45 protein-coding genes and 1 pseudogene (1 of these 46 only partly in view) are annotated in these 57,671 nt (G+C 71.7%); 34 read left to right on the plus strand and 12 right to left on the minus strand.

Features of this window, described 5'->3' with window-relative positions; translation table 11 throughout:
* Positions 1-320: 320 nt before the first annotated feature.
* Together ACZ6SD_RS00940 and ACZ6SD_RS00945 are read right to left on the minus strand one after the other, a co-directional pair.
* Positions 321-2,126 (minus strand): dynamin family protein, encoded by a 1,806-nt coding sequence (locus ACZ6SD_RS00940; RefSeq protein WP_465314811.1) that lies wholly within the window; start codon positions 2,124-2,126, stop codon positions 321-323.
* Between the two features lie 74 nt (positions 2,127-2,200).
* A complete protein-coding gene (locus ACZ6SD_RS00945) occupies positions 2,201-3,652 on the minus strand; it encodes an NlpC/P60 family protein (RefSeq protein WP_465314812.1) in 1,452 nt (483 codons plus the stop codon).
* A gap of 55 nt (positions 3,653-3,707) precedes the next feature.
* Between ACZ6SD_RS00945 and ACZ6SD_RS00950 the strand changes: the two genes are divergently transcribed.
* Both ACZ6SD_RS00950 and ACZ6SD_RS00955 read left to right on the plus strand, forming a co-directional pair.
* Positions 3,708-5,675, plus strand: coding sequence for an ATP-binding protein (locus ACZ6SD_RS00950; protein WP_465314813.1), 1,968 nt, complete (start codon positions 3,708-3,710; stop codon positions 5,673-5,675).
* The gene (locus ACZ6SD_RS00955) at positions 5,656-6,417 is read left to right on the plus strand and encodes a Pvc16 family protein (protein ID WP_465314814.1); all 762 of its coding nucleotides are present in this window, start codon (positions 5,656-5,658) and stop codon (positions 6,415-6,417) included. The genes ACZ6SD_RS00950 and ACZ6SD_RS00955 overlap by 20 nt, the downstream gene beginning before the upstream one ends.
* Position 6,418: 1 nt before the next feature.
* Here ACZ6SD_RS00955 and ACZ6SD_RS00960 read toward each other — a convergent pair whose 3' ends face one another.
* Positions 6,419-7,723, minus strand: coding sequence for a caspase, EACC1-associated type (locus ACZ6SD_RS00960; protein ID WP_465314815.1), 1,305 nt, complete (start codon positions 7,721-7,723; stop codon positions 6,419-6,421).
* 132 nt (positions 7,724-7,855) lie between these two features.
* On the opposite strand from ACZ6SD_RS00960, the gene ACZ6SD_RS00965 reads away from it, so the two are divergent.
* Together ACZ6SD_RS00965 and ACZ6SD_RS00970 are read left to right on the plus strand one after the other, a co-directional pair.
* Complete coding sequence (locus tag ACZ6SD_RS00965) at positions 7,856-8,452, plus strand: HdeD family acid-resistance protein (protein ID WP_465314816.1); 597 nt, start codon at positions 7,856-7,858, stop codon at positions 8,450-8,452.
* Positions 8,453-8,640: 188 nt separating this feature from the next.
* The gene (locus ACZ6SD_RS00970; protein WP_465314817.1) at positions 8,641-9,168 is read left to right on the plus strand and encodes a DUF6328 family protein; all 528 of its coding nucleotides are present in this window, start codon (positions 8,641-8,643) and stop codon (positions 9,166-9,168) included.
* Here the strand turns inward: ACZ6SD_RS00970 and ACZ6SD_RS00975 are convergent.
* Positions 9,150-11,927 (minus strand): ATP-binding protein, encoded by a 2,778-nt coding sequence (locus ACZ6SD_RS00975; protein ID WP_465314818.1) that lies wholly within the window; start codon positions 11,925-11,927, stop codon positions 9,150-9,152. The two genes, ACZ6SD_RS00970 and ACZ6SD_RS00975, sit on opposite strands and share 19 nt — an antisense overlap.
* A gap of 234 nt (positions 11,928-12,161) precedes the next feature.
* On the opposite strand from ACZ6SD_RS00975, the gene ACZ6SD_RS00980 reads away from it, so the two are divergent.
* Entirely contained in the window at positions 12,162-12,305 is a 144-nt protein-coding gene (locus ACZ6SD_RS00980) for a hypothetical protein (RefSeq protein WP_465314819.1), read from the plus strand.
* Between the two features lie 216 nt (positions 12,306-12,521).
* On the opposite strand, the gene ACZ6SD_RS00985 is transcribed toward ACZ6SD_RS00980, so the two are convergent.
* Complete coding sequence (locus ACZ6SD_RS00985; RefSeq protein ID WP_465314820.1) at positions 12,522-12,863, minus strand: hypothetical protein; 342 nt, start codon at positions 12,861-12,863, stop codon at positions 12,522-12,524.
* Positions 12,864-13,000: 137 nt separating this feature from the next.
* On the opposite strand from ACZ6SD_RS00985, the gene ACZ6SD_RS00990 reads away from it, so the two are divergent.
* On the plus strand, positions 13,001-15,157 hold the full coding sequence (locus ACZ6SD_RS00990; RefSeq protein ID WP_465314821.1) for a helix-turn-helix domain-containing protein: 2,157 nt from the start codon (positions 13,001-13,003) through the stop codon (positions 15,155-15,157).
* Between the two features lie 68 nt (positions 15,158-15,225).
* Positions 15,226-15,930 (plus strand): annotated as a pseudogene (locus ACZ6SD_RS00995) (transposase).
* 24 nt (positions 15,931-15,954) lie between these two features.
* Here the strand turns inward: ACZ6SD_RS00995 and ACZ6SD_RS01000 are convergent.
* The 3 genes from ACZ6SD_RS01000 to ACZ6SD_RS01010 form a co-directional block, all read right to left on the minus strand.
* Positions 15,955-17,163, minus strand: coding sequence for a cytochrome P450 (locus ACZ6SD_RS01000; protein WP_465314822.1), 1,209 nt, complete (start codon positions 17,161-17,163; stop codon positions 15,955-15,957).
* Between the two features lie 70 nt (positions 17,164-17,233).
* Entirely contained in the window at positions 17,234-18,487 is a 1,254-nt protein-coding gene (locus ACZ6SD_RS01005; protein WP_465314823.1) for a cytochrome P450, read from the minus strand.
* An 82-nt stretch (positions 18,488-18,569) separates the two neighbouring features.
* Entirely contained in the window at positions 18,570-19,916 is a 1,347-nt protein-coding gene (locus ACZ6SD_RS01010) for an NAD(P)/FAD-dependent oxidoreductase (RefSeq protein WP_465314824.1), read from the minus strand.
* Between the two features lie 214 nt (positions 19,917-20,130).
* Between ACZ6SD_RS01010 and ACZ6SD_RS01015 the strand changes: the two genes are divergently transcribed.
* From ACZ6SD_RS01015 to ACZ6SD_RS01050, 8 genes are all read left to right on the plus strand, one after another.
* A complete protein-coding gene (locus ACZ6SD_RS01015; RefSeq protein WP_465314825.1) occupies positions 20,131-21,372 on the plus strand; it encodes a cytochrome P450 in 1,242 nt (413 codons plus the stop codon).
* A gap of 8 nt (positions 21,373-21,380) precedes the next feature.
* Positions 21,381-22,592: a cytochrome P450 gene (locus tag ACZ6SD_RS01020; protein WP_465314826.1), complete on the plus strand. Its 1,212-nt coding sequence runs from the start codon at positions 21,381-21,383 to the stop codon at positions 22,590-22,592.
* 82 nt (positions 22,593-22,674) lie between these two features.
* Positions 22,675-24,312: an AMP-binding protein gene (locus ACZ6SD_RS01025; RefSeq protein WP_465314827.1), complete on the plus strand. Its 1,638-nt coding sequence runs from the start codon at positions 22,675-22,677 to the stop codon at positions 24,310-24,312.
* Between the two features lie 20 nt (positions 24,313-24,332).
* Complete coding sequence (locus ACZ6SD_RS01030; protein ID WP_091451276.1) at positions 24,333-25,121, plus strand: ferritin-like domain-containing protein; 789 nt, start codon at positions 24,333-24,335, stop codon at positions 25,119-25,121.
* A 26-nt stretch (positions 25,122-25,147) separates the two neighbouring features.
* Positions 25,148-25,627, plus strand: a complete 480-nt coding sequence (locus ACZ6SD_RS01035) for a PaaI family thioesterase (protein WP_465314828.1) — start codon at positions 25,148-25,150, stop codon at positions 25,625-25,627.
* Between the two features lie 3 nt (positions 25,628-25,630).
* Positions 25,631-25,903: an acyl carrier protein gene (locus ACZ6SD_RS01040; RefSeq protein WP_465314829.1), complete on the plus strand. Its 273-nt coding sequence runs from the start codon at positions 25,631-25,633 to the stop codon at positions 25,901-25,903.
* On the plus strand, positions 25,900-26,730 hold the full coding sequence (locus ACZ6SD_RS01045; protein WP_465314830.1) for an SAM-dependent methyltransferase: 831 nt from the start codon (positions 25,900-25,902) through the stop codon (positions 26,728-26,730). The genes ACZ6SD_RS01040 and ACZ6SD_RS01045 overlap by 4 nt, the downstream gene beginning before the upstream one ends.
* Positions 26,727-27,620, plus strand: coding sequence for an acyl-ACP desaturase (locus ACZ6SD_RS01050; RefSeq protein ID WP_465314831.1), 894 nt, complete (start codon positions 26,727-26,729; stop codon positions 27,618-27,620). Before ACZ6SD_RS01045 ends, ACZ6SD_RS01050 begins: the two co-directional genes overlap by 4 nt.
* A 174-nt stretch (positions 27,621-27,794) precedes the next feature.
* Here ACZ6SD_RS01050 and ACZ6SD_RS01055 read toward each other — a convergent pair whose 3' ends face one another.
* On the minus strand, positions 27,795-28,280 hold the full coding sequence (locus ACZ6SD_RS01055; RefSeq protein WP_465314832.1) for a PaaI family thioesterase: 486 nt from the start codon (positions 28,278-28,280) through the stop codon (positions 27,795-27,797).
* A gap of 257 nt (positions 28,281-28,537) precedes the next feature.
* On the opposite strand from ACZ6SD_RS01055, the gene ACZ6SD_RS01060 reads away from it, so the two are divergent.
* Together ACZ6SD_RS01060 and ACZ6SD_RS01065 are read left to right on the plus strand one after the other, a co-directional pair.
* Entirely contained in the window at positions 28,538-31,402 is a 2,865-nt protein-coding gene (locus ACZ6SD_RS01060) for an nSTAND1 domain-containing NTPase (RefSeq protein WP_465314833.1), read from the plus strand.
* Between the two features lie 120 nt (positions 31,403-31,522).
* Positions 31,523-34,201, plus strand: coding sequence for an RCC1 domain-containing protein (locus ACZ6SD_RS01065; RefSeq protein WP_465314834.1), 2,679 nt, complete (start codon positions 31,523-31,525; stop codon positions 34,199-34,201).
* A gap of 48 nt (positions 34,202-34,249) precedes the next feature.
* Here ACZ6SD_RS01065 and ACZ6SD_RS01070 read toward each other — a convergent pair whose 3' ends face one another.
* Complete coding sequence (locus ACZ6SD_RS01070) at positions 34,250-35,227, minus strand: pentapeptide repeat-containing protein (RefSeq protein ID WP_465314835.1); 978 nt, start codon at positions 35,225-35,227, stop codon at positions 34,250-34,252.
* Between the two features lie 204 nt (positions 35,228-35,431).
* Here ACZ6SD_RS01070 and ACZ6SD_RS01075 point away from each other — a divergent pair, with 204 nt between their 5' ends.
* The 11 genes from ACZ6SD_RS01075 to ACZ6SD_RS01125 all read left to right on the plus strand — a co-directional run bounded on the left by ACZ6SD_RS01075 (position 35,432) and on the right by ACZ6SD_RS01125 (position 47,108).
* Positions 35,432-36,685 carry an ATP-grasp domain-containing protein gene (locus ACZ6SD_RS01075; RefSeq protein ID WP_465314836.1) on the plus strand — a complete coding sequence of 418 codons (1,254 nt, stop codon included), beginning with the start codon at positions 35,432-35,434 and terminating at the stop codon, positions 36,683-36,685.
* Entirely contained in the window at positions 36,682-37,512 is an 831-nt protein-coding gene (locus ACZ6SD_RS01080; protein ID WP_465314837.1) for a Rossmann-like domain-containing protein, read from the plus strand. The genes ACZ6SD_RS01075 and ACZ6SD_RS01080 overlap by 4 nt, the downstream gene beginning before the upstream one ends.
* Positions 37,509-38,564 (plus strand): PLP-dependent cysteine synthase family protein, encoded by a 1,056-nt coding sequence (locus ACZ6SD_RS01085; protein WP_465314838.1) that lies wholly within the window; start codon positions 37,509-37,511, stop codon positions 38,562-38,564. The genes ACZ6SD_RS01080 and ACZ6SD_RS01085 overlap by 4 nt, the downstream gene beginning before the upstream one ends.
* Positions 38,561-39,577: a dipeptide epimerase gene (locus tag ACZ6SD_RS01090; protein ID WP_465314839.1), complete on the plus strand. Its 1,017-nt coding sequence runs from the start codon at positions 38,561-38,563 to the stop codon at positions 39,575-39,577. Before ACZ6SD_RS01085 ends, ACZ6SD_RS01090 begins: the two co-directional genes overlap by 4 nt.
* Positions 39,578-39,752: 175 nt before the next feature.
* On the plus strand, positions 39,753-40,958 hold the full coding sequence (locus tag ACZ6SD_RS01095; protein ID WP_465314840.1) for an MFS transporter: 1,206 nt from the start codon (positions 39,753-39,755) through the stop codon (positions 40,956-40,958).
* Complete coding sequence (locus ACZ6SD_RS01100) at positions 40,955-41,746, plus strand: class I SAM-dependent methyltransferase (RefSeq protein ID WP_465314841.1); 792 nt, start codon at positions 40,955-40,957, stop codon at positions 41,744-41,746. The genes ACZ6SD_RS01095 and ACZ6SD_RS01100 overlap by 4 nt, the downstream gene beginning before the upstream one ends.
* Position 41,747: 1 nt before the next feature.
* Positions 41,748-43,298, plus strand: coding sequence for an ABC transporter substrate-binding protein (locus ACZ6SD_RS01105; protein ID WP_465314842.1), 1,551 nt, complete (start codon positions 41,748-41,750; stop codon positions 43,296-43,298).
* Positions 43,295-44,239 (plus strand): ABC transporter permease, encoded by a 945-nt coding sequence (locus tag ACZ6SD_RS01110; protein ID WP_465314843.1) that lies wholly within the window; start codon positions 43,295-43,297, stop codon positions 44,237-44,239. Before ACZ6SD_RS01105 ends, ACZ6SD_RS01110 begins: the two co-directional genes overlap by 4 nt.
* Positions 44,236-45,027 (plus strand): ABC transporter permease, encoded by a 792-nt coding sequence (locus ACZ6SD_RS01115; RefSeq protein WP_465314844.1) that lies wholly within the window; start codon positions 44,236-44,238, stop codon positions 45,025-45,027. Before ACZ6SD_RS01110 ends, ACZ6SD_RS01115 begins: the two co-directional genes overlap by 4 nt.
* A 32-nt stretch (positions 45,028-45,059) precedes the next feature.
* Positions 45,060-46,571: an ABC transporter ATP-binding protein gene (locus ACZ6SD_RS01120; RefSeq protein ID WP_465314845.1), complete on the plus strand. Its 1,512-nt coding sequence runs from the start codon at positions 45,060-45,062 to the stop codon at positions 46,569-46,571.
* Positions 46,572-46,580: 9 nt separating this feature from the next.
* Positions 46,581-47,108, plus strand: coding sequence for a GNAT family N-acetyltransferase (locus ACZ6SD_RS01125; RefSeq protein WP_465314846.1), 528 nt, complete (start codon positions 46,581-46,583; stop codon positions 47,106-47,108).
* A 560-nt stretch (positions 47,109-47,668) separates the two neighbouring features.
* Here the strand turns inward: ACZ6SD_RS01125 and ACZ6SD_RS01130 are convergent.
* Positions 47,669-48,538 (minus strand): alpha/beta fold hydrolase, encoded by an 870-nt coding sequence (locus ACZ6SD_RS01130; protein WP_465314847.1) that lies wholly within the window; start codon positions 48,536-48,538, stop codon positions 47,669-47,671.
* Between the two features lie 164 nt (positions 48,539-48,702).
* A complete protein-coding gene (locus ACZ6SD_RS01135) occupies positions 48,703-50,034 on the minus strand; it encodes a cytochrome P450 (protein WP_465314848.1) in 1,332 nt (443 codons plus the stop codon).
* Between the two features lie 164 nt (positions 50,035-50,198).
* Here ACZ6SD_RS01135 and ACZ6SD_RS01140 point away from each other — a divergent pair, with 164 nt between their 5' ends.
* The 6 genes from ACZ6SD_RS01140 to ACZ6SD_RS01165 form a co-directional block, all read left to right on the plus strand.
* Complete coding sequence (locus tag ACZ6SD_RS01140) at positions 50,199-51,020, plus strand: SAM-dependent methyltransferase (RefSeq protein WP_465314849.1); 822 nt, start codon at positions 50,199-50,201, stop codon at positions 51,018-51,020.
* A 2-nt stretch (positions 51,021-51,022) separates the two neighbouring features.
* Positions 51,023-53,155 (plus strand): putative bifunctional diguanylate cyclase/phosphodiesterase, encoded by a 2,133-nt coding sequence (locus ACZ6SD_RS01145; RefSeq protein ID WP_465314850.1) that lies wholly within the window; start codon positions 51,023-51,025, stop codon positions 53,153-53,155.
* 201 nt (positions 53,156-53,356) lie between these two features.
* Positions 53,357-54,244, plus strand: a complete 888-nt coding sequence (locus ACZ6SD_RS01150; protein WP_465314851.1) for an aminoglycoside adenylyltransferase domain-containing protein — start codon at positions 53,357-53,359, stop codon at positions 54,242-54,244.
* A 161-nt stretch (positions 54,245-54,405) separates the two neighbouring features.
* Positions 54,406-54,774, plus strand: a complete 369-nt coding sequence (locus ACZ6SD_RS01155; RefSeq protein ID WP_465314852.1) for a histone-like nucleoid-structuring protein Lsr2 — start codon at positions 54,406-54,408, stop codon at positions 54,772-54,774.
* A gap of 102 nt (positions 54,775-54,876) precedes the next feature.
* On the plus strand, positions 54,877-56,757 hold the full coding sequence (htpG, locus tag ACZ6SD_RS01160; RefSeq protein ID WP_465314853.1) for a molecular chaperone HtpG: 1,881 nt from the start codon (positions 54,877-54,879) through the stop codon (positions 56,755-56,757).
* A gap of 211 nt (positions 56,758-56,968) precedes the next feature.
* A protein-coding gene (locus ACZ6SD_RS01165; RefSeq protein ID WP_465314854.1) for an alpha/beta hydrolase crosses the window boundary here: on the plus strand, positions 56,969-57,671 show its 5' portion. The gene runs 467 nt beyond the window's last position; the window shows 703 of its 1,170 coding nt (coding positions 1-703); it begins with the start codon at positions 56,969-56,971; its stop codon lies beyond the right edge, outside the window.

Here is a 57,671-nt window from a genome sequence, read left to right on the forward strand (position 1 = left end):
CCAATCGTTCGCTCGCAAGCTCGTTCACCGGGTCGCCTCGCGGGTTCGGTGGGTGCGCGTGCCTTCGCGTTGTGTTGATTGTTCGTTCGCAAGCTTGCTCACGGGGCCGCCTCACAGGTTCGGTGGCCCCGCGTGCCCACGCACTGTGCCAATCGTTCGCTCGCAAGCTCGTTCACCGGGTCGCCTCGCGGGTTCGGTGGGTGCGCGTGCCTTCGCGTTGTGTTGATTGTTCGTTCGCAAGCTCGCTCACGAGGCCACCTCATAAGTTCGGTGGCTCCGCGCGCCCGCGCACTGTGCCCATTGTTCGCTCGCAAGCTCGCTCAACGGGTCACCCCGGCGAGCCGGTCGGCCGCGGCGAGGATCGCCCGCACCTGGTCGAGTTCGGCCTTGGCCGCACGTGCCCGCTGGGCGGCGGCCTGGTCGTCGGCGTTGACCGCGGTTGTCGCGGCGGCCCGGTGGTGCTGGGCGGCGGCGGTCAGCTCGGCGGTCCGGTCGAGGTAGTAGTCGCGGACGCGCGCGTGCCCGAGGCGGATCACCTCCTGGCCCGCGTCGAGCGCGTCTGCCTTGGCCTGGTTCAGGTAGGTCGTGACCGCCCGCACGGCCTCATTGCGCGCGGTGTCGACCTTCGTGGTCCGGTAGGTGCGCACGGCGCGGATCGCGAAGACGCTGCCCAGCACCGCGGTGACCGGCAGCGCGATCAGCAGCCCAGGGTTGAGCGTGGTGATCAGCAGCGTGGTGACGACCGAACTCGACAGCGACCAGCCGCGCGCGGCGTGCATCCCGACCTCCAGTTTGCCGCCCTTGCGGGAACTCAGCGCGTCCAGCTTGATCCCCTCGCCGACCGACCACGCGCCCTGCCCACCGGCCGCCGAGCCCACCGCGTCGGCCGGATCGTCAAACACCGCGGCGATATCGCGGGCCAACTCGTCCATGGCGCGGATCAGCCGGGTGTGCGCGTCGGTCAGCTCCTCGTTGGCGCGCCGGTAGAGCCACGGCACGATCTCGGCCCACTCCGTTGACGGGTCGCCTTCCCGGATTCGCCTGCCCGCCTCGGCTTCCAGCCGCCTGCCGCGCTCGACCAGGTCGGCGCGGTGCCTGCCGCGGATGTCGCCGATCCGGTCGTTGATCGTGTTCATCCACCGCGCGGACGAGGCGACGAACCCCTGCGCTCGGGCGCCCGCCGCCTCGACCTTGCGCATCGTGGTCGCGCGCTCCTGCGGCTTGGTCAGCGCTGTGTGCTCGGTGGTGAGCGACTCCGCGAGCCCGGAAAGGGCCGTGCGCACCGCGTCCGCCGCCGCGGCCAGCGCCCGCTCCCGCCGCTGCCCGGCCAGGCGGGACTTGAGCCGGTCGACCAGGACCGGGAAGCCGGACTCCGCGTTCAGCGCCGGGTCCCCGGTGTCCAGCGCCAACTCGCGCAGCGCCGAGGACACCGCGACCACCTCGGCGTCGACTCCGGCCGCGCGCAGGTGCTCGCGGTCCAAGTCGAGGATGCGCCGCCAGTGCGGGTAGAAGTCGGTCTTGGTCAGCGCGACGAGCAGGCTGGGGCAGCTCTGCCGGGCGTGCTGGATGAAGTCGACCTCGGCCGCGGTCAGCTCCTGGGACGCGTCGGTGACCACGATGACGCCGTCGGCCAGCGCCAGCGCCCGCATGGTCGCCGCGGCGGCCGCGGCGGCGAACCCGCCGCCGAGCCCCGGGGTGTCGACCAGCACCAGCCCGTCGGCGAGGACGTCGCGGGGCAGCGAGACCTCGACGGCGCGCAGCCTGGTGCCGTCGTCCCCGGCTCCGCTGAGGCCGTGGCCCGCCGCCGCCCGCGGGTCGACGGCGGCGCGCCCGTTCTCGCCAACCAGGGCCGCCCCGGGCTGGCCGTGTCGCACGAACGTGGGCACGGCGGTGAACGCCACCGCGTCCGACCCGCACACCCCGACCCCGAGAATCCCGTTCACCAGCGCGCTCTTGCCCTTCTTGAACTCGCCCGCGACCAGCACATGCCAGGACCCCGAGGTGAGCTGGCGCCGCGCGCGGGCCAGCTTGTCCACGAGATCGGCCCGCCCGGCGGCCCGCACCCTGGCCACGGCGGTGTCGATCAAGCCGAGCATCTCGGCGGTCTGGCTGGCGGAACGGGTCATCGCGGCTCAGCGCGCTCCAGTCGGATCGGCGATCGGGTTCTTCGTCTGCGGTGTCGGTTTCCGGCGCCGTCTCGTTAGGCGTGGACTTCCGGGGCGTCCGGGGTGTCGTGATCGGGAATGCCGTGCTCGGCGTCCGGCCAGGTGGTCGCGCTGGCCAAAGCGTCATCGATGCCATCGTGGTCGACGTCGCCCGCGTTGCCGGTGTCGACGTCCTCGACCGGATCGGCGGCGTCGACCGGCGGTGTCGGCTCGGGCGGCGCGGGTTCGGCCGCGGTGAGCTGCTCGCTCGCCTCGACCACCCCGGGCGCGGCGTCCATCCCGGCCGGGTCGGTCTCCAGCCGCTCGGTGAACGGGTCGACCGGCGCGGCGGGCGGCGGGGGCGGCGCGCCCGTGCCGTCGGAGATGCCGGGAATCACCGCCGCGTACTGGAAGCGCCGCGTGTTCGCCTCCCACGACCCGACCCCGTACTCGGTGCCCTTCGCCTCGATGGTCTTGCCGTCGCCCAGGCTGATCGCCACGTGCGCCGCGCTCGGCTTCGGGCCGTCCGGGTCGGAGGAGAAGCTGAACAGCAGCGCGCCCGGGGTGTCGATCGCCTGCTCGACCGGGATCAGGTGCTCGCGCAGGTGTTTGTACTGGTAGATCGCGCCATCGGGCATTTCGACGCCGACCCGGTTGCTGGCCCACTGGACCAGCTCCGAGCAGTCGAACACGCCCGGGTCCGGGTCGTCGAGCTTCACCTCGTGACCGAAGACGTACCGGTCGCCGGTCTGCGCGAGGGCGGTGTCGAGGAACGCCTGGGTCTTGTCCGTTCCGCCGGTCGCGACCGGGGTGACCGGCGGCGGCTCCGGCGTGGGCGGCTGGGTCGGCGCGGGCACGGGCGCGCCGTCAAGCGGGATGCCGTACTCGGCACCGGTCCCGGTCGACGGGTCCGGCCCCTGGGCGATGCCGTCGACCGCGGGGACGGCCGGTTCCAGCGGGATGCCGAACTCCTCGCCGGTCCCGGTCGCGGCCACCGGCTCCGGCGCGGCCTGCTCGGCCTGGCCGGTGACGGTCGCGCTGCCCTCGTCGCTCGGCGCGGCGCGGCGGTCGGCGTCCTCGGCGCCGCCCCCCTGCTCGCCCGCGCTGGTGCGGTCGCCGTAGCCGTCGCTGCCGGTCCACATGCCCAGCCCCGGCCCGTCGCCGTAGGCGATCGCGGCGGCCTCGGCGTCGTCGCGGAACCGCAGGTACCGCGCGGACAGGCCGCCGTGGGTGGTCGTCCACGGCGAGATGTCGGCGCCGCCGTGCGACACCTCGAACGCGGCCTTGGCGTTGACCGCCGGGTCGTAGAGGTCCTGGCCCGCCCGGTCGGTGTGCGCGGCGACGTTGATCTGCCACAGCCCGCGGCTGTCCTCGCCCTCGGCGTTGCGCGCGCCGGACTGGCCGCGCGACTCGGCGAGCGCGATCGCGGTCATGGTCGCCGCCTGGTCGGGGGCGAACCCGGCCTCGCGGGCGAGGGCGTAAATCTGTTCGGCCGTGTAACGAGCCACGGGTCACAGCCTAAGTTAGGGGTGTTCGGAACCGAACGGGAATCGGAGGACTCGGGTGGGAGTCGCGGCCTGGGAAGTCCTCGCCGACACCCTGCTCCAGCGTGAGGCGCTGCTGTGCAGGCTCGGCGATGGGCTGCTGCCGCACGACTTCGCGGGCCTCTACGTCGGCCGCGAGGAAGTCGACCGCGTGCTGCGCGAGCTGCCCGGACTCGGCGGCCCCGGCCGGGCCGAGGCCGCCGCCCTGATCGCGGAGCTGGCCCCCGCGCTGGCGCTGGCGCGCGCCCGGTTCGCCGACGACCTGGCCGAGGGGAAATCCCGCTTCGCCCGCCTGGCCGCCACCGCGGCCTTGGGCGAGGCGGACGCGGTGGCGCTGGCCCTGGTCGCCGCCGTCGACCGGTCCCCGCACCGGATGCGGCTGGTGGCCTACTTCCAGGACAACGTCCACACCCCGCGCCTGACCCTGGCAGGCCTGGGCCGCCTCGCCGAGGGCGCCGCCTTGGCCCCCGGCGCCCCGCTACGCGCCGCCGAGCTGATCACCGTCGCTGCGGATGGCCCGTGGGCCACCCGCATGGTCGCCCCCGCCGACCGGGTCGTCTGGGCGCTCGCGGGCGACGACTCACCCGACCCCGCCCTCCCGGCGGGCTCCCGCGTGGTCGACGGCCCCGCCCGCGAAACCGGCCCGGAACCACGTGCGGACTCGGCCGGGGCAGGTCGTCCGGAGGTCCTGCTGGTGTCCGGGGCGGACCAGCAGAGCCGGGTCCGGGCTGTGCGGAACCGGTGGCCGGGCGCGCCGCTGCTGGTGTGCCCGGCGCCGGGCACGGACGCGGAATGGGCGGCGATGGTCCGCGAGGCGAGCGTGCGCGGCTGCGCCGTCGTGGTCGAGCTGGGCGGGGCGCCGAGCCGGGCCGCCGCCGACCGGATCGACCGGGCCGCGCACCTGAGCTGGGCGCTGAGCTCGCCGCGCGACATCGCGCTGGAAAGCCTGCCCGCGCGGCCGTGGACGGAGGTCCGGGTGGACTCCGGCGTCGCGGACGACACCGACTGGAAAGAGGCGTTCGGGGTGCCCGCGCCCGCTGACACCCCGCTCACCCGCACCCAGCTCCGGCTGGTCGCCGCGGCGGCGAACGGGGAGCCCGACCGGGTCGCGGAAGGGGTGCGGCGGCTCGCGGGCGGCCACCTCGACGGGGTCGCCCTGCGCATCCGGCCCCAGCGCGGGCCCCAGGACCTGGTGCTCCCCGCCGACCAGACCGCCCAGCTCGCCGAGCTGGTGGCGCGCTGCCGGGGCCGGGGCACGGTGTACCGCGAGTGGGGCTTCTCCGACCTGCCCTCGCCCGGGGTGGTCGCGATGTTCTCCGGGCCGTCGGGCACCGGCAAGACCCTGGCCGCGGAGATCATCGCGGGCCAGCTCGGCCTCGACCTCTACAAGATCGACCTGTCCGCGGTGGTCAGCAAGTACATCGGCGAGACGGAAAAACAGCTCGAACGCCTCTTCGGCGCGGCCGAGGCGGGCGACCTGGTGCTGTTCTTCGATGAGGCGGACGCGTTGTTCGGCAAGCGCTCCGAGGTCGCCGACGCGCACGACCGCTACGCCAACATCGAAGTCGCGTACCTGTTGCAGCGCCTGGAGTCCTACCCGGGTCTGGTCGTCATGGCCACCAACCTGCAACGCAACATCGATGACGCGTTCCAGCGCCGGATCGCGGTCACGGTGGCGTTCGAGCCGCCGGGGGAGGCGCAGCGCAAACTCATCTGGCAGCGCTCGTTCCCGCCCGGCGCGCCCGTGGGCGACCTGGACTTCGACTTCCTCGCCAAGCAGTTCCGGATCACCGGCGGCGTCATCCACAACGCAGTCCTCGGCGCGGCTTTCCTCGCCGCGGACGCGGGCGGGCCGATCACCATGGAACGGGTGGTGCTGGCCGTGAAACGCGAGTTCCAGAAGCTCGGCAGGCTGCGCACGGAGTCGGAGTTCGGCCGCTACTTCCACCTGGTGAACGGGGACGACGATGCTGCATCTGCTCGATGAGTCGCTGGAGGAGTTCCTGCGCGCGGAGGTCCCGCTGCCGCGCAGCGAGATCGACATCGTCTTCGCCGCCCCGGACAAGGAGTGGTCGGCCCGGGTCTCCCGCCCCACGGTCAACCTGTACCTGTGGGACATCCGCCGCAACCTCTCCGCCCGCGACCTGGGCATGGAAACCGTGCGCGACGCCGACGGCCGCGTCCGGCAGCGCCCGCCCCTGCCCCAGGTGGACTGCCGCTACCTGATCACCGCGTGGACCTCCGACATCCGCGACGAGCACGCCCTGCTCGGCGCCACCATGGCCGCCCTGCTGCGCGTCCCCGAACTGGACGACCGCTACCTGCACGAGGCCTACCGCGCGGTGCGGCCGATCCCTAAGATCACCCTCGCGGCGGGCGGCGCCGGGGAGAACTCGGACTTCTGGTCCGCGCTCGGCGGCCAGCTCAAACCCGGCCTGGACGTCACGGTCACCGCCACGGTGGACATCGCCCTGCTGGTCCCCGCTGGCCCGCCGGTCCTGCGCTACTCGGTCACCGCCACCCCGGACGGCGCCGATCCCGCCCCCCGCTTGTTCGTCGGCGGGCACAGCCCCGCCCCCGCGGGCACCGTGATCGCCACCGACCACGGCGCCACCCAGGTCCGCCCGGACGGCACCTTCGTCCTCCCCACCACCGAAGGCGACGAAATCCGCGTCGACGGCGAACCCCGCGGCGAAGTGGGGGAGAAGGGCGAGATCGACCTCCGCTAGGTCAGGTGGCGCCCGGCGTTCGGTAGTTAGTGGTGACGATGACGATTATCCCTGGTGGCGCTGACTGGATTCCGTCGAACCGTGGTTCGACCGCGAAACCGAATTCGCTCGCCAATGCTCGTGCTGCTGGTTCCTCGTCGGTTCCGGCCCGGTAGTACGCGGTACTCTTCGGGATCGACCCGCTCGTGTAGTTGCTTGTGCCAGCGACAATCCAATGACGACTGGTGAGGTCGACGGCCACGCGCTTGGCCAGGTCGCTGATTGTGGTGTTGTTGTAAACAAGGACCGGAATGGGGGATTTCGGCGGCTGCTGCGGTGGTTCCGTTGTCGTCGTGATCGGGCCGCTGGTCGTGGCGATCGGTGACGAGGTTCCGGCCCCTCCGTTCGCCGGGGAGTCGGCGAGGATATTGTCGATTTGGCCGATGGCGAATGAGGTGGCCGCCGCGGCCGCGACCATGAGGACGGCGATCATGCCCCAGAGCCACATCTTCTGCCGCCTCAGCCGCTCACGCCTGACCGACCCCGAAAACGACACCGCGGCGGCCGGGGGCGGTGGCGGCGCCGCTCGGGCCGGGTTGCGGGTCAGGGCGAGAAGGTCCGCGGTGTCCGTGCCGCGCTGGGTGGGCAGCGGGTGGCCGCGCGTCATCATGGTGTGCCGCAACGACCGGTACACAGCGCTCAGGCTCAGCAGTTCCTGGCCGTCGGGTAAGCCCTCGCGGAGGATGTCGACCAAGGCGCCGGTGAACACGGTGTGGGGCGCGCCCACGGGCGCGAGGGAAACGGCGTTGGCCGAGGTCGAGGCCAATGTGTAGGTGCCGCTGATTTCGACCTGCCCGCCCAGAACGGCGGCGCCCGGCGACATGAAGGCCGCGGTGGCGTGGCCGCTGAAACAGCAGTCCAGGATGAGCACCCGGTTGGCCGCGGGCGAGTCGCGAAAGATTTCCCGGATCACGTCGAAGGGCAGGGCGCTGACGCGCAACTCGTCGGGATCGGTGTCAGGCAGCGCCAGGAAGAGTTCGGGACGCGCGTCGCTGGTCAGGCCGTGGCCCGCGAAGTACACGACCAGGGTGTCCTCGGTCCGCGCGGCCTGCTGGCGCAGGGTCCGGTAAACCGCGCGCGCGGACTCGGGGTTCTCCAGGGTGATCGTGCGGTCCGGGTGGAATCCGCCCCAGCGGGCGTCGGTGAGCGCCGCCGCCAGCGCGCGCAGATTGCCGCCGACCGCGGGAAGGTCCGGCAGGGCGGCCGTCTGGTGTTCGCTCACGCCGATGAGGACCGCGGTCGAGCGCGCCGGGTCGGGAAGTCGCACTGGTGGTCCTTCGCTCGGTGAGCATGGTCGGGCGACCGGATTCTACGAGCGGTGATCACTCGGGTGGCGGGCTCGGCTGGCGGGGGTGCGGGGTGGCCCGCATCCTCGTGGTGGACAAAGGAGGAGCCCGACATGACGGTGGTCCCGCCCCGCGCGTTCTCGGTGTCGTTCGACCAGGAGTCCGCCCGCGCCCTGCGCGGGATCACCGGGCGGTGGTGGGTGGTCGCCCTGCTGGGATTCGCGGTGGCCGTGCTGGGGGTGCTGCTTCTGGCCGACCTCGCCGCCGCGGTGGGGACGCTGGCCGTGCTGGTGGCGATCGCGTTGATCGTGGACGGGGTGGCGGAGATCGTCACCGCCGACCGCTACCACGCCGGGTGGCCGTCCTATGTCCTGGGCGCGCTGTGGCTGGTGCTCGGCGTTGTCGCGCTGGTGTGGCCGGGCATCACCCTGCTGGCCGTCGCGGTGTGGGTGGGCATCGGGTTCGTCGTCGGCGGCGTCGTGCAAGTCGGCGCGTCGGTGTCCTGGCGAAAACGGCTGCCGATGTGGGGGCTGTGGGTCGCCTTGGGGGTGCTGACCTTCGCGGTCGGTCTGATCGCGCTTGCCTTGCCCGGCTTGACGATCCTGACGCTGGCCGTCTTTCTGGGGCTGGCGCTGCTGGTGCGCGGCATCGCCATGGTGTGGTTCGCCCTCGGCCTGCGCCGCCTGCGCGCCAAGACCGCCGCGGGCTGATCGCGGTGTTTCAGTCGGAGAGACGACAACGCGTCCATGACCGACAACCCGCGAGTCCATTCACGACGGCACGGTGACAGTGGCCGCTGACACCGCCGTTCGCGTCTCCGTCATCCGACGGATGTCTCGGTACCGGTGAGCGGCGATGGTTGGGGGACAACGACACCAGCGCGACCGTGGAGCCCGTGATGACCCTGCACCCCTTGCCCACCGAGACCGACACCAGCCGTGACCGGTGGCCGGTCGCCACCCGGGGGGAGACGCCGACGCAGCGGCTCGACCGCAACTACGGTGAGATGCTGCAAGAGGTTCGGGTCGCGCAGACCGGTGTGCAGTTCCTGCTGGCGTTCCTGTTGGCGCTGGCGTTCACGCCGAGGTTCGGGGAGATCACCGACTTCCAGCGGACCGTGTACGTGGTGGCCCTGCTGCTCGGCGCGGGGGCCACCGCGCTGCTGATCGCGCCAGCGCCGTTTCACCGGCTGGTGTTCCGGCGGGGGCTCAAGCGCAGGCTGGTGCGGGCGACCGCCCGGTTCACCTTGTGCGGCTTGGGTTTGCTTATGTCCTCACTGGGCTCGTCGCTGCTGCTGATCCTCGACGTCGTGCTGGGCACCGGGCCCGCGCTGTGGCTTTCCGGCGGCACCATGGGCTGGTTCGCGATCTGGTGGTTCGTCGCTCCACTGTGGAGCAGGCGGGTGCGTCAGCCGGAGTCGCGGTAGCGGGTGGCGGCTTCCCGGGCCACGTCGGTGCGGGAAGCCACGCCGAGCTTCGCCAGGATGTGCGAGACGTGGGTGGCCACGGTTCTCGGCGAGAGCACCAGCCGGTCGGCGATCTGCGGGTTGGACAGGCCCTGCGCCACCATCGCCGCGATCCGCGATTCGGCCGGGGTGAGGCTGGCCCACCCGGTCCGCTCGGGCCGGTGCCGCGCCCTCGGTCCTCGGCGGATGCCGTGCGCGTGCAGTTCGGCCCGCAGGCTCGCCGCGTCCCAGGTCGCGCCCAGGGTCGTGTAGAGGTCGTCGGCCGCGCTGAACGCGGCCCGCGCCGCGGTCGGGTCGGCTTGGGCGGCGAAGGCCACGGCGGCGGCGTGCAGCGCGCGGGCCTGGGCGAGCGGCCTGCCCGCGGTGAGGTAGTGCTCGGCCGCGGACAGCAGCGCAGCCGGGTCGCCGTCGAGCAGGCCTCGGCACAGCAGCGCGGCGGCGGTCCGGTGCGGGATCGCGCTCGACTGGGCCAGCTTCTCCGCGAGCCCGGCGGCGTACGCGGCGGCGGCGCGGTCGCGCAGCGGCACTGCGAGCCGCACCGTCTCGGGCAGGAGGTCTTCCATCTCCTCCAGTTCCTCCGCTTGCGCGGTCAGGCACCCCAGCAACTCGGCCAGCGCCCGGTCCGGGTTCCCCCGGCGCTCGTGGTCGAGCGCGCGGGCCAGCGCCAGGGAACCGATCACCCGGTTGCCGATCCGCCGCGCGTGCGGGCCCGCCGCGGCGACGTGCCGGGCTCCGGTGTCCGGGTCGCCCCGATGGAACGCGACCATGGCCGCCACCCCGTGGTCGCAGCAGGCCACGCCCGGGTCCTTGACCTCGTCGGGCAGCGCCTCCACCTCGGCGAGCGCGTCGGCCCAGCGGCCGACGTCGTAGAGCAGCTCCCCGAGCGCGGTGTGCGCCTGGGCCAGCCGCACCAGGCAGCCGGTCTCCTCGGCCAGCCCGCGCACCTGCTCGCCCGCGGCGATGGCCTCGTCGTAGCGGTCCAGGTCGCCCAGCGCGACGGCCTGGTTGACCTGCAACAGCAGCCGCAGGTCGAGCAGCGCCGGGTCGGCGGCGCACACCGCGAGCGCGCGGTCGAACAGCGGCAGCGCGGCGGCGACCTCCCCGCGCATCACCGACACGATCGTCAGCACGTGCAGCGCCCACCCCAGCGCCCACCGGTCCCCAGCGTCCTCGGCGAGGGCGAGCGCTTCCCCGGCGACGACACCCGCGAGGTCGACCTCGCCCAGGTCGCGGTGCGCGCGGGCGGTCAGCACCAGCAGCCGCGCGCGGTGCCCGGTGCGCAGCCCCGGCTGGGCCATGGCCTCGGCGAGCGCGGCGAGCGACCGCGCGGACCGCCCCGCCATCGCCCGGCACTGCGCCAGCGTCCAGTGCAGGTCGACCAGCACGTCCGGGTCGGTCGCCGCGGCCAGCGCGCGGGTGGCGACCGCTTCCGCGCGCCCGGGTTCCCCGGTCCGGTACAGGGCGTCGGCGAGCCGGGCGGCCAGCGGGCCGCCGGGCGCGTCGCGCACCGCCCGGTCGAGCAGCCCGATCGCCACCGCGGGCGCCTGGGCGATGAGCGCGGGCGCGGCCTCGGCCAGCCACGCGGTCGACCAGTCGTCCAGCCCGGCCGCGCCGGAGAGGTCGACCGCGCGCAGGAACTGGCGCGCGACCCGGTGGATCGGCGCGCCCGCCTCGGCCAGCGCCATCGCCGCCGCGTGGTGGCGCACGGCGCGGATCGGGGCGGGCAGGCCGTCGTGGATGGCGTCGCGGATGAGCGGGTGCCGGAACGCCAGGCCGCCAGCGGATTCCCGCAGCACCCCGGCGACGTGCGCCTCCTCCAGCGCGTCGACCAGCGCGGCGACCGGCTCGCCCAGCACGGCCGCGAGGTCGCCGAGGTCGAACTCGACGCCGAGCAGCGCCGCGGCGCGCAGCACCTCGCGGGCCCGCCCGCTCAGGAAATCGAGCCGGTGCGCGATCGCCGCGGCCATCGACCCCGGCGCCGGGTCGCCGGTCAGCTCGGCCCGCTCCGGGGAGACCGCCAGCGCGGCCGAGCGGCGCACCGCGTCGACCAGTTCGGTGACGTACAACGGGTTTCCGGCGGCTCCGGCGGCGAGCGCGAGCAGGTTCTCGCCCGGTTCCGCGCCCGCGAGCGCGCCGACCAGGACGGCGACCTCCGCTTCGGGCAGCCGGTCGACCTTGAGCACGCCGGTGCGCCCGACGGCGCGGCGCGCGGCGAGCAGTTCGGTCCGGCGCGGGAACTGGCGGGCGGTCCCGATGAGCAGCAGCGGCGCCTCGGCCGCGCGCCTGGCCAGCCTGCACCACAGCGCGAGCGTGGCTCGGTCGGCCCATTGCAGGTCGTCCAGGACGAGCACGGTCGGCTCGGCGCGGCAGAGCTTGTCGACCAGGGCGAGCACCCGCTGCGCCGCGGCGGCGACCGGGTCGGCCGCGCCGCCCTCGCCGCGCAGCAGGCGGTCGACCGACCGCGTCCACGCGTCGTCGTCGCGCAGCGCGTCCAGCAACGGCAGCAGTGGCAGCGTTTGGCCGAGTTCGTCGCCCGCGCCCCAGCGCACCCGGCAGCCCAGGCTTTCCGCGCGGTCGACGGCCACCCGCACCAGCGTGGTCTTGCCGATGCCCGGCTCGCCCTCGACCAGGACCGCGCCGCCGCGCCCGCCGAGCAGCGCGTCGACGCAGCCGTCGAGGCGGCGTCGCTCGGCGTCCCTGCCGATGAACGAATCGGGCATCCGGCCAGGATATAGAAGTGAACAGATCATTAACAACGTATTGATCTTAAATTAAGCCCGATGGCCGTTCGCTGGTCGCGGCGGGTGACCACGACGCGGACGTCTGGGGTTGGCCGCGCATTCACCGCGCGTTGTCTCCCCGGCAGCCCCCCGCTGCGACGATCTTCCCTGATCGACTTCGCGCACCCCCGGTGGGCCGCCCGGCTCGGACCGGACGATCGACGGAGGATCCCCATGGCTCTCAAGCGATCGCTCATCGCCGCCCTGATCGCCGTGTCCGCGCTCGTCACGGGCTTCGCCCTGGCGGGTCCCGCTGCCGCGGCCGACTCCCCGGACATGACGCACAACAGCGTCGGACCGCACATGACCCACAACTGACGCCGGTGACCTGCCCGCCCAGTCCCTGGGTGTTCTACCGGCGCCTGACCGGAAAACCGCGCCGCCCCGCATCGCTCGCCCGGCGAACGTGCGGGGCGCGCGGCCGTGGCGTCGCCCCGCGTCGGGGCTGACCGGCTTCCACTTGCCCAAGACGCGAAGAGCGCTCCTGACGGCCGCCCCGCAGCGGTAAGTCGGGAACCGGTCCGCCGCTGGGCCTCATCGCGAGTCGGATTCCTCCTTTTCCTCTTTGCGCCGCTGCCCTCGGGTCCGGACGGCGACCGCGCCCGAGGCGATGGCGACGCCGATCCACGGCGACACCCCCTTCGCCAGGTAGAGCAGGCCGCCGAAGCACACCAGCAGGGTCAGCAGGATCAGCGCGTGCCTGCCCGCGGCGGCCCACGACTGCGTGGCTCGGTAGAGGACGCGGTCACACAGGTCGAGCCCGTCCCGTGGGGCCTTGGGGTCGCGGACGGAGTGGTACGGCTTCGGCGGCGGACCGGTCTCCGGGTGCGCGTGGTCGGCCACGATGCACCGTCCTTTGTAGCCGAAACGGAGCATGGAGGCTGATCCTCTGTCCCCGAGCGACTCTGGTGGCGTAGGCTGTGCTTATACGGAGCAGTCTACCAATGTCCGCCCAGGGTGTGGGATAGATGACAGGAATTGCTCCGCTTGGCGGCTGCGGCGCGGGGAGCGACATGGGGCGAACAACCGGACTCGTTGCCGATCGGGTGCGCCTGCTCCGCACTCGGCACGGGTGGTCGGCCCGCCAATTGGCCGAGGAATGCGCGCGGGCTGGCCTTGACACCCTCACCAGGAGCACGATCGCCAAGATCGAGTCAGGCGTTCGCAAGTCCGTCACCGCGGAGGAGGTCGAGGTGCTGGCGCGCGTCTTCGGCATCACCCCCACCGAGCTGCTCGCCGCCGAGGAAGGCGACGAGGCGTCGGTGACGGTCCTGCACCTGTCCGACCTCCTGCTCGGCTCCGGCGACGACGCGGTGCTCGCCTTGCCCGGCGACGTGGAGCAGCTTGCCGAGGACCACGGCGTCTGGCCGGACCTGCTGGTCGTCACCGGTGGGCTGACCGCGACCGCGCGCGTCGGCGAGTTCGCCGAGGCGGAGCAGGTCCTGGGCGGGCTGGCGGAGCGACTTGGCCTGGATCGGAGCAGGATCGTCGTCGTGCCCGGGGCCTCCGACGTGAGCCGCAAGAAGTGCATGGCCTACTTCGCCGCCTGCGAGGCGGACGAAGTCGAGCCGACGCCGCCGTACTTCCCGAAGTGGGAGCACTACCAGCGGCTCTTGCGCGACCTGTGCGCGGACGTCCCAGGAGCCGGGTTCGAGGCGGGGCGACCGTGGACCCTGGTCGAGATCGCCGAGTTGCAGGTCGTCGTGGCCGGATACAACTCGACCATCGCCATCAGCCACCGCGACGAAGACCAGTACGGCTCGGTCGGCCAGGAGCAGGCAGTCTGGTTCGCCGAACGGCTGGCCGACTACCGCGACCGCGGTTGGCTGCGGATCGGCGCGGTGCACCACAGCCCGCTCCCCGACGCCGAGCGCGGGCTGCGGGACGCCGAGGCGCTGGGGGACGAGGTGAACCTGCTCCTGCACGGCGACGGCGCGGGCTTGGGCGAGCTCGCGTCCGGGCTGCCTGTGGCGGGCGCGGGCAGCGGGCGCCGGTACCAGCTTCTGCGGGTCACTCCGGCCGGGCTGACCCTGTGGGGACGCCACTTCGATCCGGGTGGCCCTGGCTGGACCGCCGACGAGGTCGAGCGGCTGGCTCGGCCGTGGCCCTCGGCGGGCACGACCCTGCCCCGGCCGGACTCCCGACCAGTGCCGGACTCCGGCCAGGCGGGCCAGGCGGGCCAGCAGATCGCCGCCGAGCCCGCCCGGCGCGCGGACGCCGTGTCCGTGCTGCTGCGCAGGCTCGCCGCGGTGGCCCGGAAACGCCATCCCGGCGCCGCGGTCGAGACCGTCGAGCACGATCCGCCCTACCTGCTGGTCACCTACGACGACGCCGGGTTCACCCGGCAACTGCGGCTGGGCGGCTGCGTCGGCGATCCGACCCGGCAGGACCTGGACGCGTTCCTCGCCGAGGCCGACTCGTTCCGGATCGGGGTGGACTCCGAGCTGGTCTACCAGGGCGGACGCCCCGACGACGCCCTGCTCACCCACGCCCGCGGCCGGGGCGTGCTGCTGCGCAGCCTGCTGGAGTTCCAGGGGCTGCTCGACCTGCGCGGCTACCTGGCCCGGCAGACCGAGCGGCTCGCGGGCGACCCCGAGCGGGCCCCGGCCGCGTTCCGGGTCGTCGGCGACGAGCCGGGGGAGGTCCGGGCGGACCTGCCCGGCGCTGCGCTGCGCTGGCTGCGCTCGGCGCAGGCCCAGTTCGTGATGGTGCTGGGCGACCCCGGCCAGGGCACGACGGCGCTGCTGCGCGACCTGGCCCGCAGGCTGCCCGCCGAAGTGCCGGACCTGGTCCCGATCCTGCTCCAGGCCCGCGACCTGGCGCGCGCGGGCACGCTGGACGAACTCGTCCGGCGCCACCTCGCCGCGCACGACGAGGACGAGGGGTTCACGCCGGAGAAGTTCGCCTACCTGCTCCGCTCAGGGCGCGTCGTCCTGCTGCTGGACGGCTTTGACGAGCTGACCCGCCCCGAACGCGGCCGGGGCGGCGCCCGCTTCCACGGCGTCGACACCGCGGGCCTGGCCGCCGACCACCTCCAGACCCTGCTGGACGCCGCCGAGGGCAGCGCCAAGCTCGTCGTCACCAGCCGCGCGCTGCCCGAGTTCGCGGGCCGACTGCGCGAGCAAATCGGTCAGCGCCCCGGCCGCAGGCTCGTCCGCGTCGAGCCCTGAGAGGGCATCTGATCTTGGTTGGTGGTGGTATGTCCGGTTCGGGACGTCACTGATGGCTTGGTCGACTCGTGGGTGGGCGGTGTGTGTATCGCGGTGACTTGTCCGATGCTCGGTGGGCGTTGATCGAGTCGACGTTGACGGCGTGGCGTGCGGCTCGGCGTGGGCCGGGGACCCGTGAGGCGCGTGCATGACTTGCGGGAGATCGTGAACGCGATCCTGTACATGTGCCGGACCGGGATCGTGCGGCGATCATCGACTCGCAGAGCGTGAAGACCTCCTGCGATGTCGGCGAAACCAGTCAAGGCATCGACGCGGGCAAGAAGATCAAGGGCAGGAGCCGGCACATCGCCACCGACATGCTGGGCTTGCTGCTCGCGGTGATCGTGACCGCGGCGTCGGTGCAGGATTCCAGGGGCGGCCGGGAGGTTCTGGATCAGGTCGCCACCACGCAGCCGAGTGTGTCGATGGTGTGGGTGGATGGTGGTTACAACAACGCGGTCCTCCGTCATGGAGCCGGTCAGGGTATCCAGGGTGAAGTCGTCAAACGCCCTGCCGCCAAAGGGTTCCACGTGTTGCCGCGTCGGTGGGTGGTAGAGCGCGCGCTGGGTTGGTTGACGCAACACCGCCTGCTCGTCCGCGGCTACGAAACCCTGCCCCAGCGGTCACGCACGATGATCCACTGGGCCATGGCCAACAAAATGCGCCGGGAACTGACCGGTGAAACCACCCAAACCTGGCGCAACGACCCACCCAAACCGGACATCACCAACTAAACCAAGATCAGCTGCCCTCTGAGATCAGGACAGCCGCACCGGCAGGGACAAGATCCCGCGGTGGATGAGGCTGGGCTGGTACTCGACGGTCTCGGTGGCCAGCGACAGCTCCGGCGCGCGGTCGAGCAGGGCGCGGAACGCCGCTTCCGCCTCGATCCTGGCCAGTGGGGCGCCAACGCAGTAGTGCAGGCCCAGGCTGAAGCCGAGGTGCCTGCGGGCGGGGTGCTTGCCGTCGTACCGGGTGATGTCGAAGGCGTCGGCGTTCGGGTAGACCAGCGGGTCGCGGCTGGCGGACGCGGTCAGCACGACCACGCCGTCGCCGCGCTTGAACCGGCGCCCGCCGACCGTGGTGTCGGCGAGGGCGACCCGGATCGTGAACTGGGTCGGGGCGTCGTAGCGGAGCATTTCATCGATGGCGGAGGCCATCAGCTCCGGGCGCTCGCGCAGCAGGGCGAGTTGGTCGGGATTGCGCAGCAGGGCGAGCATCCCGTTGCCGATCAGGTTGATCGAGGTCTCCATGCCCGCCACCAGCAGCAGCACGCACAGGCCCAGGATCTCCCGCTCGGCGAGCTGGTCGCCCGCCTGCTCCACCGCGATCAGCTCGCTGAGCAGGTCCGGGGTCGGGGCGGCGCGCTTGGCGGTGATGAGGCCGTGGAAGTAGGCCAGGCACTCCTGCGCCGCGGCGGAGCGGGCGGCGATGTCGGCGGGGCCGAGCAGGTGGTCGGGGTCGCTGCCGCGGGCGATGGCCAGCTGCCACTTGCGGAACAGCGGGCCGTCGGCCACCGGCGCGCCCAGCAGCCGTCCGGGGATCATGGCGACGGCCAGCGGCACCGCGAGTCCATTGAGGACATCGATCTCGCCGCGCCGCAGCCCCTCGGTGACCAGTTCGTCCACAACGGACTGGGCCAGCGGCACCATGTCGGCGACCGTGCGCGGGGTGAACGCCTTGTTGACCAGGCCGCGCAGCCGCCCGTGCTCGGGCGGGTCCATGCGCACGAACGAGCCGGGGATCGCCGCGACCGTGTCCCGGAACGGGCTGATGCCCTCGGCGTAGCCGTGGCCCCAGTCCGCGCCGGTCAGCACCTCGGCGCATTCGTCGTAGCGGGTGATCAGGGTGACCGGCACGTCGTCGAGCAGGTGCGGCACGAGGGCTTCCGCGCGCAGCCGGTCGTAGCTGGGGTAGGGGTTCGCGTGGTCGTCGACCCAGAAGGCCTCGACGGACGGGGCGCTCATCAGGCCACCTCACAAGATCGGTGGCCCCGCGCGCCTACGCACTGTGTCAATGGTTCGCTCGCAAGCTCGCTCATCGGTTCTCCTGAGCCTCGACACGGACGAACAGTTCCGACATGCCCCGCACCACCAGGTTCGGGCGGTACGGCGGCGGGTCGTCGCGCAGGGTGAACTCCTTGACGCGCGAGGCGATCGCGCGCAGCGACAGCTCCATCTCCAGCCGGGCCAGCGGCGCGCCGATGCAGTAGTGCAGGCCAAGGCCGAACGACAGGTGCCGGTTGACCCGCTTGCCCGCGCCGTAGCGGGTCAGGTCGAGGCGGTCGGCGTCGGCGAACGCCTCCGGGTCGCGGTTGGCCGAGCCGAACAGCACGATCACGCTCTCACCCGGGGCGAACGTGCGCCCGGAGACAGTGATCTCCTTGCGGGCGGTGCGGGTGGTCAGGTGCACGGGCGCGTCGTAGCGCAGGATCTCGTCCGCGGCGGGCGCGGCGAGGTCGGGGTCGGCCTTGAGCGCGGCGAACTGGTCCGGGTTGCGGATCAGGGCCAGCACGCCGTTGCCGATCAGGTTGACCGTGGTCTCGTGCCCGGCCACGACCAGGATCAGCAGCGTGCCCAGCAGCTCGGTCGGGGTCATCCGGGCGCCCTCGGCCTCGGCCTGGGCCAGCCGGGTGATCAGGTCGTCGCGGGGGTCCTTGCGGCGCTGGGCCACCAGGTCGGTGAAGAAGTCGGTGAACGCGTGCACCGCCTTGGTGCGCGCGGCCAGCTCGTCCGGCGACAGCAGCGCGTCGGGGTCGAGGCCGCGGGCGATGGCCGCGGACATCTGCCGCACCTCGTCATGCGCCTCGGCTGGCACGCCGAGCAGCTCGCACACCATGGTCAGCGGCAGCGGGTACGCCAGCGACTCCAGCAGGTCGACCTCGGTCTCGGAGCCCTCGGCGAGCAGCTTGTCCATCAGGTCGGCCACGACCTGCTCGGTCCGCGCGCGCAACCCCTCGACGGTGCGCATCGTGAACGCCTTGGACACCAGGCCGCGCAGCCGGGTGTGGTCCGGCGGCTCCATCCACAGGAACGACCCGGGCAGCTCGACGTCGCTGTCGGGGTGCAGCAGCTCGGACTCCTCGGCGTGGCTCCAGTCCGGGTTCTGCATGATCAGGTCCGCCTCGCGGTAGCGCGGCACGAGGTGGGTGTCCATCGGGCCCGGGATGAACGGCCCGGCCGCGCGCAGCACGTCGTAACTGCGATACGGGTCGTGCCGCCAATTCGGCGCGACGCTCTCGACGACGGCCAGCTGCACCGGGGTGAGCCCCTCGGTCTGGTGTTCGCTCACTTTTGCGACTCCGATTCGGTGGAAAGCGCACCGCGGGAATAGTCCAGCCCGAGCGGGCGGAAAACCTGGGCGAGTCTGGAAGTTATTCTCCCGGCACCCGGACCGGGGTCGGGACCAATTCCGGGTGAACATTTCGGGTGCTCTGCCAGAGCACCCGCGCGATCATCGCCGGGCGCATCAGCGCGGTCGGCGACTCGACCAGGTTCGCCAGCCGCATGAAGGTGCGCGCCACCGTGGGGTCGACGTGCGCGGCCCGGTGCGCCCGGGTCACGTAGCTGTTCACCAGCCGGGTGCGCAGAGTGCGGTTGCCGACGACGCCGGGGTGGTTGAGGTCGGAGTTGGTGGACATCTGCCAGGCGATGTCGACCAGCCGCGCCGCCTTGGCGTAGAAGCGGGCGGGCAGGTCGCCGGTGTCGGGCAGGCACTCGCGCAGCGCCAGCGCCTGCTGGGCGGCCACCGTCATGCCCTGGGCGTAGAGCGGGTTGAAGCTGCACAGCGCGTCGCCGACGACCAGGAAGCCCTGCGGCGGCGCGGCCATGCGCTCGTAGTAGCGGCGCAGCGAGCCGCGGAAGCGGTGCGGGACGGCGTCGTCGAGCGGCTCGGCGACCGAGACGATGCGGTGGATGTCGGGCACCGGCAGCGTCGCGGCGAACGCGGTGAAGCCGTCGTGGTCGGTGGGCGGGTGGTCGCCCAGCATCCCGCCGAGGGTGACGTGCCAGCGGTCGCCCTCCAGCCGGATCGCGCCGCCGCCGCGCCTGCCCGGCATGGTCGAGATGACCACCCCGTAGTCCCCGTCCAGGTGCTCCGGGCTGCGGCGGTAGGTGCGCGAGGCGTAGCCGAGGTCCACCTCGACCCGCTCCTCCTCCGGCACGGCGGCGCCCATCGCGGCCAGCCAGTCCGGGGCGCGGGAAGCCCGCCCGGTGGCGTCGACCACGACGTCGGCGGCGATGGCCTCGATCCGGCCCTCGTTATCGGAAACCTCGACGCCGGTCACCTTGCCGCCTGAGGTGATCAGGCCGACGGCCGAGGTCCGCTCGCGCAGCACGACGCCCAGCGCCGCGGTGCGCCTGCGGATCTCGGTCTCCAGCAGCGGCCTGCTCGCCAGCAGCGTGGTCAGGCCGGTGGGGGTGGGGTGGGCGCGCAGCCCGCTGAGGTACCAGCGCGACCGGACCAGCACCTCGGTGGTGGGCGCGCCCAGCCTGCTCACCTCGTCGGTCAGCCCGGGGTAGAGCGACTCCATGATCGAGCGGCCGCGCTCCATCAGGCCGTGCAGGTGCCTGCCCTGCGGCACGCCGCGCCGCTGCTTGGCCGAGGGCAGGTGGTCGCGTTCGACGACGGTGACCCGGTCGTAGTGCTCGTGCAGTACCCGGGCGGTGAGCAGTCCCGCGATGCTCGCGCCGAGGACGACGGCATGGGTGCCGGATGCCATGGGGTGCCTTCCCGGAAAAGTGGGGGGTGCGCGGTGATCGTGCTGCCGGAACCGCCGCCGGGTCAACAAGAATGCGCGCGGCCAATCGCGCCATTACGTCTTGGTCATCGCCACGAACGATGACGCTATTGACAGGCCCTATCGTGCGGGACAAATTTTCCGCATTAACGGGCAATTCATGTGACCGCCATTCATCGCTGCTGTGCTCAGTCGCATGAATACCTCCGCGATGGGCCTGGTCGACTCGGCGATGGCCCGGCTGTTCCTGCCGGACAACCGCCCGGACCCCTACACCCCGGCCGGTGAGCTGCGGGCGGCGGGCCCGGTGCACCGCACCCCGCTGGGGCTGCACCTGATCACCCGCTACGCCGACTGCGCCGCGGTCCTGCAGAACACCGCGTGGAGCCACGCCGACGAGGCCGCGCAGATGCACCCCAGCGTCGCCGCCGAGCACGCGGCCGAGGAGATGCCGACCTCGTTCCTGTGGATGGACCCGCCCGACCACACCCGCCTGCGCGGGCTGGTGTCCAAGGCGTTCGTGCCGAACATGGTGACCCGGCTGCGGCCCAGGATCGCCGCGCTCGCGGAGTCCCTTGTGGACAACGCGCTGGCCGAGGGCGAGTTCGACCTGATCCAGCTGATCGGCTACCCGCTGCCGCTGACGATCGTCTGCGAGCTGGTCGGCATCCCCGCCGCGCTGCACGCCGACGTGCAGCGCTGGTCGCAGGACCTGGCCCGCGGCTTCGACCCGGACCCGCTGATGACGCCGCAGGCGCACGAGGCGCGCAGCACCGCGGCGCGGGAGTTCATGGCCTATGTCCGGGAACTGATCGACGAGCGCAAGACGGACCCGAAGGACGACCTGCTCAGCGCGCTGTCCGCGGTGGAGGACCGCGGCGACGTGCTGACCGAGACCGAGCTGCTGAGCACGTGCGTCACCACGGTCGTCGCGGGCCACGAGACCACGGTGAACCTCGTCGGCAGCGGCCTGCTCGCGCTGATGCGCAACCCCGACCAGCTCGCCCTGCTGCGCGAGCGCCCCGAGCTGATCCCGGCCGCGGTGGACGAGCTGCTGCGCTTCGAGCCGCCCGTGCAGCTCACCACCCGCTCGGCGACCAAGCCGATGACCGTGGCTGGCCACGACTTCGAGCCAGGCGACGGCGTGGTGGTGCTGATCAACTCCGGCAACCGCGACGAGACCGTGTTCGCCGACCCCGACCGCCTCGACGTGACGCGCTACCACGACCGGAGCAACCCGCCGCCCCGGCACCTGGCCTTCAGCCTCGGCATCCACTACTGCCTGGGCGCCCCGCTGGCCCTGCTGGAGATGGAGATCCTGCTGGAAGTGCTGCTGCGCAAGGTGTCCGTGCTCGAACCGCTGACCGACACCCCGCCGTACAAGCCGAACCTGGTCGTGCGCGGCCTGGCCGCGCTGCCCACCCGGTTCCAGGCATAGGAGCGGCCATGCCCACCACGATCAACCCCGCAGCCGTGTTCGCCCCTGAGACGCGGGCCGACCCGTCCGGCGTCTACCGCGCTCTGCGCGAGGCGGGTCCGCTGCACGAGTACGTGCCGGGCATCCACCTGGTCCCGCGCTACGCCGACTGCGACGCGGTGTTCGGCGACCCGGACTTTGGCCACGGCTACTTCTCCGGCATCAACCCGTTCCGCCCCGGCGTCGACCCGAACCTGCTGCCCGGGTCCTTCCTGCTGATGGACCCGCCCGACCACACCCGGCTGCGGTCGCTGGTCAGCAAGGCGTTCACGGTGCGCGCGGTGGCGGCGCTGCGGACCAGGGTGACCGAGATCGTGGACGGCCTGCTCGACGCCGCGATCGCCGAGGGCGAGGTCGACTTCGTCGCCGAGGTCGCCTACCTGGTGCCGCTGACCACGATCTGCGAACTGCTCGGCGTCCCGACCGCCGACCACGGCGTGTTCGGCGAGTGGGCGACCGCGATCAGCCGCGGCCTCGACCCCGACGCCCTGCTCACCGACGAGGAGAAGCGGGCGCGCGGCGTCGCCGTCGCCGCGTTCGCCGAGTACTTCGCCGCGCTGATCGCCGAGCGGGAGCGCGACCCGGGGCCCGACCTGCTCAGCGGCCTGGTCGCGGTGTCCGAGGGCGGCGACCGGCTCAGCGTCAAGGAGATCGTGGACATCGGCGTGCTGCTGCTCATCGCGGGCTTCGAGACCACGATGAACCTGATCGCGGGCGGGGTCCTCGCCCTCGCCTGCGCCCCGGAGCAGCGCGCGATCCTGCGCGACGACCCGAGCCTGAGCCGGATCGCGGTCGAAGAGTTCCTGCGCTTCGACACCCCGGTCCCGTTTCCCACCCGGGTGGCGATGCGGGACGTGGAGTTCGCGGGCGCCACGCTGCCGCGCGGGACCGGGCTGATCCTGCTCGCCGCGTCGGCCAACCGGGACCCGGAGGTCTTCGCCGACCCCGACCGGCTCGACGTGCTGCGCTTCGACCCGGCCCGCGGCGCCGCCCGGCACCTGGCGTTCAGCCACGGCCCGCACTTCTGCCTCGGCGCCCCGCTGGCCCGGCTGGAGAGCGAAGTGCTCTTTGAGCGGCTGATGCTGCGCGCCCCCGACTACCGGCTGCTCGACGAGCAGCCCGAATACCGGCCCAGCGTGTCCATGCGCGGCCCGCGCGCGCTGCCGGTCTCCTTCCGCTGAGCAAGGGGTGATGTGGGTGAACCAGCCAGGAGTGAACGAGCCCGCCGCGCCGGTGACGGGCGGGACAGTGGTGGGGGAGACCGTGAGTGAGACAGTGGGGGGAACCCTGCACGCGATCCTCGACCGGGTGGCCGCCGCGCACCCGGAGGTGACCGCGGAGTTCCCCTCGGAGAAGGAATCCATCACCTACCGGGATCTCGCCGCGGCGGCCCGGTCGATGGCCGCCGGGCTGCTCGCGCGGGGCGTGGCGCGCGGCGAGCCGGTGGGCATCCTGTGCCCCAACGCGCCCGAGTTCCTGGTGAGCCTGTTCGCGGTGAGCGCGGCGGGCGGCGCGGCGACCCCGCTGCCGCTGCCGCTGGGGATGCGCCACGCGGGCGCCTACCCGGCGCGGCTGACCGCGATCGCCGAAGCGGCCGGGATGCGGAAGATCCTGGTGTCGCACCGGTTCGGCACGCTCGCCGACGGGCTCAAGGACACCCTGCCCGGCCTGGAGCTGATCGGCACCGACAGTGTGAGCGGCGACGGAGCCCTGCCCGATGTCGGCGGCGGCGATCTGGCCATCGTGCAGTTCACCTCCGGCAGCACGTCGCTGCCCAAGGGCGTGCGGCTCACCCACGACAACGTGGTGAGCGGGCTCGCCGCGATCCGCGAGGGCATCGCGCTCGGGCCGCGCGACGGCGGCGGGTTCTGGCTGCCGCTGTTCCACGACATGGGCCTGTTCGGGACGCTGTCGGCGGTCCTCATCGGCATCCCGGCGTTCGTGTGGTCGCCGCTGTCGTTCATCAAGGACCCGGCGCGCTGGCTGCGCGAGTTCCTGGCCAGCGGGGCGACGATCACCGCGATGCCGAACTTCGGCTACGACCAGCTCGCCGCCGCGTTCACCGCAGCCGAGGCCGCCGAGCTGGACATGGCGCACTGGCGGATCGCGTTCAACGGGGCCGAGCCGATCGCCGCCGACGCGGTGCGCGCCTTCTGCGACCGGTTCGCCCCCGGCGGCTTCACGCCCGAGGCCATGTTCGGCGTCTACGGCATGGCCGAGGCGACCCTGGCGGTGTGCTTCCCGCCGCTGGGCAGGGAGCCGCGTTTCGAGCACGTCGACCGGGACAAGCTCGCCGATGGCGGCCGGGCCGTCCCGGTCGAGCCGGACGCCCCCGGCGCGCGGGCGGTCGCGGGCGTCGGCGCCCCGGTGAAAGGCTTGCGGCTGCGCATAGTCGACCCTGAGGCGGGCGGTGACCTCGCCGACGGGCAGGTCGGCGAGATCCTGATCCAGGGCGCCCCGGTGACCGCGGGCTACCTCGCCGTCGACCGCACCGACGAGTCCTTTGTGGACGGGTGGCTGCGCACGGGAGACCTCGGCTACCGGCGCGACGGCGAAGTGTTCATCACCGGGCGGCGCAAGGAGATGATCACCGTGCGCGGCGGCAACTACTACCCGCAGGACGTCGAGGCCATCGCCCGCCGGACCCCGGGAATCTACAAAGGACGGTGCGTCGCCGTGGCCGCGCCGGACGGAGACGAGTCGATCCTGCTCATCGCCGAGACCGAGGCGGCGGGCGCGGCGGCCGACGCCCTGGCCGCTGACCTGCGCGCGGCGGTTTCCGCCGAGCTCGGCCTGGCCGCGGTGACCGTCCGGCTGGTCTCGCCCCGGGCCATCCCGCGCACCAGCAGCGGCAAGTTCCAACGGCTCGCCGCCCGCGAACTCGCCGCGACCACCCCGTAGACCCTCTGATTGGAGACCCCGTGCACAGCTATGACGTCTTCCGCCACTACGAGCGCCTGCACTGGAAGCTCGCCGACCTCGACGTCGACTCGATCGACCGGGACCTGGTCAAGCCCGAGTACGTGACCCTGGCCAAGAGCGCCACCATGGGCGAGTCCAACGTGATCGCCGCGGTGCACGGCTTTCTCAACGAGTTCGTCGACGACTACGACTTCTCCACCTTCGCCGTCGTCTGGGGCTACCAGGAAGTCCAGCACCACTACGCGTTCCGCTCCTGGCTCGCGGGCGTCGGCGAGGCCGTGGACGACCGCGCCGTCGACTCGATGCGCGAGCCCTACGCCCCGGGCACCACGCCCTCGGCGACGCTGGCGACCAACATCATCTCCGAGCTGACCGTCAACCACGTCTACCGCGCGGTCGCCGCCTGGGTCGAGGAGCCGGTGCTGAAGTCGTTGCTGCTCAACGCCAGCCGCGACGAGGCCGGACACGCCCGCGAGTTCATCCACTACACCACCAAGCGCTTGGAGAAGCGTCCGGAGGAGCTGCCTTCGGTGCTGGAGACCCTCTACGTCTACAGCTCCGAGGCCAAGATCAAGCACCCGGTGAGCACGTTCAAGGCGGGCATCAGCGACCTTGGCGACCACGAGACCATCGACACCGGCTTCGACCTGTTCCTGGAGAAGGTCGCCGCGGACGGCGAGCTGGACGTGCTGCAGGACAAGATCCGCCGCACCTTCGGCGGCATGACCGGCCTCGACCTCGGCAGCAACGGCAAGGTCCGGCGCGCTCTGGCAGAGGCATTGGCGTAATGAGTATTCAGGTGCCGTGGTCGGTTTTGCCTGACTACCGTTGCTTCGGCTGCTCGCCGCACAACCTCCACGGCCTGCGCCTGGAGTTCCACGCCCACCCCGAGGGGCTGCAAGCGCGGTTCGCCCTCGACCGCGGGTTCGAGTCGTACCCGGGCGTGGTGCACGGCGGCCTCGTCGGCGTGATCTGCGACGAGACCATCGGCAACCTCATCGTCCTTGAGCGGCGCCGCCCCGCGTTCACCGTCTCCATGCGGACCCGCTTCGTCACCCCGCTGCTGGTCGACCGCCCGTACCGGTGCGTCGCGCGGCTGCGGGCCGACGACGGGGACCTGTTCCACGGCTCCGCCGACGTCCTCGACGCCGATGACGTCGTCTGCGCCACCGCCACGGCGGTCTACCAGCCTTTTTCCCTTGACCAGGTGCGCCACCAGCTCACCCTCGGCGACGACGAGGTCGCCCTGCTCGACCAAGCCATCACCGCGACACTCGCCCCGAACGGAGCCTGAACCATGGCCGAGACCACCAGCCTCGACAGCGTCACCGAGATCACCGCGGCCGTCACCGAGATCGCCGCGGCCGAGATCGGCGTGCCCGCCGCGGACCTCGCACCCGACACCGACCTGCGCGCCGTCGAGGGCGTCGACTCGGTGAAGGTGCTGCGGATGATCGCCAAGATCGAGCGGCGCTACGACATCGAGCTTGAGGACGAGGACGTCTTCGGCGTCGCCACCGTCGGCGAGGTTGCCGCCGTCGTCGACAAGACCCTGCGGGAGCAGGCGTGACAGTCGCCGACACGAACCAGCACTACGACCTCGACCCGGAGGTCTTCGGTCAGTTCCTCGACCCACTGCGCAAGTACAGCTCCGCGCTCTACGCCACCCCGGACCAGCCGCTGGCCGACGCCCAGGAGAACAAGCTGCGGTTCGTCGCCGAGTGCCTGCGGCTGCGCGGCGGCGAGCGGCTGCTCGACATCGGCTGCGGCTGGGGCGCGCTGATCCTGTTCATGGCGCGCGAGCACCGGTGCGAGACGCTGGGCGTCAGCCCGGCCCCGCGCCAGCACGACTACATCGCCCGCCGCGCCCAGGAACTCGGCGTCGCGGACCTGGTGCGCACCCGCGTCGGGCACTTCGAGCGGCTCGACCTGGCGCCGCGCAGTATGGACGCGGTGTCCATGCTCGGGTCCATCGTGCACATGCCCGACCTGGACGAGGTGTTCGGCCGGGCGCGCGCGGTGCTGCGCAAGGGCGGGATGCTCTACGTCTCGGAAAGCTGCTTCCGCAACGCCGCCGCGCACGCGGCCTTCGACGCCCGCAGCGGCACCGACTTCGTCCGCAACGATATCTTCGGCTGGGGCGACATGCGCCCGCTGTCGGAACTTGTCGCTGGCGCGGAGCGGGCCGGGTTCTCGATCACCGCGGTGGAGGACCTGACCGACCACTACCGGCGCACCATCGAGGACTGGCTGGGCAACGTCGCCGCGGCCGAGGAACGCCTGGAGTCCTACGAGCCCGGCCTCACCGCGAAGCTGACGCACTACCTTGAGGTCGCCAACGCGGGCTGGGGATACACCACCAAGCACTACGCCCTAGTGTGCCGGAACGCCCGATGACTCGATCCGCGAGCGAATCACCGACGTCGACCCTGCCCGTGAGTGCCCAGGCGGGCGGGCCGCTGCTGCCCGCGACCGACATCGCCGCCGCCGTCGACGGGTTCATGGCCGCTTCGCCCGCCGCGCGCGGCTGGGACGTGGAGACCGCCGTCGACTGGGCCGAGGCCGACGCGGGGAAGCTCACCGAGGGCCAGGTTTCCGCGGTCCGGTTCATCACCCTGATCGAGGACCACCTGCCCGGCTACTTCGACATCTACCACAAGCATTTCCCGGTGGACGGCGAGGTGGATCCGGCGATCTTCGTGCACAACCGGGAGCTGTACCACTTCACCATCCGGTGGGCGTTCGAGGAGGACACCCACGCGCGGGCGCTGACCCGCTACCAGGTGGCGGCCGGGATCGCCGAGCGCACGGCGCTGTGGGAGGAACTGGCCGTCGAGGGGCGCAAGGAGTTCGCCCTGCCCCTGGAGCACTCGGTGCAGTTCTTCGCCTACGCGCTGGTGCAGGAGAAGGCCACGCAGATGTACTACCAGCACCTGCGTGATGTGGTGGGCGACCCGGTGCTCAAGACCGTGCTGAACCGGCTGTCGCGCGACGAGGCGCGGCACTTCACGTTCATGGCCGACGTCGTGGGCCGCTACCTGCGGGCCTACGGGGACGCCGTGGTCGAGCCGATCCGCGATGTGGTGGCGGGGTTCCGGATGCCGCTGGCCGACACCATGCGCGGCTACTGGCGCTGGGCGCTCAAGATCGCCGACGTGGCCCGCTACGACCACACCGAGGCCTACGAGCACCTGATCCGGGTCATCGACCGGGCGGTGGACACCAAGTCCGACCGCCAGGACGAGCTGACCCGCTTCATCGCCCAGTGTGCCTCGCTGCCCGCCTGACCCACCCAGCGGAAGGAGCGCCAGGACTGTCCCCGCCTGGCGCTCCTTCCCCTTATCCGGCAGGGGAAAATCCGGCCGCCGCGCAGGCGAGCGTTCGTCTACCTGTGCTTCCGCGCACCGCGTAGGCACAACCGGTCGCGAAGGCCACCACGCTGTGGCCGTCGCGACGGCGGGTCACGCGGAGCCGTTGGCCTGCGGCTGGAAGATCATGCAGGTGCACGAGCCGTGCGCGATCAGCTTGCCCGACGGGTCGGTCACCCGCGCCTCGGCGGTCGCGGTGCTGCGGCCGACGTGGATGGTCTTGGCCTCGCAGCGCAGCCGCTCGCCGTCCACCCGGACCGTGCGGATGAAGTTCACCTTCAGCTCCAGCGTCGTGTAGAGCACGCCGTCGCCGAGCTTGGTGAACACCGCGCTGCCCATGGCGGTGTCCATCAGGGTCGCCAGGACCCCGCCGTGCACGGCGTACATGGCGTTGATCGTCGCCGGGCTGGGGTCGAGGTAGTAGACCGTGCGGCCCTCTTCGAGGGATTCGACGGTGACGCCGAGGGAGACGCCGACGCCCTGGCCGGTGTTCACGCCGTGTTCGAGGACGGTGTGCAGCTCGCGGATGCGGGCGGCGGACGTCGGTTCGGTGGTGACCTCGGTGCCGTTGGTGTTCATCGCGGTCCTTCTCGCCGTCGGGATGTCCTCCCGATTCGAGCAGCGTGGGGTGAACACCTCCTTGCCGGAATCCCCGCGATGGCGGATTCCGATCGTGTGATCGGCCGTTCACCGGTACCCCCAGCACCGATGATCGGGATTGTCGTTCGACGCGGTCCTGTCTAGTGCATCCTTGTTGTTCAGTGCCACGCCGTGACCGGTGAACGACATGTGGTGAACAACCAGCGGGGGCCGCGGGCCCCGCGGAGGGGACGGCGGTGCCGCGAGGGGAACGCCCGCTGGAGGGCGAGGACGGTCCGCTGCTGCGGTTTGCCGCCGACTTGCGCGCGCTGCGCGAGAAGGCGGGCAGGCCCGCCTATCGGGAGCTGAGCAGGCGCGCGCATTACTCGACCGGCGCTCTTTCGGACGCGGCGGGCGGGCGGCGGCTGCCCAGCCTCGCGGTGACCCTCGCCTACGTCGGCGCGTGCGGCGGCGACACCGAGGCATGGGAGCGCCGCTGGCGCGACGTTGCCGCGGCGCTCGACGCGGACTCCGCCGAGCCGACCGGCGCCGATGGCGCGGCCCCGTACGTCGGGCTGGCTCCGTTCGGGGTCGAGGACGCCGACCGGTTCTTCGGCCGGGACCGGCTGGTGGCCGAGTTGGCGGCGCGGGTCGCCGCGCAGCGGTTCGTCGTGGTCTTCGGCCCGTCCGGGTCGGGCAAGTCCTCGCTGCTGCGCGCCGGGTTGGCGAGCCGCGCGGACGGCCCGGTGCTGCTGATGACCCCCGGGCCGCGTCCGTCGCAGGAGTGCGCAGCGCACCTGGCCGACCTGGTCGGCGCGTCTGCCATCGACTTGCGCGCGGCGATGGCAACCGACGACGACAGCCTGCACATGACCGCCCTGCAAGCGCTGGTGGGCAAACCCGCCTCGGCGGAGCTGTTGGTGGTGGTCGACCAGTTCGAGGAGGTGTTCACCCTCTGCCGCGACGCGGACGAGCGCGCGCGGTTCCTGGCCGTGCTGCGCGCCGCCGCGCACGCGCCCAACAGCAGGACCCGGGTCGTGCTGGGCGTGCGCGCCGACTTCTACGCGCACTGCGCCCACCACCCCGAGCTGGTCGAGGCGATCCGCGACGGCCAGTTCCTGGTGGGGCCGATGACCACCGACGAGCTGCGGGCCGCGATCACCCGGCCCGCGGCCGAGGCCGGGTGCAGGCTGGAGACCGCGCTGGTGTCGCGGGTGATCGCCGACGCCACCGGCAGGCCGGGCGTGCTGCCGCTGGTCTCGCACGCCCTGCTGGAAACGTGGAAGCGCCGCCGCGGCACCACGTTGACCTCGGCGGGCTACGACGCGGCTGGCGGCATCGCCGAGGCCGTGGCCCGCACCGCCGCCGCCGTCCACGAGAGCCTGTCTCCCCGGCAGCGGCAGTGGTCCCGGCAGCTTTTCCTGCGGCTGGTGGCGCTGGGCGAGGGCACCGAGGACACCAAGCGCCGGGTGGACGTCGCCGAACTCGACCTCGACGCGGACGGGGCGCTGGTGCTGGAGCGGCTGGTGCGGTCCCGGCTGGTCACCCGGGACCGCGACAGCGTGCAGATCACCCACGAGGCCCTGATCCGCTGCTGGCCGCTGCTGCGGGAATGGCTCGCCGAGGACCGGGAAACGCTGCGCATCCACCGGCAGCTCGTGGAAGCCACCGCGGCCTGGGAGTCGCTGGACCGCGATCCCGGCGCGCTCTACCGGGGCGCGCGGCTGGCCATGGCCCGCGAGCTCGTCGGCGGCGCGGTCACGCTCACCGCGCGCGAGCAGGCGTTCCTCGACGCGAGCCTGGCCGCCGAGGCCGCCGAGCACGCCACCGACCGCAGGCGGACCCGGCGGCTGCGGCAGCTCGTCGCGGTTCTCGCCGTCCTGCTCGCGCTCAGCGCCGCCTCGACCGTCTACGCCATCCGCGCCGACAACGCCGTGACCCGCCAGCGCAACGCGCTGCTGGCCCAGGAGGTCACCAAGGAGGCGGTGGCGCTGCGCGCGACGAACCCCGCGCTGGCCGCCCAGCTCAGCCTCGCCGCGTACCGCCTCGTGCCGAGCAGGCAGGCCCGCGACGGCCTGATCAGCACCTTGGCCGTTCCGCTCGCCGGGCACACCCAGGTGGTCAGCTCGGTCGCCTTCGCGCCCGACCGGCGGCATCTGGCCACCGCGGGCTTCGAGGGCAGCGTGGTGCTGTGGGACATCGGCGACCCGGTCCTGGCCACACCCGCGGGCGGCTTCGCCGGGAACTGCGACTCGATCGCCATGGTCGCGTACAGCCCGGACGGCCGCCTGCTCGCCCTCGCCTGCCGCGACCACACCGTGCGGCTGTGGAACGTCGCCGACCCGAAGCGCCCGACCGAGGCGGCGACGCTCACCGGCCACGCCGACGTCGTCTTCTCCGTCGCGTTCGCCCCGGACGGCCGCACGCTGGCTTCCGGCAGCTACGACCGCACGGTGCGGCTCTGGGGCGTCGCCGACCCGGCCCGCCCCGCGCCGCTGTCCACGCTCACCGGCCACACGCTCAACGTCAAGCCGGTGGCGTTCAGCCCGGACGGGAAGACGCTGGCCTCCGGCGGCGACGACCGCACGGTGCGGCTGTGGGACACCGCCGATCCCGCCCGTCCCGCCGAGCTGGCCGTGCTGACCGGCCACGGCGACTTCGTCAGCGCGGTGGCGTTCAGCCCGGACGGCCGCACCCTCGCCTCGGGCAGCGACGACCACGCCGTGCGGCTGTGGGACGTCGGCGACCGGAGCCGCCCGACCCAGCTGACCACCCTGGCCGCGCACAGCGACATCGTCGGCTCGGTCGCGTTCAGCCCGGACGGGCGCACGCTCGCCACCGGCGGCTACGACCAGGCCGTGCGGCTGTGGGACCTCGCCGAGCGCGGGCGGCCCGCCGAGCGCGCGACCCTGACCGGGCACGCGGGCGCGATCAACGCGACCGCGTTCAGCCCGGACGGGCGGACCCTGGCCACCGGCAGCGACGACCACACCGCGCTGCTGTGGGAGATCGACGGCGACCGCGCCGAGGCCAGGGCGTGCGCCATCGGACGACCCGCCATCAGCCGCGCCGAGTGGGAACGCCACCTCCCCGGGCTGGACTACGAGCCGCCCTGCCCGTGATCACGGAGCCGGGGTTGTTCACCGGCCGTCGTTCGCTTTCCGCGTCCTGATCCTGAACAACCCGGGTGCGCTACAGATCGACAGCGGTCGACCGCATCCGACACTCAGGCAGGGAGCGCCATGTCCAAGATCATCCGCAGGCAGTCCGGCAGGCGAAGACGGCTTTCGTCGCTCGCGTTAGCCCTGGCGGCCGTCGCGTCGCCTCTTCTCACGCACCAGGCGTCGGCAGGCGCCGCGACCGCGGCGGCGCAGCCGATCCACGCCTACGACCACAGCCAAGACAAGGCCCTCGCGATCCCGGCGCCGGACTCCGCCACCGAGGTCATGGTCAAGTTCCGCGCGGACCGGGAAGTGCGGGTTCGCGACCGGCGGCCGGTGGCTCGGGACAGCCAGGACAGCCAGGACACTGCGGCGATCCGCGCGGTGCTCGACCGGCGTCCCGGGGCGACGATTCGCCCGCTGCGCCCGGCGACCGTGTCCGAGGTCGCCGTCATCGAGGAGCGCGTCCGGCTGGAGCGGCGCGTCGGCCGCGAACTGCCGGACCTCAACTCCTGGTTCGCCATCACCGTTCCCGCTGGCGCGGGCGCATTGGCCGCCGAGCTCAACGCGCTGCCCGCGGTCGAGATCGCCCAGGTCCCGTTCGCCACCGTGGCGCCAGCGGCCGACCCGTTCCGCCCGAACCAGGTTTACCGCAATCCGGTCGGCGCGAGCGCGGGCACCGGGATCGACGCGGACAGCGCCAACGCCCTGCCCGGCGGCAAGGGCGAGAACGTCACCGTCACCGACATCGAGGCCGGAACTCGCGACCGCGTCGCCGTCCGCCGGGGCGCCATCGCCGCGGGCCAGAGCCACGCGTTGGCGGTGATCGCCGAGCCGGGCTCGCCGGACGACCGCACGGTCCGGGCGTGGGGCGCGGGCGGCAGCGGCCAGCTCGGCACCGGCGCCACGGCGAACAGCTCGGTGTATCTGACGGTCACCGGGCTGACCAACGTCGAATCGGTCGCCGCGGGCACCGATTTCTCGGTCGCCCTCAAGACCGATGGCACGGTCTGGACCTGGGGTGCCAACAATTTCGGCCAGCTCGGCCTCGGCGACACGGCCACCCGGCTGGTCCCCGCGCGGGTCCCCGGCCTCACCGGGGTCGTGGCCATCAGCGCGAACGGCGGGCACGTGCTCGCGGTGCGCGCGGACGGCACCGTCCGCGCCTGGGGCAACAACGCCAACGGCCAACTGGGCGTGTCCCCGTCCAGTGTCTCGTTCAGCGCGACCCCGATCACGGTCCCCGGCCTCACCGGCGTCTCGACACGGCCTGGCGGCATCTCGGCAGGCTTCACCCACTCGCTGGCCCTGCTCACCACCGGGGCGGCACGCGCGTGGGGCGCGGGCGGCAGCGGCCAACTCGGCAACGGCACCACCGCGTCGAGCGCCGCCCCGGCGCCGGTGACCGGCGTGACCGACGCCGTGGAGATCGTGGCGGGCGGACTGCACAGCATCGCGCGGCGCGCGGACGGGACGCTGCTGGGCTGGGGCAACAACTTCTTCGGGCAGGTCGGCGACGGCGGCAACGCCAACCGCACGACACCTCAGCCGGTGGCCAACCTCAACGCGGTCGTCACCCTGGCCGCGGGCAACCTGCACAACGTCGCCGTCAACAACGACGGAACGCTGTGGGCGTGGGGCGCCAACAGCAACGGCCAGCTCGGCACGGGCACCACGGTCGACCGGAACTTCCCCGTCGAGGTGCTGCCCGCGCCCGCCGACCCGAGCAGTCGCGCCCTGGTCGCCGGGGGCACGGCGTTCAGCCTGGGTGTCAGCTCGGATGGGCTCGTGTGGGGCTGGGGGACCAACGCCAGTGGCCAGTTCGGCACCGGCGACACCGCCGCGAGCCGGGTGCAGCGACCGGCCGTCACCATGCGCAACCTGTGGAACACCTGCCACGAGGAACTGGCCAACCGGCCCGCCGGTCCGCCCGTGCGCCTGCACCCGACGGTCTCCTCGCCGTGCGCTCCCGTCGCCGTGCACGGCACGGCGGTCGTCGGGATCGTGGCCGCGCAGGAGGACAACGGGCTCGGCGTCACCGGGCTGCTGCCCAGGGCGAGGCTGCGACTGGCCAGCTCCGCCGATGACGTGGGCGCCATGACGCTGGCCCGGCAGACCTCGCAGCCCGGCGACGTGATCCTCGCCGAGGTCGCGCTCGCCGTCGTGGGCGGCTCGCAGCAGTACCCCTGGGAGCTCAACGCGGCGGTGTACGACCAGATCGTCCTGGCCACCGCCGCGGGCGTAACGGTGGTCGAGGCCGCGGGCAACGGCGGCAACAGCCTCGACGACCCCGCCGACCCGCGCGCGGCCCTGATCATGGGCAGGCCGGACTCGGGAGCCATCGTCGTCGGCGCGGGGGAGCCGCCGAACATCCCCGGCACCGCGGAGTGCGTGCCGGGCAGGCCAGCGGAGCGGACCTCGACGGCGTTCACCACTCACGGGCAGCGCGTGAACTTGCAGGCGTTCGGCAAGTGCATCGCGACCCTCGGCGGCGGCCCGGAAATGCTCAGGGACCTCACTCCGACCGCGACGGACCCCAACAAGATGTACTGGAGCAACATGAACGGCACCTCGGGCGCGAGCCCGATCGTGGTCGGCGCCGTCGGCGCGGTGCAGAGCATCGCCCAGCAGACCGGCCCCGCGCTCACACCCGCCCAGGTGCGCGCGCTTCTGGTCGCCACCGGCGCACCGCAACCGGCGTCCGACCCCCGCCACATCGGCCCGCTGCCGAACCTGCGGGCCGCGATCGCGGCGATGTAGCCGCGACCCGGAGGCGCCGCGTTCGGGGGGCGGCGCCTCCGGGGTCGCCTACTCGGCGACCGCCGCCGATTCGGTCTCCGCGCGCTCGTTGAGCCGCACCGCGCCGCCGAACACCGCGTTGTCCAGCCGCACGTCGGCGGGCTCGACCCAGCGCAGGTCCGCGAAGTTCCCGCCCACCGTGTCGCTGAGGTTCGCGTGCTCGGAGAACCGGACGTCGCGCAGCGAGAGCCCGCCGGGGAAGCGGGTGCGGCGCATGTCGACCCGGCCGCGGAACACCGCGCCGGTGAACAGGGCGGTGCCGGTGAACTCGGCCCCCGCGAGCCGGGTGATGCCGTAGAAGGTGGCCCGCCGGGCGAGCACGGTCCCCACCGAGCGGTCCTCCAGGTTGAAGTACTCCAGCGACGCGCCGGTCAGGTCGAGGTCGTAGGTCCGCTCCGCGCCCACGGGCGGCAGCAGCTCCTTGAGCATCCGGTGGGCGGTCAGCCGCACCTGGTGTTCCCGGTCATCGGCCGCCTCGTCCTCGGTGAGCCGCCGCAGGAGGGGCTCGGCGTAGTCGTTGCGGTCGGGGTCGTGGGCCTCGTTCTCGTAGGCGCTGTGGAAGTACGGCCGCCGCAGGTACGCGCAGAGCACGTCGAGCACGGTCTGGGTGTACTCCGGTGTGCTGCGGGCCAGCCCGACCAGGGCGTGCATGGCGCCCACCCGCACCTGGTCGGCGTCGTGGCCGAGCAGTTCGATGGCCCGCCCGAACCGCTCGTGCGACATCCGGGCGCCGTCGGCGCGCAGCCGCTCCTCCTCGACGTGCTGGCGGTCCTCCTCGACGCGGCGGCGCCGGTCGTTGAGCCACACCCCGTACAGCGCGACCACCGCCGCCCCGGCGAGCCCGCCGGTCTTGACCGCCTCCGACATCCCGGCCCGCGCGTCCGCCCGCAGCACCCACAGCGCGATCCCCGCGGTCACCCCGACGGCCACGACCAGCGTCGCGAGCAGCGCCAGCGCCTGCGACCGGCGCCCCTTCTTCGAGTTCACCCGATCATTCTGTCCGATCGGCCGACGGCCGTGCGCCGGGCGGCGGAATCCCATGATCACGGACAGTCAGTCCTCAGTGGACGATATGCGTGGTCGAGCATTCCGTTATGTGGCGCGGAAATTCGTTTCGATCTCCCCTGTACGATTGAGACGATAATGGTTATCATTGGCGACCGGTCGAGCCGGGCACGGAGAAGGAGCGTTGTGGGGCACCTGCTGATGGTCGAGAGCTGGGTCGGGGCGATGAGCACCCTGCTGCCGAGGGCGATTCGGGAGGCCGGGCACCGGTTCACGTTCCTCACCAGGGATCTGCACCACTACCTGCGGGCCAACCCGGCGGCCGGGCCGCATCCGCTGCTCGCCGCGGACAACGTGCTGACGGCCGAGACCAACGACCTGGACCGGTTGCTGCCGTACCTGGAGCGGGTGCACGACGTGCTGCGCTTCGACGGCGTGATCTCCTCGTGCGACTACTACTTGGCCACGACCGCGCGGATCGCGGCGCACCTGGGACTGCCGGGGTCGTCGCCGGAGGCGGTGGAACGGGCCTACCGCAAGGATCTCACCCGGGCGGCTCTCGCCGACGCCGGGGTGCCGGGGCCGAGGTTCGCCCTGGCGCGGGGCTGGGAGGACACCGCGGCCGCCGCGCGGGAGATCGGGTATCCGCTGGTGGTCAAGCCGGTCGACCTGTGCGCGGGCATGTTCGTCCGCAAGGTCGATGACGAGGCCGCGCTGCGGGACGCGGTGACCGCGATGGACGCGTTCCCGGTCAACGCCCGGCAGCAGCCGCGCGTGCCCTCCGTGCTGTTGGAGGAACTGCTCGTCGGTCCGGAGGTCAGCGTCGAGACGGTCACCGTCGACGGCGCCACCCAGGTGATCGGCGTGACCGACAAGTCCGTCGTCGGGGCGCCCTGGTTTGTCGAGAACGGGCACATGTTTCCCGCCGACCTCGCCCCGGCCGACGCGGAGGCGGCCGCGGACACCGCCGTCGCGGCGATCAAGGCGCTCGGCCTGGACCGGGCCGTGGCGCACACCGAGGTGAAACTGACCGCGGCCGGGCCCCGGCTCATCGAGGTCAACCCGCGCCCGGCGGGCAACCAGATCACCGAACTCGTCCGCCGCACCACCGGAATCGACCTGCCCATGGTCTACGCGCGGCTCGCCGTGGGCGAGTCGCCCGCGCTCACGCCCGCCGACACCGGGGCGCGCAGCGCCGCCATCTCGTTCCTGCTGCCGCCGCACGCCGGGATCGTCGACGGCGTTGACGGCGCCGACCGGCTGGCGGCGGAACCCGATGTGGTCGACTGGACGGTCAAGCCCGGCGGGCACCGCGCGGGGGAGCCGACCAGTAACAACGCCTACCTCGGCCACGTCATGGTGGTCGACCGGGCCGGCCTCGGCGCGCGGCGGCGGGCCGAGGAACTCGTCGGCGGCCTGACGGTCCGGTGCTCCGCGTGAGCGCCCCGGTCGTCGCCAACTGCCTCGCCGACCTCTTGGGCCACACCCGGGCGGGCCGGTTCGGCACGGCGCCGGGCGATGTGTCGGTCAGCGTCGCGTTCGTCACCCGCCAAGGCGTCCGCCACGCCTCCCGCGGGCAGGGCTACCGCAACCACGTCGTGAGCCTGCGCGTCGGCCAGGCGGTCGGCTCGTGCGCGGTCGAGCCGGACTCGGTGAACGACGACGCGGTCTACGACTGCGTCGGGTCCACAGTGGACGATCTGCTCGACCACCCGGTCGCGGCCATCCGGGTCGCCGCCCTCGACGCCTACCTGATGAGCGTGCGCCCGCACGCCCAGCACGCCACCCAGACCCTGACGATTCCGGCGGGCAGCTCGCTGGACAAGTCGATGGCCCGCGCCGAGCGTGTGATCGACCTGCTCGATCCCCAGCCGGGGCAACGGGTTCTGGTCATCGGCGTGGTCAACTCCCTGCTGCACCACTTACGCGGGCGCGGGATCGCCTATGTCGCCTGCGACCTCAAGGGCGGCGTCACCGAGTGGGGCGAGCCGGTCATCACCGACGCCGCGCGCGCCCTCGACCGGTGCGACACGATCCTCGCTTCCGGCATGACCCTCGGCAACGGCACCCTGGACGCCCTGTTGGACCACGCCCGGTCCACCGGCAAGCCGCTGACGTTGTTCGCGCAGACCGCGAGCGCGGTGCTGCCGTGGTTCATCGGCTCCGGGGTGCGCGCCGTGGCCGCCGAGCCGTACCCGTTCTTCTGGCTCGACGGCGGCCCGACCACTGTCCACCACTACCTGGCGCCGCCACTGGAGTCGGTGTGAGAGCCAATCCGCAGCTTCTGGACCTGGTCGGCAAAACCCCGCTCGCGCGGATCACCACGCCGCTTCCGCATGCGCACAGCGGTTTCTGGGCCAAGCTGGAATGCCTTGGCCCCGGCGGCATGAAGGCCCGCGCCGCGGTGTCGATGCTGCGCGCCGCCCGGTCCCGCGGCCTGCTCAAGCCCGGCGCCCCCGTGGTGGAGTCCACCAGCGGCACCCTCGGCGTCGGACTGGCCTTCGCCGGGCAGGCCCTAGGCCACCCGGTCGTGCTGATCGTGGACGACGAACTCGAACCGGCCATGCGCGCCCTGCTCACCGCCCACGGCGCCCGCCTGGAGATCGTCTCCCGTCCCCACCCCGAGGGCGGTTGGCAACAGGCCCGCCTCGACCGCCTGCGCGAGGTCCTGGCGACCTTGCCCGGCGCCTTCTGGCCCGACCAGTACAACAACCCGGACAACCCGGCGGGCTATGTCTCCCTGGCCCGCGAGTTGGTCGACCGCTTGGACCGCATCGATGTCCTGGTGTGCAGTGTCGGCACCGGCGGCCACAGCGCGGGCATCGTCACCGAGCTGCGCAGGCACTGGCCCCGCCTGCGCCTCATCGGCGTCGACACGGTCGGCTCCACCATCTTCGGCCAGCCCGCCCGCCCCCGGGTGATGCGCGGCTTGGGCAGCAGCATCTACCCCCGCAACGTCGCCTACCACCAGTTCGACGAGGTCCACTGGCTGGGCCCGGTCGAGGTGGTCGACGCCTGCCGCAGGCTGGCCCGCGACTGCTCGGTCGGCGGTGGCTGGAGCACCGGAGCCGTGGCCTTGGTGGCGGCCTGGGCGGCCAGAGTGGACCCCGGCGCCTCCGTGGTCACCATCTTCCCCGACGGCCCCCACCGCTACCTGGACACCATCTACGACGACGCTTTCTGCCGGGAACGCGGCCTGCTCGGCCGCCCCAGCCCACACCCCGTCGAGGTGGCCCACCCCACCGCCACCACCGTGTCCGAGTGGTCGCGCTGCCGCACCGTCCCCGACCCCCTGGTAGCCGTAGGTGTCCCCGCATGAAGCTCGACTGGTCTGTCTCGGAACTGACCCTGCGCGAACCTTTCCGAATCTCCCGCTCGGTGATGACCGGCCGAACTGCCGTGGAAGTCACCCTGACCCACAACGGCGCCGAGGGCAGAGGTGAGGTCGTCACCAGTGTCTACTATGGACTCAATGAGGAAAAGGTGGCAGCCCAGCTCACCGAGCTGAAGCCAACCCTCCCCGAAACCCCCGAAGCCCTCCTAGCCGCACTACCTGCCACCTCTCTGGCCCCCGGAGTCCGAGCCGCCGTAGACGCGGCCGCCCACGACCTCATCGCCCGCCACCACGGCATCCCCGTGCACGCGCTGCTAGGTCGTCCAGAGTGGACGGACGTGCCCACCGCCTACACCATCGGCATCACCACCCCAGACCGAGCGGCCCACACCGCCACCACCCTCGTCGCCAACGGCTTCACCGTCCTCAAAGTCAAAGCCGGAACAGAAGACCCGGCCGACGACATCCTCCGCCTCAAAGCCGTCCGCGCAGCCGCCCCAGACGCCCGCATCCTCCTAGACCCCAACGGCGCCTGGACCCCAGAGCAAACCGTCCGCCTCCTCGACACCCTCGCGGATTTGGCCTTGGACGCGGTAGAACAACCCATCCTCCCCGGCACCCCCGACCGCCTGGCGTGGATAACCGAACGCTCCCCAATCCCCGTGATAGCCGACGAAGACGCCGCAACCCTCACCGACGTCCGCAACCTCGCAGGCACCGTAACCGGAATCAACATCAAACTAGCCAAATGCGGCGGCCTCCAAGCCGCCAGGGAAATCATCGAAGCAGCCACAACAGCAAACCTCGACATCATGCTCGGCTGCCTAGTCGCAAGCTCCCTGGGCATAGCCCCCGCAGTCCACCTAACCGGCTACGCCCGCTGGGTAGACCTAGACGGCCACCTCCTCCTAGCCCACGACCCCTGGACCGGCATCGACGGCAAAACCGGCACCCTCCGCCTCCCCGGAACCCCCGGCCTGGGAGTGGTGCGCACATGATCCGATCAGCCAAACCAACCTGCCAGCCCACCCCCCACCAAACAGAACCAACGCCTGCCAGGTGCCAAATGGGTGGACCGACCAACGAACCTGCCCTCAACGAAGCCACTCCACCCCATCGAGCGGACCTACGAAACCCAGCCCCCGCAAAAGCCGCTCCCAAGGGCGGACGGGCATGAAAACCTTCCCCCTCTCCGTACGCCTACTGCTCATCAACCAGCTAGGCGTAAACACCGGCTTCTACATGCTCATCCCCTACCTAGCCACCCACCTCACCGACAACCTGGGCATGTCGGTAGCCGTAGTCGCAATAGTCCTAGGCGTACGCAACCTCAGTCAGCAGGGCCTCTTCCTCATCGGCGGCGTAGCAGCGGACCGCCTGGGCGCCCAAAAGGTGATCATCGCAGGCTGCGGCCTCCGCGCCATCGGCTTCGGCCTGTTCGCGGTAGGAGAATCCCTCCCCCTCCTCCTAGCCGCAGCAGTCCTCAGCGGCGTAGCAGGCGCCCTGTTCAACCCAGCCGTCCGCGCCTACATCGCCGTAGAGGCCACCGAAGAACGCCGAGCCGAAGCCTTCGCCCTGTTCAACGTCTTCGCCCAAACCGGCGCACTGCTCGGCCCGGTGCTCGGCAGCGTCCTCCTCCTGGTCAACTTCCGAGTCTCCGCCATAGTCTCGGCCGGAATCTTCGCCGCACTGACCATCGCCCAAGCGCTGGTCCTCCCAGCCAGGAAAACCCCGCCCGCGGCCACATCAGCCGCAGCCGGAATCCGCGAATGCCTCACCAACCGCCGCTTCCTGGCCTTCACCGGCGCCCTGGCCGGAATGTTCGCCCTGCAAAACCAGCTCTACCTGGTCCTCCCAGTGGAAGCGGAGCGAGTGACCGGCTCGGCCAGCAGCGTCGCCGCCCTGTTCCTGGTGTCCACAGTGGCCACCCTGCTGTTCCAGGTCCGCATCACCCGCCGCTTCACCCGCATCCCGCGCGGCCGAGCGATCGCCCTGGGCATGGCGATCATGGGCGCGGGCTTCATCGCCCCCGCGCTGGGCTACCTGTGGACCCCCGCCAACCCCGTCATCGCCCTGCTGCCAGTCTTGACCGCCACCCTCCTGCTCGCCTTCGGCCTGATGATCGCCCAGCCCTTCGTCTACGAGCTGATTCCCGCGTTCGGCACGGAAGCCGTGGCCGGAACCTACTTCGGCGTGTTCTACCTGGGCTCCGGCGCGCTCGCCGCCCTGAGCACCGTCGTCATCGGCTGGGTCGGTGGAATCGGCTGGCTGGCGTCCCTGCTCTGCGCCGCCCTCGGCTTCGGCAGCGCGGCGGCGGTCGCCCTGCGGGAGCGGCGCGGCGTGCTGACCCCCGGAAAACCAGAGGCCGCCCTGGCATGAGCAACTTTCTCACCGACAACCCCGCCCTCTACGAGCAGCAGTTCCCCGACCCGGACCACAAGGCGGCGCGGTTCGTCCACGATCTCGTCACGCGTTTCGGCGGCGGCCGACGGTTGCTCGACGTCGGCTGCGGCACGGGCCGCGACGCGGGCCACCTCGCGTCTCTCGGCTACACCGTCACCGGGCTCGACGCCGCCCGGTCCATGGTGGACTACGCCGCCGAACGCCACCCCGGGGTCGAGTTCACACAGGCCGACATGCGCGCCTTCGACCTCGGCCGCGCTGTGGACGTGATCACCTGTCTCGACAGCGCCCTGCTGTACTGCCACACCGACGCCGACCTCGACGCGTTCCTCGCCCGCTGCCGCCAGCACCTGGCGCCCGGCGGGCTGCTGATCGCCGAGATGCGCAACGGCGCGTTCTTCCTCGGCAACACCGAGCTGCTTGACGAGGTCCGCACCCGGACCGTGACCTGGGACGGCGTGCCCTACACCTCGCGCACCCGGCTCTGGATCGACCACGCCGCGCAGTTGCTGCGCCGCAGCCGGGTCTGGGAGTGGCCAGGCTGCCCGGCCCCGCTGGCGCAGACCTCCGCGTGGCGGCTGCTGTTCCCGCTGGAGCTGCGGCGCGTGCTGGACCTGGCGGGCTTCGACGTGCTCGCCCTGTTCGACGAGCCCGGCCCGCGCACCGACCGACCCTGGGCGCCCGACGCCCACCTGTCCGAGGCGCTGTCCGGCGACCGGCTCCACCTGGTCGCCCGCCTGCGTCCCGACCCAGAAGGACCCTGAGATGAGTGACCACCCGTTCCCCACCCTCGACCGCCGCGGCTTCCTCGGCCTGACCGCGGGGCTGTCCCTGGCCGCGCTAGCGGGCTGCGGCAGCGGGGCGCCAGCGTCCTCGGCTGGCGCCCCGCGCGCGGGCGGGCGGCTGCGGGCCGCGTTCGCGGGCGGCGGCGCCAAGGAGGTGCTCGACCCGCACTTGGCCAACCTGTTCGTGGAAGCGGCCCGGTCCAAGGCGCTCTACGACAAGCTCGCCGACTTCGGCGCCGACGTGGCCCCGCGCCCCCGGCTCGCCGAGAAGTGGGAGCCCAGCGCCGACCTCACCCGCTGGCGGATCACCTTGCGCGCCGCGGAGTTCCACGACGGCAGGCCGGTGCGCGCGCAGGATGTCCTGGCCAGCTACGCCCGCATCCTCGACCCCAAGCGCGCGTTCCGGGCCAAGGCGAGCCTGAGCCTGATCGACCTGCCCAACAGCCGCGCGGTCGACGACCGCACAGTCGAGTTCGCGCTCAAGCGGCCCTACATCGAGTTCCCCAACGTCCTGGCGTCGTTCTCCGCGTTCATCATCCCGGAGTCCACAGAGGACTTCACGAACCCGGTCGGGTCCGGCCCGTTTGCGTTCGTGTCGTTCCAGCCGGGCAAGTCGGCCGTCCTCAAGCGCAACCCGCGCTACTGGGACGGCGCCGCGCACCTGGACGAGCTGGAGTTCGTCATCGCCAACGAGGAGTCCGCGCGGGTCAACGCGCTGCTCGGCGGGCAGGTCGACTACGCCCACGACCTCGCCCCGGTCACCGCGCGCGGCCACCAGGGCAACGACAAGCTGGTGCTGGTGCGCTCGCCCAACAGCGGCATCCAGGCGTTCGCGATGAAGGTCGACCGCCCCCCGTTCGACAACCGCGACCTGCGTGAGGCGATGTTCCTGCTCGCTGACCGGCAGCAGTTGGTCGACACGACCCTGTCCAGGGCGGGCCAGGTCGCCAACGACCTGTTCGGCAAGGGCTACCAGCACTACGCCGACGACATCCCGCAGCGGGTCCGCGACCTCGACCGGGCCAAGTGGCTGGTGAAGAAGGCGGGCGCGGAAGGGCTCAAGGTCAAGCTCGACACCTCCGAGGCGGCCAGCGGTTTCGTGGAGGCGGCCAGCGTGTTCGCCGACCAGGCTCGCCAGGCCGGGATCGAGATCGAGGTGGCCGTGGGCAACAAGGACACGTTCTGGGCCGACACGCTCAAAAACGGCTCCCTGTCGAGCTTCCGCTCCGGCGCGATGCCGATCGAGTCGCACTTCTCGCAGCGGCTGCTGTCGAAGTCCACGACCAACGTCACCAAGTGGGCCCGCCCGGAGTTCGACGCCCTCTACGACAAGGCAGTGTCCACAGCGGACGATGCGGCGCGCGGCGCGGTCTACCGGGACATGCAGCGCACCCTGCACGCCGAGGGCGGGTACCTGATCTGGGGCTTCGCCGACTGGATCATCGGCACGTCGCCGAAGGTCGGCGGCGTGGCGACCGCGCCCGCGAACACCCTGGACTGGGCCCGGTTCGACAAGGTCTGGCTGGCGTGACCCTGGGGCACTACGCGCTGCGGCGGCTGCTGCTCGGCGTCGCGCAGGTGGCGGCCGTCGCGACGCTGGTGTACCTGCTGGTGGAGGCGCTGCCCGGGGACGCCGCCGTCGCGCTGGCCGGGGACAACCCGGACCCGGAGCGCATCGAGCGGATTCGGGCCGCGATGGGGCTGGACCGGCCGGTGTGGGAGCGGTTCGCCGAGTGGCTGTGGGGGTTGACGCACGGCGACTTCGGCGTCTCGGTCGTCTCCGGGCGGCCGGTCGCCGACTTCCTCGCCGATGGTCTGGAGCCCACGCTGCTGCTGGCCGGGCTGACCCTGCTGGTGCTCGTGCCGGTCTCGGTGCTGCTCGGCGTCGCGTCGGCCCGCCGTGAGGGCGGCCTGCTGGACCGGGTCGTCACCACGACCGCGGTGGGCCTGCACGCGATTCCCGAGTTCACCCTGGCGATCGTGCTGATCGCGCTGTTCGGGGTCCAGCTCGCCTGGCTGCCGCCGACCGCGGTGGGCACCGACGGCGACCTGCTCGCCGAGCCCGCCGTGCTGGTGCTGCCGCTGGTCGTGCTGCTCGCCCGGCCGATCTGCTCGATCAGCAGGCTGGTCCGCGCGGCGATGATCGACGCGGCGGCCTCGGACTACGCCCGGCACGCGCGCAGGCTGGGGCTTTCCGCGCGCCGGGTCCGCTACGCGCACGCGCTGCCCAACGCGGTCGCCCCCGCCGTGCAGCAGATGGCGCGCACGACGGACTGGCTGCTCGGCGGGGTGGTCGTGGTGGAGGCCGTGTTCGTCATCCCCGGCCTGGGCACGGTCTTGGTCGACGCGGTCGCGGGCCGGGACCTGCCGGTCATCCAGGGCATGGCCGTGGTGTTCGCGGTGACCACGGTCCTGGTGAACCTCGTCGCCGACGTGGTGGCGTTCCGACTCGCGCCTAGGGCGGTGACATGAAAGCCGTGCTGCGCTACGGGATCGGCGGCCTGCTGGTCGCCGTTCCGCTGCTGCTGGCCGTGGCGGGCCCGCTGTTCGTGCCCGACGAGCTGACCCGGGGGGCCGCCTTCGGCGACACCGGCCCGCTCGGCTCCGACTTCATCGGCCGCGACGTGTGGCACCAGGTGCTGCTCGGCGGCCGGACGGTCGTGCTGGTCGCGGTGCTGGCCACGGTGCTGTCGTACCTGGTCGGCGTGCCGATCGCGCTGCTCGCCGCGATGGCCCGGCGGCGGTGGGTGGACGAGGTGCTGATGCGGCCGCTGGACGTGCTGCTCGCGGTGCCCTCGCTGCTGGTGCTGATCCTGCTGGCGAGCATCGCCCCGCGCGGGGTGCTCACCCTGGTGCTGATCGTGGCCCTGGTCAATGTGCCCGACGTGGCCAGGATCGCCCGCGCGGCGGCCCTGGAGATCGCCAGCAGGCCCGCGCTGGAGGCGATGCGGTTGCAGGGGGAGACGTGGTGGCGCACGGCGGTCGGCTACGTCGGCCGGTCCATGCTGCGCACCCTGGTCGCCGATCTCGGCATCCGGCTCACCGCCGCGCTCTACCTGGTGGCCTCGGCGAGCTTCCTCGGCGTCGGCGTGCCGCCGGACGCGAGCGACTGGGCGGTCATGGTCGACCGCAACCAGACCGGGCTGTTCCTGGCGCCCGCGGCCGTCGTCGCGCCCGCGCTGCTGATCATCGCGTTGTCGGTCGGGGTGAACCTGGTGTTCGACCGGGCGCTGCGCGACCGGGGAAGGGCTTGGCTGTGACCGGGGTGGCTGGGACTAGGTTGGCTGGGAGCGTGGTGGAGGTGGCCGACCTGCGGGTCGTCCACGGTGACCGCCCGCTGGTGGACGGCGTGTCGTTCAGCCTGGGCCGGGGGCAGGTGCTCGCGCTCGTCGGCGCGTCCGGCAGCGGCAAGACGACGATCGGGCTCGCCCTGCTCGGCGAACGTCCGCCCGGGGCGGTGGTGTCCGGGACGGTGCGGGTGTCCGGGCAGGAGGTGTCGCCGGATCGGCCGCCCGCAGCCGGGTTTGTGCCGCAGCACCCGTCGTCGGTGCTCAACCCGGTGCGCCGGGTCGGCTCGGTGCTGCGGGAGATCGCGGCGCACCACAGCCCCGGCGGCACTCGGTCCGAAGTGGACAGTTTGGTCGCGAGTGCGGCGCGGCGGGCCCGGTTCCCCGAGAGCCTGCTGCGCCGCTACCCGCACCAGCTTTCCGGCGGCCAGCAGCAGCGCGTCGTGCTCGCCCAGGCGCTGGTGGGCGACCCGGCGCTGATCATCGCCGACGAGCCGACCACCGGCCAGGACGCGGTGACCCGCGACGAGGTGGTGGCGGAGCTGGCCGCGGTCGTGGCCGAGGGTGTCTCGGTGGTCCTGCTCAGCCACGACCTGGACGTGGTGCGCGCGCTCGCCGACCACGTGGTCGTGCTCCGCGCGGGCCAGGTGGTGGAGGCCGGACCCGCGGCGACCGTGCTCACCGACCCCGCGCACGAGCACACCCGCGCCCTGCTCGCCACGCCACCGGAACCACGCGACCACGCCCCGGCGGGCCCGCACCGCCTGCGCACCACGGGCCTGACCGCCCGCCACGGCCGCGCGACCGTCCTGCGCGACGCGGACGTGGCGGTCGGCGCGGGGGAGTGCCTTGCCCTGGTCGGGCGTTCCGGCAGCGGCAAGACCACCTTCGCCCGGTGCGTGGCCGGTCTGCACCCGCCCAGCGCGGGCGAAGTCCTCCTGGACGGCACGGCGCTGGCGGGCACGCTGCGCAAACGCCCCCGCACCCAGTTGGCGGCGGTGCAGTACGTGTTCCAGGACGCCCGCGCCTCCTTCGACCACCACCGCACGATCCTGGACCAGGTGAGCCGCACCGCGATCCGTCTGCGCGGGATGTCCACACCGGACGCGGAGATCGCGGCCATGGCCGCGCTGCGAGAGGTCGGGTTGACCGAGGCGATGGCCGCCCGCAGACCCGCCGGACTCTCCGGCGGCGAACTACAACGGGCAGCCCTGGCGCGCGCGCTGCTCGCCGAGCCCACCGTCTTGATCTGCGACGAGATCACCTCCGGCCAGGACGCCCTCACCCGGACGGGCATTCTCGACCGCCTCGACGCGCTGCGCCGCGACCGTGGCCTGACCCTGGTGGTCATCACCCACGACCGCGCGGTCGTGACCCGCATCGCCGACCGGGTTGCGGTAGTCCACGAGGGCCGGATAGTCGAACAGGGCGTGGCGGGCGACATCCTCCGCGCCCCCCGCCACGAAGCGACCCGGCGACTACTCGGCGAGCCAGACCCGGCCGCCACCATCCACTGAGGAGTGACTGTGACCGACTACGAACTGCGCGCCGCCCGGCCTGCGGATGTCGGAGGCGCACGCAGCGTCATCCTGGACACCCTGTACCGGGACCTACGCTACGGCTATAACCCGGTGTGGCATCACGACGTCATCGACATCGAGGGGACGTATCTGCGGCAGGTCCGGCACGCGCTGTTCGTCGCAGAGGCGGGCGGGGAGATTGTGGCGACCACTGGGGTACGGGCGGTGGGGCCGAAGAGTCCGCCGCATCCGCGCTGGCTCGCTGACCGGTATCCGGATGAGACCACGGCCCAGTTGTTCCGCGTGTATGTGCGTCCTTCGCATCGTCGCTTGGGGATCGCTCGTGGGTTGGTGGACCTGGCGATCCAGTTTGTTGCGGAGACTCCCGGTTATCAGGCGCTTTATCTGCACACTGATGCTCGGGTTGATGGAGCTGAGCCGTTTTGGCGGTCGGTGGCTAAGCAGGTCCATGACGGTCGTGATGGCGATCCTGCGCACTTTCAGACTGTGCACTTTGAGATTGCGATTCCTTGAGTGGGGCTCGTTTGAGTGGGGTTGCTCGATGGGGTGGAGTGGTTTCTTTGGGGCCCCTATGAAGGAAGATCCCGTCGTGGGAAAGACGGGTGGGGAGCCTTCGGCCCCACGACCACGGCGAGTTTAGGGATCTTCCTTCTCCCCCAAAGAAACCACTCCACCCCATCGAGCACCTGGCGAGCGTAGGTGCGGCTTTGTGGGGGTTAGGTTTGCTGTCCTCCGCTCCCAACCGCACCTAGCAGGGCCGGGTGCGGTTGGCAGGAGCGGGGGGCGCTGCTCTGCCCCATCGAGCACTGGGCGAGCGTAGGTTCCGCCTGGCAGACAAGTGGCTTGGCTCAGGTGCGGCCTGGCAGGGCAGTGGTGTTGCCTCACCCAGCCCCCACCGAAAGTGACAGGCCCAGGCCAACGGCCTGTTTGGGTGGTTCGCCTTGATTTGGGGGAAATGGGCCTAAACTCGTGGCGCGGGTGGGGTTCCTTCGCCCCGCCTTTTGACCCGCGCAGGCCCATTTCGAGGGGCCCCAAATCAAGGCGAACCACCCAAACAGGCACCCGCCAACCACCTAGCCCACGACACTCCCAGCCCACCGCGCAACCACCCGGTGATAGTCCGGCGCATTGGGCGCATAGTTCATCGAGTGCCCATACCCCGGCAGGATGAAGGTCTCAAACCGAGGCGACCCCGAGAAGTAAGGCCCCTCCGACGCACGCAATGCCTCCGCCGACCGGCAATCGCTCCCCAAAGGAGCCCCGCAAAAGTGCGTGTCCCCTTCACCAACCGCCAACAAAACCGGCACATCGATCAACCGCGAAGCCGGAATCACAACGTTGGTCAACGCGATATTGTCCACCGCCTCAGTCGCCGCGAAAACGTCCTTTGTAGACTCATCAGCGGCGATAGCGGCAGGATCATGCTTGCCAGCGCCATGGAACGCCGCAGCGCGAGTGCCAGGGCTCGTCGTCAGGTAGCCCAGATCCGGTCCCCGCAGAGCCAGTTGAGGGTCCAACGGAGCAGGGATCATGTTCGCCAGGACCGGTGCCACCGTCGCCAGGTTCATCCGGTGGGTCATGCCGGTCACCAGGACACCGTCCACGTCACGGTGCAGGCCCGCCTCGATCATGGCCATGGCCGCGCCGATGGAGTGGCCGCCGATGAGCACCTTGTTAAACCGGGGGCGCAGGGTCTGGACTACCTGGTGCAGGGCCTCGGCTTGGACGACGGAAGTCACCAGGGCGCTCGGGGGTTTCGAGCTTTCGCCGGTGCCGAGTCGGTCCACGGCGAAAGTGGCGTGGCCTGCCTTGTTCATCGCCAGCCGGAACGAGCGGACGCCCGGCGTATAGGCGATGTCCCAGTATGAGCGGTTGTATGTGCCGCCGGGCACCAGGATCTGGACCGACGCCGCGCCATCCGGAGCGCACAGGGTGCCCGCCATCGTCTGGGAGGTGCCCGCGACCGACACCGGGACCCGCAGCTCCGAGCAGGTGACCTGGGCGGCTCCGGCTGGGCTTGGCGCGGGCAGTAGGACGGCGGTGGCGACCAGCAGCGCTGCTGCGGACAGTTTGCGGGATCGGGACCAGCGCACGGAAAGCGAACCTCCTAGAAAGAGGGAACCCGGGGGACCGCCGTCATCGGCAGGCGGCTGGGGTAGGCGGCGGAGGTGAACTTTACGCCCACCGGTTTCCCGGCCACCGGCACCAGGCGCCACCGGGCCGCGACGGTGGCCAGGGTGATGACGATCTCGGTCTGGGCGAAGACGTTTCCCATGCACTGGCGGGTTCCCGCGCCAAACGGGACGAACGCGCCGCGCGGCAGGTCCTTGGCCCGCTCTGGGGACCAGCGGTCCGGGTCGAACCGGTGTGGCTCAGGGTAGGACGCCGGGTCGTAGTGCAGGGCGTGCGGGCTGACGATCACCTCGTCGCCCGGCGCCAGGCGCACGCCGTCGAGGTCGACCTCGGTGTTGGCGCGCCGCATCAGGATCCAGATCGGGTACATCCGCAGGACCTCGTTGACGACCTGCGTGGTGTAGACCAGTTTCTGCACGTCGGCGAAGGTGAGCGGACGCCCGGCCAGCACCTCGTCCACCTCCGCGTGCAGCCGCCGCTCCACCTCGGGGTGGCGGGCGATCTCGTGGAACGCCCAGGCGAGCGCCAGCGCGGTGGTCTCGATCCCGGCGGTGAGCAGGGTGAGCACTTCGTCGTAGGTCTGCTGGTCGGTCATGCCCGCGCCGGTCTCGGCGTCGCGGGCCAGCAGCAGCATCGACAGCAGGTCGCCGTGGTCGGCGCCGTCGGCCCGCCAGCTCGCGATGACCTCCAGCACGATCCGGCGCATCCGCTCGATGGCCGCGTCGAACTCCCGGTTGCCGGGAATGGGCAGCTTCTCCACGAACCCGGGCGACAGCGCGCGGACCATCCCCTGCTTGATCACCACGAAGATCGACCGCCGGGCCTCATCGATCGCGCGCTTGCCCATCTCGGTGGAGAACAGGGCTTCGCCGACGATGGTGACCGCGAGGCCCTGCATGTCCTCATCGATCGCGCGCTCCTGCCCCGGCCGCCACGACTCGGTGAGGTCGGTCGCCGCCGCGACCATCGTCTCGGCGTAGCGGGCGATGCGGTCGCGGTGGAACGCGGGCTGGATCAGTTTGCGCTGCCGCCGGTGGAACTCGCCATTGGACAGCACCAGCCCGTTTCCCAGGTAGGGGCGGAACTTGTCGAACATGGCGCCCTTGTCGAAGCTGGCCCCGTCCGCGGCGAGGACGCGGTGCGTGAGCCGAGGGCTGGTCACGAAGTACGTGCGCATCGGCCCGAGGTAGACGGTCACCACCTCGCCGTGCTCGCGCAGGCCCGCGGTGAAGCCGAACCGCCTGCGCAGCATCGCCGGGGTGTGGCCGAGCACGGGCCACCGGCCGGGCGCTACCGGGACAGGCATCGTTACTCCTCGCGACGATAGCGGGCGGCAAGGCCACAGTAGGGACCGATCGAGTGAACTCAATAGCGCCCAAATGGGTGGAAGATGATCACTGCGATGCGCTGTGGGTGTGAGAATTGCGTGCTCGCTAAGCTCATTTGTCCGCGACACGAGAGGGGTTCGCCATGACGGCACGGGATTGGGTCCCGCTGGATGTGGATGTCTCCGTCCCGAGCATGGCGCGCACCTACGACTTCATGCTCGGCGGCGCGCACAACTTCGCCGTCGACCGCGAGGTGGGCGAGCGGATCGAGCGCGCGATGCCCGGCCTGCGCAACGCCGCCCGGGTCAACCGGGCGTTCCTCGGCCGGGTGGTGCGGTTCATGACCGACCAGGGGATCCGCCAGTTCCTCGACATCGGCTCGGGCATCCCCACCGTCGCCAACGTGCACGAGGTCGCCCAGGCCCAGCACCCCGACTGCCGGGTCGTCTACGTCGACCGCGACCCGGTGGCCGTCGCGCACAGCGAACTCATCCTGGCGGGCAACGACCGCGCCGCCGTCCTGCACGCCGACATGCGCGACCCCGAGGGCATCCTGTCCAGCCCGGAGGTGCGCGGGCTCATCGACCTCGACCAGCCGGTCGGCCTGCTGATGCTGCTGATGCTGCACTGGGTGCCCGACGAGTCCGACCCGGTGGGCCTGATGGCGCGCTACTGCGCCGCGCTCGCCCCCGGCAGCCACCTGGCGATCACCCACGTCAGCGGCGACCACCAAGGCGAGAACCTGTCGGCGGCGACGGACGTGATCAAGCGGAGCAACAGCCCCGACCAGGTGACCCTGCGCACGCACGCCCAGGTGACCGAGCTGTTCGCCGGTCTGGAGCTGGTCGAGCCGGGCCTGGTCGGCTGCGGCGAGTGGCGGCCGACGGGACCGGGGGACATCGCCAACGAGCCGGGCATGAACATGCTGGTGTACGCGGGAGTCGGGCGGAAGCCCAGCGCATAGACATGCCGGACATGCCGGAACTGACCAACAGACAGCCCGACGGGACACCGCAGCGGCCGGACCCGGAACGGGCGCGGGCGGCGTTGGCCCGGAAGTGGGCCTACCTGCTCAGCGGCGTCGTCGTCATCCCGCTGACCGCCCACGACCTCGACCAGGAGCTGCGCGGCCTGCTGGACGCCCTGTGCGCCGGGCTGCTCGCCGAGCCGCCGACCCGCGCCGCGGAAGAGGTGGGCGAACGGCTGGCCGCGTTGGGGTACCTCGGCGAGGCGGGTCTGCGCTGCACGACCGAGGTGTTGGGCAAGGGACTGCTCGCGCTGCCGGAGTTCCAGCCCGTCGAGCGGTTCGCCGCGCGCGTCGTGGTCGGGATGGGCGCGCTGACGACGGGCTACCTGGCCGCCGACCGGCGCGCGCTGCTGGCGCAGCAGGAGCACATGCACCTGACGCTGCTCAAGGCCGTCCGGGACGCCAAGTGGAATCTCAAGGAGAGCGAGGCGCGCTTCGCCGAGGTCTCGACGCTCTCCGCGAACGGCATCATGATCGTCGGCCTGGACGGGCGGCTGCTGCGGGCCAACGTCGCGATCGGCGAGATCCTGGACTACTCGCCAGCCGAGCTGACCGGGACCTCCCTCTACGACCTGGTGCACCCGGAGTCCGCCGCGTCGCTGCGGGAAGACGTGCTGGCGCTGATCGACGGGACGCGAGACCGGATCAGGCAGTCGCAACGCCTGCTGCGCAAGGACGGCGACATCGCCCGGATCTCGCTGACCGCGTCGGTGCTGCGCGGCGTGGACGACCAGCCGAGCCACCTGGTCGCGGTGGTCGAGGACGGCACCGAGTTGATGCTGCTGCAGAGCGAGTTGCGGCGGCAGGCGCTGCACGACGTGCTGACCGGCTTGCCGAACCGCCAGTTCTTCGGCACGCACCTGGAAAGCGTGCTGCGCCGCGTCGACCCGGCCTACGGCATCACCCTGTTCCAGTTGGACGTCGACGCGTTCGGCCTGGTCTGCCACGGCCTCGGCAGGCAGGCGGGCGAACGGCTGCTGGTCCACGTCGCGCAGCGGCTGCGAGCCGTCCTGGCGGACGAGACGGCCATGATCGCCCGCTTCGACGGCGACGAGTTCGGCGTCGTGCTGGAGAACTCGGCCACCACCCCGGCCGTGGAGACCATCGTCGCCGCGATCAACCGCGAGCTGGCCGGACCGTTCTATGTGGACGGTGTCGGCCTGAGCGCGGTGGCCAGCGTCGGCGTGGTGCACCGCCCGTCCGGCGACCTGGACCCGGCTGAGCTGCTGCGCGCGGTGGACGCGGCGCTGCGCCGAGCCAAAACCGGGCGGCGCGGCCAGTGGGAGCTGTTCCACCCCGACCAGGACGCGCGGGACCGGCGCGGCGCCGCGCTCGCCGTCGCCATGCCCGGCGCGTGGGAGCAGGGCGAGATCAGCGTGCGCTACCGCCCGGCGGTCCACCTGGCGGACGGCAGCGTCGCGGGGGTGGAGGCGCTGCTGCGGTGGGACCGCCCGGACGCGGACCCGCTGCCGCACGGCGCCTGCCTGGACCTCGCCGAGCGCACCGGCCTGACCCTGCCGCTGGGCGAGTGGCTGCTGCGGGTGGCGGGCGGCCAGGTCCAGTGGTGGCGCCAGCGCGGTTTCGATGTCCCGCTGGCCGTGGGCATCACCGCCTACCAGGCCGCCGACGCCGACCTGGTCTCCCGCGTCGTCGGCGTCCTTGGCGACACCGGCCTGCTGCCGAACCAGGTGGTGCTCGGCGTCCCCGTCGGCGCGCTCGCGGTCCCCGAAGCGGCGGACAACCTCACGGTGCTGCACGACATGGGCATCGGCACCGCCCTGGACGACTTCGACTTCGGCCCTGACGCCATGGCCGCCATCGAAGACCTCCCCACCTGCTGCGTCCGGGTCGCGAGCCGAGTCGTCCGCCGCCAGGCGACCACCGGCGGGCCGGTCGCCAGCGCCCTGCTGCCCATCGTCCTCGGCGCGGGCGCAACCGTCATCGTCGACGGCGTCGCCACCGACACCGAAGCCACTTGGTGGCGCTCTGCGGGCGCCAGCATCGCCACCGGCGACCACGTCGGCGGCGCCTGCCCACCCGGCGACATTCTCGCCCGGTTCGCGTCCGGCTGACCGCGGTGCCCGAATCCGTTTGGCGTAGAACGGGTTCGGCGAACGTCACTACCGGAAGCCTCGGTCGTCAGGTGATTGGCGTAGGACCGTGGCTGATCAGGAGTTCGTTGGGTTTTCGCTTTCCTATCACGGAAGAAGACCCGCCGATTCACCACCCGCGGTCACCGCCGTCGTGACTCCCGGCCGTGGCAGCATGGGTGAATGGTTCCCACCGCCGTCGCCCGCGCCGTCGACCGTTACCTGGTCGTCGCGGACCGACTGCTGCCGGGACGGATTACCGGCTTCCATCTGGTCGGTTCGGTCGCGCTCGGCGCATGGCGGCCGGGCGCCAGCGACATAGATTTCGTCGCGGTGACTCGTGACCGCCTCGGAACCGGCGAACTGTGCCGCCTGCGGCTGCTCCACCCGATCGGGAACTGGGACGCGGGGGGCCGCGCCGTGGTGCGCCGCACACCCGCCATTCCGGGCACGATGAACGGTGTTTTCGTGGCGGCGGGGGATCTCGCCACGCCGGTGACCAAGATTCGGCCGGTGGCCGCGCATACCGGCAGAAGATTTCACCGCGGTCGGGCCTTCGATGTGAACCCGGTCGTCTGGCGAATCCTTCTGGACCGTGGGATCACCGTGCGCGGGCGGGTCTCAGGTGAACTCGGACTGGACCCGGAGCCCGCGGCGCTGTCCAGATGGAACATGGACAATCTGAACGGATACTGGCGCTCCTGGGCCGATCGGGCGCAGGCCAGGAAGCGCCTGCCGATCGCGCGCCGCTGGTCGGTGGACGGCGCGGTGTCCTGGGGTGTTCTCGGCCCGTCCCGTCTGCACCGGACTATTGCCACCGGTGAGATAGTCTCGAAAGAGGACGCGGGCGAATACGCTCTTGACGTCTTCGCCGCCCGCTGGCGGCCGCTGATCCGCGCGGCCCTCGCCTATCGGCGCGGTGAGCCCGCGCCCGCGAGCCTCGGGCCGTCGCTATCGGACTCGGCCGGTCGAGTTCGGCTGACCGGCGAGTTCGTCGGGGAGGTAATAGCCGACGCGAGTAGGCTATGCCAGTTCACCCGACCGGTGGAGCCCGGTTCGGAGAACCAGTGAGATCGGGCACGTGGGCCGTGCGCTGTACTGACTGCCCGCGTTAACGATCCGAATATCCTTCATCGCGGAGACCGGTTGTTCCTATAAGGACTATCGGGTAATGTCCGCGCTATCGCCGAGTGGCGGAATCGTCGGCGACACCACCGAGGCAGTGAGGGAACATGGCGCAGCGAACCATCGTCGAACTTGTCGACGACCTGGATGGCACTATCGGCGACGACATCAGCACGATCAGCTTTGGTCTCGACGGCGCGCAGTATGAGATCGACCTCACGGAGGCGAACGCCGAGCGGCTGCGCGAGATCCTGGACGAGTTCGCTTCGGCCGCGCGGCGTATCGGGGGACGGGCGAAACGCGCGTCGGTGAAGTCCTCGGGCACTTCGGATGCCCGCAACAAGGAACAGACCAAGGCCATTCGGGACTGGGCGCGGCAGAACGAGTACGAGATCTCCGGTCGCGGCCGGATCCCGTCCTCGGTCATCGAGGCATTCGAGCAGGCGCACCAGCCCAAGCCCAAGAAGGGCAAATAAGCACCGGACGCGAGCGCTTCCGACAGCCTGGGGCGAACCCACCCGACCAGGGAGGTTCGTTAAGATGCGAAGGCTGTCGGAAGGCTTGACGAAAGGGTGCACGTGACCGCCAGAGTCGAAACGTTCGAGTTCCAGTCCGAAGCGCGGCAGCTGCTGCAGCTGATGATCCACTCGATCTACTCGAACAAGGACACGTTCCTGCGCGAGCTGGTGTCCAACGCCTCAGACGCGTTGGACAAGGTGCGGTTGGAGGTGTTCCGGGACAAGGACCTGCGGGTCGACACCGACGACCTGCACATCGCGATCGAGGCGGACCAGGAGAACCGCACGCTCACCGTGCGGGACAACGGCATCGGCATGAGCCGGGACGAGGTCGTCGCGCTGATCGGCACGATCGCCAAGTCCGGCACCGCGGAGTTCCTGCGCAAGCTCAAGGAGTCGCAGGACGCCGCGGGCTCGCAGGACCTGATCGGCCAGTTCGGCGTCGGCTTCTACGCCAGCTTCATGGTCGCCGACAGGGTGACCCTGGTGACCCGCCGCGCGGGCGCGGACGAAGGCGTGCGCTGGGAGTCCGAGGGCGCGGGCACCTACACGATCGAGCCTGCCCCGGACGCGCCCCAGGGCACCTCGGTCACGCTGCACCTCAAGCCGGAGAACGCCGAGGAGCAGCTGCACGACTACACCTCCCGCGCGAAAATCGTGGAAATCGTCCGCCGGTACTCGGACTTCATCACCTGGCCCATCCGAGTGCCCTCGGCGGACGGCGGCGAGCTGGAGACGGTCAACTCCCGCAAGGCCCTGTGGGCGCGGCCGCAGAGCGAGGTGACCGAGGAGGAGTACACCGAGTTCTACAAGCACGTCAGCCACGACTGGACCGCCCCGCTGGAGACGATCCGGATCGCGGCCGAGGGCACCTTCGAGTACCAGGCGCTGCTGTTCATCCCGGAGCGGGCGCCGCTGGACCTGTTCATGCGCGAGCGCAAGCGCGGCGTGCAGCTCTACGTCAAGCGCGTCTTCATCATGGACGACTGCGAAGAGCTGATGCCCGAGTACCTGCGCTTCGTCAAGGGCGTGGTCGACGCGCAGGACCTCTCGCTCAACGTCTCCCGCGAGATCCTCCAGCGCGACCGGCAGATCCAGCTCATGCGCAGGCGCCTGGTCAAGAAGGTGCTGTCCACGGTCAAGTCAATGATGGCCGACAAGGCCGAGTCCTACGAGACCTTCTGGCGCGAGTTCGGGCGCGCGGTCAAGGAGGGGCTGCTCGACGACTTCGAGAACCGCGACGCCATCCTGGAAATCTGCTCCTTCCCGTCCACCCACGACGCCGAGCGCCAGACGACGCTGGCCCAGTACGTGGAGCGGATGAAGGAGGGCCAGGAGCACATTTACTACATGACCGGCGACTCGCGGGTGGCGCTGGAGAACTCGCCGCACCTGGAGGCGTTCCAGAGCAAGGGGTACGAGGTCCTGCTGCTCACCGACCCGATCGATGAGATGTGGGTCGGCGCGGTCCCCGAGTTCGACGGCAAGGCGCTGCGCTCCATCGCCAAGGGCGAGGTCGACCTCGACACCGAGGAGGAGAAGGAGGCCGCCAAGCAGCGGGAGGAGGAGTTCGCCGACCTGCTGGCCTGGCTGCGCACCGAACTCGCCGAGACGGTCAAGGACGTCCGCCTTTCCGCCCGGCTGACCACGTCCCCGGCGTGCGTCGTCGGCGACACCTACGACCTGACCCCGAACCTGGAGAAGATGTACCGGGCGATGGGCCAGGAGATCCCCCGGATTAAGCGGGTCCTCGAACTCAACCCGACCCACCCGCTGATCACCGCGCTGCGCGCCGCGCACGCCAAGGGCGAGGACAACGCCGACCTCGCCAGCGCGGCCGAGCTGGTCTACGGCATCGCCCTGCTCGCCGAGGGCGGCGAGCTGCCCGACCCGACCCGGTTCATCCGCCAGGTCACCGACCGGCTGGAACGCACCCTGTAGTTCGCGGACGGCCGGTGCTCAGCGCCGAGCACCGGCCCGGCGAAGATCCCCAGGCGGACGCGCCTACCCCCGTGGTTGGACGGGAATCTCCATCCCCAGGTAGATGAACCCGGTGTGGTTCGCCACTACGTTTCGGTCGCACGCGATGGAAGCGGAGTTTGGGGGAGAGATGCGATTGTTTCGCGATGGGGGTTTTATCGCAAGAAGCCGGGTGCGCGCCGCCGTGGCCGCCGCGCTCGGCGCCGTGACGCTCGCGGTGGTGACCGCGGCCCCCGCGGGAGCCGTCCCGCCGGTGGACGCGCCGAACAGCGGATTCGGGATCACCGTGACCGGGTGGCAGCAGGTGGGTTCGGAACCCGCGACCGATGTGCGGCTCTACGAGGTCACTGTGACGACCGCGGCGATTTACCGTCCCGGCGTCAATCCCACGCAGGGCGTGGTGCCGATCCGAACCCGAATCCTGCTGCCAGCGAATTACGGGCTCGACCCAGCGCGCCGCCACGACGTGCTGTACCTGCTCCACGGCGGCGCTGGGGGAGCGGAGGACTGGTCCAAGCAGACCGGCGGCGACGCCGTGGACATCGTGCGCGCCTCCTCGTTCGACGGCATCGTCGTCATGCCCGAGGGCGGCTACACCGGCTGGTACAGCGACTGGCACGGGGTCACCGACGGCCGTTTCCGGCCGGACTGGGAGACCTTCCACATCGAGCAGTTGATTCCGTGGGTGGACGCCAATTTCGCCACCGACGCCAGTCGCGGCGGGCGCGGAATCGCCGGGGTGTCCATGGGCGGTTTCGGCGCCCTCAAATACGCGGGCAGGCACAGCGACCTGTTCTCCGTCGTCGGCAGCTTCTCCGGCGGCACCAACCTCAAGGACGGCTGGGCGCAGGACATCGTGGCCGACTCCGGTTGGC

The organism is Actinokineospora sp. NPDC051303 (assembly GCF_055586285.1).

Coding starts and splice junctions, on each gene's coding strand:
- ACZ6SD_RS01020 (WP_465314826.1), top strand. CDS start 21,381: ATGCCCACCACGATCAACCCCGCAGCCGTGTTCGCCCCTGAGACGCGG.
- ACZ6SD_RS01150 (WP_465314851.1), top strand. CDS start 53,357: ATGGTTCCCACCGCCGTCGCCCGCGCCGTCGACCGTTACCTGGTCGTC.
- ACZ6SD_RS00985 (WP_465314820.1), bottom strand. CDS start 12,863: ATGCTCCGTTTCGGCTACAAAGGACGGTGCATCGTGGCCGACCACGCG.
- ACZ6SD_RS00975 (WP_465314818.1), bottom strand. CDS start 11,927: ATGCCCGATTCGTTCATCGGCAGGGACGCCGAGCGACGCCGCCTCGAC.
- ACZ6SD_RS01140 (WP_465314849.1), top strand. CDS start 50,199: ATGACGGCACGGGATTGGGTCCCGCTGGATGTGGATGTCTCCGTCCCG.
- ACZ6SD_RS01135 (WP_465314848.1), bottom strand. CDS start 50,034: ATGCCTGTCCCGGTAGCGCCCGGCCGGTGGCCCGTGCTCGGCCACACC.
- ACZ6SD_RS00940 (WP_465314811.1), bottom strand. CDS start 2,126: ATGACCCGTTCCGCCAGCCAGACCGCCGAGATGCTCGGCTTGATCGAC.
- ACZ6SD_RS01040 (WP_465314829.1), top strand. CDS start 25,631: ATGGCCGAGACCACCAGCCTCGACAGCGTCACCGAGATCACCGCGGCC.
- ACZ6SD_RS01090 (WP_465314839.1), top strand. CDS start 38,561: ATGAAGCTCGACTGGTCTGTCTCGGAACTGACCCTGCGCGAACCTTTC.
- ACZ6SD_RS01130 (WP_465314847.1), bottom strand. CDS start 48,538: ATGGCGGGCACCCTGTGCGCTCCGGATGGCGCGGCGTCGGTCCAGATC.
- ACZ6SD_RS01095 (WP_465314840.1), top strand. CDS start 39,753: ATGAAAACCTTCCCCCTCTCCGTACGCCTACTGCTCATCAACCAGCTA.
- ACZ6SD_RS01050 (WP_465314831.1), top strand. CDS start 26,727: ATGACTCGATCCGCGAGCGAATCACCGACGTCGACCCTGCCCGTGAGT.
- ACZ6SD_RS00965 (WP_465314816.1), top strand. CDS start 7,856: ATGACGGTGGTCCCGCCCCGCGCGTTCTCGGTGTCGTTCGACCAGGAG.
- ACZ6SD_RS00980 (WP_465314819.1), top strand. CDS start 12,162: ATGGCTCTCAAGCGATCGCTCATCGCCGCCCTGATCGCCGTGTCCGCG.
- ACZ6SD_RS01000 (WP_465314822.1), bottom strand. CDS start 17,163: ATGAGCGCCCCGTCCGTCGAGGCCTTCTGGGTCGACGACCACGCGAAC.
- ACZ6SD_RS01015 (WP_465314825.1), top strand. CDS start 20,131: ATGAATACCTCCGCGATGGGCCTGGTCGACTCGGCGATGGCCCGGCTG.
- ACZ6SD_RS00970 (WP_465314817.1), top strand. CDS start 8,641: ATGACCCTGCACCCCTTGCCCACCGAGACCGACACCAGCCGTGACCGG.
- ACZ6SD_RS01055 (WP_465314832.1), bottom strand. CDS start 28,280: ATGAACACCAACGGCACCGAGGTCACCACCGAACCGACGTCCGCCGCC.
- ACZ6SD_RS01155 (WP_465314852.1), top strand. CDS start 54,406: ATGGCGCAGCGAACCATCGTCGAACTTGTCGACGACCTGGATGGCACT.
- ACZ6SD_RS00990 (WP_465314821.1), top strand. CDS start 13,001: ATGGGGCGAACAACCGGACTCGTTGCCGATCGGGTGCGCCTGCTCCGC.
- ACZ6SD_RS01105 (WP_465314842.1), top strand. CDS start 41,748: ATGAGTGACCACCCGTTCCCCACCCTCGACCGCCGCGGCTTCCTCGGC.
- ACZ6SD_RS01010 (WP_465314824.1), bottom strand. CDS start 19,916: ATGGCATCCGGCACCCATGCCGTCGTCCTCGGCGCGAGCATCGCGGGA.
- ACZ6SD_RS01145 (WP_465314850.1), top strand. CDS start 51,023: ATGCCGGACATGCCGGAACTGACCAACAGACAGCCCGACGGGACACCG.
- ACZ6SD_RS01100 (WP_465314841.1), top strand. CDS start 40,955: ATGAGCAACTTTCTCACCGACAACCCCGCCCTCTACGAGCAGCAGTTC.
- ACZ6SD_RS01115 (WP_465314844.1), top strand. CDS start 44,236: ATGAAAGCCGTGCTGCGCTACGGGATCGGCGGCCTGCTGGTCGCCGTT.
- ACZ6SD_RS01065 (WP_465314834.1), top strand. CDS start 31,523: ATGTCCAAGATCATCCGCAGGCAGTCCGGCAGGCGAAGACGGCTTTCG.
- ACZ6SD_RS00955 (WP_465314814.1), top strand. CDS start 5,656: ATGCTGCATCTGCTCGATGAGTCGCTGGAGGAGTTCCTGCGCGCGGAG.